We start from the raw sequence: 55805 nt of genomic DNA on the forward strand, positions 1-55805 counted from the left end.
CTTGCCGCGCGCATCAGGCGGCAACGATACCGGCGGTAAGCGCCGGCGGCGCGCCGCATCGGCCAGCAGGGCGAGCAGCACAGCGGAGACAAACCATGGCAGAGGTCGCATCGCAGGATTCCCCAAGGGAGAGTGCGATCGCTCGGCATGGCAGATCGGGAACAACCAGCACCAGAGCGATCCGGCTACAGAAGCGCATGTGATGCGCGCCGGAACAAAGACTAGCGGCGGGAAGAGCCGTACACGATGAGAAGAATCTCAATCGCTCGCACGCCCGTCATGCGCACACGTCGTGGGCACGGGCAGAACGCCGTAGAATGAACGGGATCCGGAAATGAAAAAGGGCTTCCATTTCTGGAAGCCCTTTTAATCGGTGGTGCGGCTGGCAGGATTCGAACCCACGACCCCTTGGTTCGTAGCCAAGTACTCTATCCAACTGAGCTACAGCCGCACTCGAGAAAAGAGATTATAGCGAACTTTCAGCGTTTGTGAACCCCCTACGCACATTTTTTTGCTTTTTCTTCTGACCGCGCGCGCCTTCCTATAATGACAGCCCCGCAGATGTGATTCCAACCATGAACAAGGCATTTGTCAAAGAGTCTTCCGGCGACGAGGATGACGACCTTCCCGAAGGCGCCACCCCGCTGCCGCCTGGCACCAAGAACTATATCTCCGCCCAAGGCTACCAACGCTTGCGCGATGAACTGATGCATCTGATCGACGTGGCACGCCCGGAGGTGGTCCAGATCGTTTCGTGGGCGGCGTCCAACGGCGACCGCTCCGAGAACGGCGACTATCACTACGGCAAGAAGCGCCTGCGCGAGATCGATCGACGCATCCGCTTCCTGACCAAGCGCCTGGAAAAAGCCGAGGTGGTGGACCCTTCCCTGCAGGGCGACAACGACCAGATCTTTTTCGGCGCCACCGTCACCTACGCCAGCCAGACTGGCGAGGAAACCACTGTCACGATCGTCGGCACCGACGAGGTCGACCTGGACAGCAACCATGTGAGCTGGATTTCGCCGATCGCACGCGCGCTGCTCAAGGCGCGCGAAGGCGATACCGTGCCGCTGCGCACGCCGGCCGGGGTCGAGCAGATCGATATCCTGGAGGTTCGCTATCCCGAAAAGCAGGCGGAGCAGAGCACCGCCGCGCAAACGGGAGAGCACTGAGCCGGACACGCCGGCCGACGGTCAGCCGTCGTTGCGGTCGCGGAAGATGCGGATGACGTCGGGGTTGCGCCTGAGCGCCCGCATCACATTGGCGAGGTGCAGGCGGTTCTGCACCTGGATGATGAACTGCATGTAGGTGGCCTCCTGCTGGCCACCCTCCTGCTGCTCCATCGACACGTGCGCGACGTTAGCGTCGGCCGAGGTCAGGTCGGCCGCGACGCGGGCGACGATACCCTTGACGTTGCGCACCATCACCTTAATCGACACATCGAAGGCGCGCGTGGTCTTGCGCGCCCACATCACGTCGATCCAGTGCTCAGGATCCTTGCTGTGCAGGCGCTTGGCCACCTTGCAGTCCTGCACGTGGATCTGCAAACCCTCGCCCTTGCCCAGGTAGCCGACGATGGAATCGCCGGGAATCGGACGGCAGCATGCCGAGAAGATGATCGACATGCCTTCGTCGCCGGTGATCGGCACCGCTGGCGCTTCTTCGCCGGCGAAGGTCTGCACGGCCGCCAGCAGCGCGCTGTCGACGTCGCCGGACAACTCTTGCAGCAGGATCTCCATGCGCTTGGCCACCACGGCGGGCACGCGCCGCCCCAGTGCCAGGTCGGCGAAGATGTCTTCCTTGTGCTTGTTGCCGGTCCACTGCACCATGCGATCCCACACCGACTGCGGCAGTGCCTTCAGCTCGATCCCGAGCTGGCGCGCCGACTGCTCCAGCAGGCGCTCGCCAAGCTGGATGGCTTCGTCGAGCCGCGTGGTCTTGAGATAGTGGCGGATGGCCGCGCGCGCCTTGCCGGTGCGCACAAAGGCCAGCCAGGCCGGATTCGGCTTGGAGTACGGCGCCGTCACCACCTCGACGATGTCGCCGCTCTTGAGCTCGGTGCGCAGCGGCAGCAGCTCGTTGTTGATCTTGACCGCCACGCACTGGTTGCCGAGATCGCTGTGCACGGCATATGCGAAATCGAGTGCGGTGGCGCCGCGCGGCAGCGCGCGGATATGCCCCTTGGGCGTGAACACGTAGACCGCATCCGGGAACAGGTCGATCTTGACGTGTTCGAGGAATTCCTGCGAATCGCCGGTCTGGCTCTGGATATCGAGCAGCGACTGCAGCCACTGGTGGGCCTGCTGCTGGATATCGTTGGCCTGGTCGGCCTGGTGCTTGTACATCCAGTGCGCGGCCACGCCGGCTTCCGCGATCTGGTGCATGTCGCGGGTGCGGATCTGGAATTCCACCGGCGTGCCGAACGGGCCCACCAGCGTGGTGTGCAAGGACTGGTAGCCGTTGATCTTCGGAATGGCGATGTAGTCCTTGAACTTGCCGGGCATGGGCTTGTACAGCCCGTGCAGCGCACCCATCGCCATATAGCAGTGCATCTGGGTTTCCACCACGACGCGGAACCCGTATACGTCGAGCACCTGCGAGAACGACAGCTGCTTGTCGTGCATCTTGCGGTAGATGCTGTAGAGCGTCTTCTCACGCCCCGACAGCTCGGCCACGATGCCGGCATCCCCCAGCGCCTTCTGCGCGGTCTCGAGGATGCGCCTGACCACCTCGCGCCGGTTGCCCCGGGCGGCCTTGACCGCTTTTTCCAGCGTGGCGTAGCGGAACGGCGAGCCGACCTTGAAGGACAGTTCCTGCAGTTCGCGGTAGGTGGTGTTGAGACCGAGCCGATGAGCGATCGGCGCGTAGATCTCCATCGTTTCGAGCGCGATCCGGCGCCGCTTTTCCGGCGGCACGAAATCGAGCGTGCGCATGTTGTGGGTGCGGTCGGCCAGCTTGACCAGGATCACCCGCACGTCGCGCGCCATCGCCAGCAGCATCTTGCGGAAACTCTCCGCCTGCGCCTGCTCGCGGCTCTGGAATTCGAGCTTGTCCAGCTTGGTCAGGCCATCGACCAGCTCCGACACCTTGGGACCGAATTTTTCCGCCAGCTCGCTCTTGGTGATGCCCTGGTCTTCCATCACGTCGTGCAGCAGCGCCGCCATGATGGATTGCACATCGAGCTTCCAGTCGGCGCACAGTTCCGCCACCGCTACCGGATGCGTGATGTAAGGCTCGCCGCTCTGGCGGTACTGACCGAGGTGGGCCTCGTCCGAGAACTGGAAGGCCTCGCGCACGTGCGCCTGGTCGGCCGGCTTGAGGTAGGCCAGCTTTTCCATCAGCCTGGTGATCGAGATCACCTGCTGGCGCGGCGGCACCGCCGGCTGCGAGGTCGGCCCGAAGAAGTGACGGTAGGACTGCGCCAGCACAGCGTCGATAAACAGCGCGTCGCCCGGGCCGGCTGCCACCGGGGCTCCGCTCAGCTCACTTTCGGCGGCGGCCTGCACGGCCCTGCCCTTGCCCGCGCCCATCGCGGGCGCGACGGCACGTTCCCCGACAACATCGTTGCCGAGCGGATCGGGAAGATTGGGAGCGCCCGTACGCGCCGTCACGGTCGACTGACCGGGCCCGGCGCGCTTGCGCTGAACGGGAGGCACTGCTTCGCCCCCCGCGTCACCAGGCGCTTCTCCGCGCGGGCGCGCCGGCGTCGCCGTGGGGCTGGCCGTCGCGACAGGAGAGGAAGGCTGGGAGGAAGACATGTGGGCGGCTTTCCGAAATCTGGCTGGTTAAGCAAGTACGCGAACCGGTACGTTAGCAGAGTCTCAATGCAAAGGTACGCGTTGCGAGGACTGGCCACCGCCGCCCGAAAATCAGGTCGGTACCTTCTTGAGCATCTCGATGCCGACCTGGCCCGAAGCGATCTCGCGCAGCGCCACCACGGTGGGCTTGTCCTTGGCCTCGACCTTGGGGGTGTGACCCTGCACCAGCTGACGGGCCCGGTAGGTCGCCGCGAGCGCGAGCTCGAAACGATTCGGGATGTGTTTCAGACAATCTTCGACGGTAATACGCGCCATATCAAATCCACCTCGGGACAAAACCTTATGCGATGCCGGCTATTTTACAGCACGCGGCAAGAAACGTTCCCGCCGCGCTCCGGATCAGTGAATACCGAGCTCGATGAAGAGGTCGGCGTGACGCGCCTTTTGCGACGAAAAACGCAGACGGGTAGCACGTATCACGCTGCGCAGTTGTTCGAGCGCCTGCTCGAAAACCTCGTTGATGATGACATAGTCCGACTCGGAAGCGTGGGCCATTTCGCTGCCGGCCGCCAGCAGGCGGCGCGTGATCACGTTGGGCTCGTCCTGGCCGCGCTTGTTCAGGCGCTCTTCCAGCGCTTGCAGCGACGGCGGCAGGATGAAGATCTCCATGGCGTTGGAAAAGCGCTGGTGCACCTGCTGCGCGCCCTGCCAGTCGATTTCCAGCAGCACATCGTTGCCCTGGGCCATCTGCTGCTCGATCCAGACCCGGGAAGTGGCGTAGTAATTGCCGTGCACCTCGGCCCACTCGAGAAATTCGCCGCGATCGCGCGCGGCGCGGAAGGCGTCCACCGTGGTGAAGTGGTATTCGCGGCCATCCTGCTCGCCCGGCCGTGGCGCGCGCGTGGTGTGCGAGATAGACAGGCGGATGGCCTGGTCCTGCGCCAGCAGCGCGTTGACCAGCGTGGACTTGCCGGCACCGGAGGGCGCCACCACCATGAACAGGTTGCCGGGATAGGCTGTATCGATTGCGACGTGGGACGACGTTTCACTCATGATGATTATTCTAGGTTCTGAATCTGTTCTCGCATCTGCTCGATCAGCAGCTTGAGTTCCATGGCGGCATCGGCCAGCTCCTTGGCCGCGGCCTTGGAGCCCAGCGTGTTGGCTTCGCGATTGAGCTCCTGCATCATGAAATCGAGCCGCTTGCCGGCCTGCCCGCCCTTCTTGAGGATATGGCGGGTTTCGTTCAGGTGCGCCTGCAGGCGCGACAGCTCTTCGGCGATGTCGATGCGGATGCCGTAGACCGTGGCTTCCTGGCGGATGCGCTCGCCGATTTCATCGCGGCTCATCGATGGCATGCCGTTCGATGCCACCAGGTTGAACGCCTCCTGCAGGCGCTCAGTCAGCTTTTCCTGTTGGCAGGCGATCAGCTGCGGGATCGTCGGCGTCAGGCGCGCGACGATGGCCAGCATGGCCTCGATCCGTTCGTCCAGCGTGGCCTTGAGCGCATCGCCTTCGCGGCGGCGCGCTTCGAGCAACTGGGCCAGCGCTTCCTTGGCCGCGCCCGTCACCGCCTCGCGCAACGCGTCCTGCGACAGTTCGGGCTCGACCAGCACGCCCGGCCAGCGCAGGATCTCGCCCATGCGCAGCGAGCCAGCCTCGGAAAAGGTGGCGGCCACGGTGGTTTCGATCGAGCGGATCTGCGCCAGCAGGGCGTCGTTGAGCGCCAGCGTGGTGCCACCGGCACCGGCATCGGCGCGCTGCAGGTTGATGCGGCACTCCAGCTTGCCGCGCGACAGCTTCGCCATGAGCATTTCCCGCAGGGCCGGCTCGAAGGCGCGGCACTCTTCGGGAGCCCGGAAAAACAGGTCGAGGAAGCGCGAGTTGACGGTGCGGAACTCCACCGAGACGGAAGCCGTCCTGCCGGTGGGCACGCCATGCGCGTCGGTCAGCGGCGCCTGGCGGGTCGCCAGGCCGTAGCCGGTCATGCTGTGAATCATTGAGTAGTCTCGCGAAATGGCCATCCGGCCGCATGCGTTCAGACGGCGCGGGGAGCTGGCAGCCCCGCATCCGCGCCGGCCGAACGCCGAAAAGAGAGCCAAAAATGGCCGCTATTGTGTTCTTTACAAGTCATCGATTAGTCAGGACAATCCGGAGGCAATCAAGGTCCCGAATCCTATGACAGAGTCCAAGGGCGCATCACCTCCGAAGAGCGCACCGCTGCCCATCGGCACGCTGCTGTCCAACTACCGTATTGTAAAGAAGTTGGCCAGCGGGGGGTTCAGTTTCGTCTACCTTGCCACCGACGAGACCGGCTCTCCCGTTGCGATCAAGGAGTACCTCCCGTCGTCCCTGGCTCGCCGCAAACCCGGCGAACTGATCCCCGTGGTGCCGGAAGAAAGCGCCGCTTCATTCCGCCTGGGGCTCAAGTATTTCTTCGAGGAAGGCCGCTCGCTGGCCCGCATTTCCCATCCCAGCGTGGTGCGCGTGGTGAATTTCTTCCGCGAGAATTCCACCGTCTACATGGTGATGAACTACGAGCTGGGCAAGACGCTGCAGGAACACATCCTGCACGCCCGCCAGCAAGGCCGCGCCAAGGTATTGCGCGAACACTTCATCCGCAAGGTCTTCCACGACCTGATGAGCGGTCTGCGCGAAGTGCATATCCACAAGCTGCTGCACCTCGATATCAAGCCCGGCAACATCTATCTGCGCGAGGACGAGTCGCCCATCCTGCTGGATTTCGGCGCTGCGCGCCAGATCCTGACGATGGAAGCGTCGCGCTTCCAGCCCATGTACACGCCAGGCTTTGCCGCGCCCGAACTCTACGGCAAGCATTCCGAACTGGGGCCGTGGACCGACATCTACAGCCTCGGGGCCACGCTCTATGCCTGCATGGCCGGCATGCCGCCGCAGGAGGCGAACCAGCGCGAAAAAGATGATCGCATGGCGGACTCCATCACCCGGCTGCGCACCAGCTACACCAATGGCCTGGTGGACCTGGTCGAATGGTGCCTGCGCCTGACGCCATCCGAACGGCCGCAGAGCGTGTTCCGGCTGCAGAAGGAGTTGCGCGAACAGACCAATGCGCTGGGCGAACAGGCGGCCGCACCGGCCACCTCCGCGGCCGCCGAGCGTCCCCTTGCCAGCCGGTTCCTCACCCTGCTGCGCAAGCGCGAAGAACCCGCCGCGGGCATCCATGCCAAAGAGGCCGGCACAGGCGCCGAATGATGCACACGATACATCTACCCGCGTCTGACGCGTGCTCTGCGCTCCGGCCTGCTCCGCCATCCCCTACCATCATGGGAGCCGTCGCCCCGCTGCCCTGCCACACCCAGCGCCGATCGGGCACAAAAGCGGCGCCGCCGTCTCCCGAAAACTGATTTCCCTACAGCCACCATGCGATTCTCCGTCTATCAGGAAAGCAGAAAAGGCGGCCGCCGCATCAACCAGGACCGCATGGGCTATTGCTTCACGCGGGATGCCCTGTTGATGGTCCTGGCCGATGGCCTGGGCGGCCACGCTTTAGGCGAAGTCGCCGCGCAGCAAGCCTTGCAGACCCTGGCGCGCCAGTTCCAGGCCCAGGCCCGGCCCTCGATCCGCAATCCTGCCGATTTCCTGCAGGACACCATCATGCTGGCCCACCGGGAAATCCACCGCTATGCCGAAGCCAACCGGCTGGCCGATGTCCCCCGCACCACCGTGGTCTGCTGCCTGGTCCAGAATGGCCAGATCCACTGGGCCCACGCCGGCGACTCACGGCTGTACCTGGTGCGCAAGGGCGCCCTGCTGACCCGCACGCGCGACCACTCCAAGATCGAAAACCTGCTGCAGCAGGAACGCGTGCTGCCGATGCAGGTGGCAAACCACCCCGAGCGCAACAAGCTGTACAACTGCCTCGGCTCCCCCAACCTGCCGCTGATCGACATCGGCGGCCCGCTGCGGCTGGAGCCCGGCGACGTCGCGCTGCTATGCTCGGACGGGCTCTGGGGCAGCATTGAAGAACAGCTCCTGGTTGACAAAGTGACCCACCTGTCGGTGGTGCACGCCATCCCCGACCTGATCGAACAAGCGCTGCACAATGCGGGCGACGGCGCCGACAACACCACCGCGATCGCCATGATGTGGGAACTCGACGCACACCTTTCCAACGAGGACTCGGTCGCCACCGAGACCCTGCCGCTCAACACCTTTACCACCTCCATCCTCGAGAACAACGGCGGCGACACCGACCTGCTGTCAGAGGAGGAAATCGAACGCTCCATCGCCGAGATCCGCGCGGCGATCGACAAGACGAGCAACTTCATGCGTTAAGCGTTCCGGGCGGCCTGCGAAACCTGCCGCCCATACCGGACGGAAGTACCGCCCGCGCCGCAATGGCGCGGGAATTTGCGGTTCGCCGAGGGCCGAATCGAAGCCGGATGGGCACGCGCAGCCCCGCGGCGTTAAAATCCGTGTCCTGAACCGATTCCCGAGAAAACCCACACATGCGACCGAGCGGACGCGCAGCCGATGCGCTGCGCCCTATCACCCTGACCCGACACTACACCCGCCACGCCGAAGGCTCCGTCCTGAGTGCCTTTGGCGATACCAAGGTGCTGTGCACCGCCAGCGTGCTGGCCAAGGTGCCGCCGCACAAGAAGGGCAGTGGCGAAGGCTGGGTCACCGCCGAGTACGGCATGCTGCCGCGCGCCACCCATACGCGCTCCGACCGTGAGGCCGCCCGCGGCAAGCAGACCGGGCGCACCCAGGAAATCCAGCGCCTGATCGGCCGCGCCATGCGCTCGGTGTTCGACCTGTCCGCGCTGGGCGAGTACACCATCCAACTGGACTGCGACGTGCTGCAGGCCGACGGCGGCACCCGCACCGCAGCCATCACCGGCGCCTTCGTGGCCGCCCATGACGCCATTTCCGCGATGCTGCGGGACGGCCAGCTCAAGACCAGCCCGATCCGCGATTTCGTCGCCGCCGTCTCGGTAGGCATGGTGGACGGCGTGGCCGTGCTCGACCTGGACTATGCCGAAGACAGCAACTGCGACACCGACATGAACGTGGTGATGACCGGCAGCGGCGGCTTCGTCGAAGTGCAAGGCACGGCCGAAGGCGTGCCGTTCAGCCGCGCCGACCTCGATGCGATGACCCGTATTGCCGAGCAGGGCATCGCTGAACTGGTGGCGCACCAGCGCCGTGCGCTCGGCCTGGCCTGATACGGTGAACGCCATGCAACGCCTGGTCCTCGCCTCCAACAACCCCGGCAAGCTCGGCGAGTTTGGCGCGCTGCTGGCGCCGCTCGGCTTCGAGGTGATACCGCAGGGACAACTCGGCATCGACGAGGCCGAGGAACCCTTCGCCACCTTCGTCGAAAACGCCCTTACCAAAGCGCGCCACGCCAGCCGCCTGTCCAGCCTGCCCGCGCTGGCCGATGATTCCGGCATCTGCGTCGACGCGTTGGATGGCGCGCCGGGCGTCTACTCCGCGCGTTATGCGCAACTGGTAGGCAAGCCGAAATCCGACGCCGCCAACAATGCGCACCTCATCTCGCAACTCGCCGGCAAGCTGAACCGCCGTGCCTACTACTACTGCGTGCTGGTGCTGGTGCGCCATGCCGAGGATCCGCGCCCCGTCATCGCCGAAGGCGTATGGTCCGGCGAGGTGGTCGACGCACCGCGCGGCAACGCCGGCTTTGGCTACGATCCGCACTTCATGCTGCCCCAGCTGGGCAAGACAGCGGCCGAACTGAGCCCCGCGGAAAAGAATGCGATCAGCCATCGCGCGCTGGCGCTCAAGGCGCTGACCGAACGCCTGCAGGCGGACGGCATCACGCCCGGCTGCCCATGATCCCGATCGTTCCCATCGCGTCGACCGGCACCCCCCCTGCCGATACCAAGTCGCTGTGGCTGCAGCCTGGCCAGATCTCCCTGCCCGCCTCGCCGCCGCTGTCGCTCTATGTGCATATCCCCTGGTGCGTGCGCAAGTGTCCGTACTGCGACTTCAACTCGCATGCGGTGCCCGGCGCGGCGGACAGCCACGACATTCCGGAAGATGCCTACCTGGATGCGCTGCGCGCCGACCTGGAGCAATCGCTGCCCTTGGTATGGGGCCGCCCCGTGCACACGGTCTTTATCGGCGGTGGCACGCCCAGCCTGCTGTCGGCCGCCGGCATGGACCGGCTGCTCTCGGACATTCGCGCGCTCTTGCCGCTCGACGCCGACGCCGAGATCACCATGGAGGCCAACCCCGGCACCTTCGAGGCGGAGCGTTTCGCCAGCTATCGGGCCAGCGGCATCAACCGCCTGTCGATCGGCATCCAGAGCTTCAACGACCGCCATCTCGCCGCGCTCGGCCGCATCCACGGTGGCGACGAAGCGCGCGCCGCGATCGGCATCGCGCTGGACAATTTCGACAACGTCAATCTCGACCTGATGTACGCGCTGCCAGGCCAGACCCTGGCGGATTGCGCGCAGGACCTGGAAACGGCGCTGTCGTTCAACACCACGCACCTGTCGCTCTACCATCTGACGCTGGAGCCGAACACGCTGTTCGCCAAATTCCCCCCGGCCCTGCCCGACGACGACAGCGCCTACGAAATGCAGGACCTGGTCGAAGCGCGCACCGCCCAGGCCGGCTACCGGCACTATGAAACCTCGGCCTACGGCAAGCCGCATCGCGAAGCGCGCCACAACCTGAACTACTGGCGCTTCGGCGACTACCTCGGCATCGGGGCCGGCGCGCACGGCAAGCTCTCCTTCCCGCACCGGGTACTGCGCCAGATGCGCCACAAGCATCCGGCCACCTATATGGCACAGTCCATGGCCGGCAATGCCGTGCAAGAGCAGCACGACGTCGGCGCGTCCGACCTGCCCTTCGAGTTCATGCTGAACGCGCTGCGCCTTACCGACGGCGTGCCGGCCAGCACGTTCTTCGACCACACCGGGCTGCCGCTGCACACCATCAGCCGCGAACTGGCCGCGGCCGAGAAAAAGGGCCTGCTCGAAGCCGATCTCGCCACCATCAAGCCCACCGAACTCGGCCGGCGTTTCCTGAACGACCTGCAGGAGATGTTCCTGAAGGGGTGACGCCAGACGCCTTGCAGCAGACAGGAAAACGGCCACCCGAGGGTGGCCGTTTTCCTGTCGAAATGCTTGACGCGATACCCGCGTCCCGGTCAATACGGCATCGCCATGTCGTTGGCGACCTGCGCACGGGAACCGATGCGCAAGCTACTGACATCGCGCTGCGTCACCGTGGCCAGACGGCCATCGTCTAACCGCACATTGACGCGATAGACGGTCTCGGTGCTGCTGCCGGCGCGCTTCTCGATCTGGTTGCCCGCCAAGCCACCCGCTACCGCACCGCCGATGGTCGCAATGGTATTGCCGGTACCCCCGCCGACCTGGTGCCCCAGCAGGCCACCGGCGACGCCGCCGATGACCGTGCCGAGCACGCCCGAACTGTTCTTCTGGGTGGTCACCGGCTCGATCGACTCGACCCGGCCATGAAACACCGAACCCGCCGGCGCCTGGTAGGTATTCGTGGCCGGCGCCGGGGGCGGCGTCTGGTACCCAGCCTGCGGCGGCGGAGCGCCATAGCCGCCGCCATAGCCGCCGCCCGGCGCCGCGCAACCCGCCAACCCGGTCAACGCGGCGGCCGCCGCTACGCCCAACAGAATCTTGCCCTTCATCAGTTATCCTCTTCGATTGCCTGCAAATGCATGGAACAGGGGGACGCGCCACCCCGGCGCGCGCCCTCATGAATGATAGGAGCGCCGAGCCTGAAAGAAGGTTCCGCCGCGTCCGACAGACACCGACAAGACACCGACAAGACAACATTGCACAACATGCGCAACCAAGCGTCCCCGCCCTTGCTATAATGCGCGGCGCTGGCCGTTGCGCCTGCGTCAATGCAGCATGAAGCACGAGCGGGAACCTCCCCCTGTTCGCGCTACAATGCCTGCACTTTCTTACCGGAAGCGTGGCCGAGTGGTTTAAGGCAGCAGTCTTGAAAACTGCCGATGGGGTGACCCATCCGTGAGTTCGAATCTCACCGCTTCCGCCAGATTTTCCGCTCGCGAATGCAGCCATCCCGATTGAGCGAAACGGCAAACGGTCACTCCGGTTCGCCGGGCTCCGTCAACAAGCGGTACGCCTCCTCCTGCGATATATCCAGCCGATAGTGCCGCGCCAGCATCCGCGCGAAATAATGCGCGGCGCCGGGCTCGCAGTGCCTGAGCTGCTCGCGATAGGCCTCCAGCTCGAAACGCAGGCGCCAGCGCGGGCTGAGCAGGTAGAACACGCCCATCAGTCCCCCCGAGCGCCAGAACTGCCGCACGTGCACCTTCTCATGCTCGATCAGCGCATGGCTGACGCCAGGCCGCACCAGGATCAGCGGCCCCGGCGCGAAGCCGTCGAACCCACGCGGAATCAGCCACCGGGACTCTGTCTCGATCAGCAGGCAGGGCGGCGATTTGCAGAACCGGATCATGGGGGGCGCCAGCGGCGGGGCAGCGCAAAGCGCGCGTGGCCCAAGCCTATCAGGTTGCGCGCGCCCGCGTCCGAATCCGCTCCGCAAATGAAAACACCCCGCAGACAGGCGGGGCAAAGAGCAACGCTTGCGCCGATACCGCGAACCTAGTCGATGCTGATCTTGCCGGCTTCGATCACGGCCTTCCAGCGCTGGAGTTCCTGCTTCTCGAATTGTTCGAACTGCTCGGGCGTGTTGGCGACCACCTCGAAACCGTTCTCGGCCAGTTTCTGCCGCATCTGGGGCTCATTGAGCGCGCCGACCAGGGCGGCATGCAGCTTGGCCTTGATGTCCTTCGGCAGCCCCCGCGGCGCCGCCACGCCTTGCCACGAATACACATCGACGTCCTTCACGCCACTCTCCGCCATGGTGGGCACGTTCGGCAACACGGACGAGCGCTTGTCGCCAGTTACCGCCAGCGCCTTCAGCTTGCCGCTGCGAATATGCTGGAGCACCGCGTTCACGTTCTGGAACGAGACATCCACCTGTCCGGCAAGCAGGTCGGAGATGGCCGGCGCCCCGCCCTTATAGGGAACATGGAGTCCGTCGGTACCGGATTTCTGCCAGAACAACGCGGCCGTCAGGTGGTCGGACGAGCCGGCTCCGGAACTGGCAAATGCGACCTTGCCAGGATTCTTCTTCATGTACGCAACCAGTTCCTGCAGGTTCTTCGCCGGGAAATCGGGCTTGGTGACCAGCACATTGGGCGCACGCACGGCAACCGTCAACAGGTCGAAGTCCTTGGCCGGGTCGTAGCCAAGATTCTTCTGCAGGAAGGGGTTCACCGCGTAGACGCCGATCGACGCTACCAGCAAGGTGTAGCCATCCGCGGGCGCGCGCTTGACCATGGTCGCGCCGATGGCCCCGGTGGCGCCCGGGCGGTTGTCCACCACGAAGGGCTGGCCCAGCTTCTCATTGAGCGGCACCGCCAGCATGCGCGCGATGGTGTCGGTGGAGCCCCCGGCCGGGAACGGCACCACGACCGAGACGGCCTTCTGGGGCCATGCCGTCGATGCGACGGCGGTGCCGGCGGCCGCCAGCACCGTCACGGCTGCGATCATGGCGGTGGTCAACCGGCGCAGCACGCGGTACGTGGGCGCAGCTGTGGTGCCGGTCATGCGGGACCGGTCGTCAGTCTTGAACATCGTTGTCTCCTCGCTTTTGAGTGGTATTTCTTGTGTCCGGATGGTGCGCGCTCACCGGACCATGCACGGCGCCTTATTGTTGAAGGTCCAACCCGGGATCAGGAATTGCATGGCAGCCGCATCGTCGCGCGCGCCCAGTCCCATGTTCTTGTAGCGCTCGTGCGCCAGCGCCACCTGCTCCATATCGAGTTCGACGCCGAGGCCCGGCTGGCTCGGCACGGCTACCTTGCCGTTCTCGATCTTCAGCGGCGCTTTGGTCAGGCGCTCGCCGTCCTGCCAGATCCAGTGCGTATCGATCGCGGTGACGCGGCCCGGCGCGGCAGCGGCCACATGGGTGAACATGGCCAGCGAAATATCGAAATGGTTGTTGGAGTGCGAGCCCCAGGTCAGGCCCCATTCGGCGCACATCTGCGCAACCCGCACCGAGCCTTGCATGGTCCAGAAATGCGGATCGGCCAACGGGATATCGACCGACTGCAGGCGCACTGCGTGGCCCATCTGGCGCCAGTCGGTCGCAACCATGTTTGTGGCGGTGGGCAGGCCGGTGGCGGTGCGGAACTCGGCCATGACCTCGCGGCCCGAAAAACCATCCTCCGCGCCGCACGGATCTTCGGCATAGGCCAGTACGCCATGCTTGTCGCGGCACAGGCGCACGGCTTCGGCCAGCGACCACGCGCCGTTGGGGTCCAGCGTGATACGCGCCCTGGGGAAGCGTTCGGCGAGCGCCAGGATGGCTTCCATCTCTTCATCGCCGCGCAGCACGCCGCCCTTGAGCTTGAAGTCGTTGAAGCCGTAGCGCGCATAGGCGGCCTCAGCCAGTCGTACCACGCCTTCGGCGCTCATAGCCGCCTCGTTGCGCAAGCGGAACCACTCGTTGTCCGCCTCCGGTTCGCTGCGATAGCCGAGCGTGGTGCAGTTGCGGTCGCCGATATAGAACAGGTAGCCCAACATCTCCACCGCATCGCGTTGCTGGCCCTCGCCAAGCAGGGCCGCTACCGGCACGCCGAGGTGCTTGCCGAGCAGGTCCAGCAGGGCCGCTTCCAGCGCGGTGACGGCATGGATGGTGATGCGCAGGTCGAAGGTCTGCAGGCCGCGCCCGCCCGCATCGCGGCTGGCAAAGGCGCTGCGTACGCGATTGAGCAAGGCCTGGTGATTGCCGATCGATTGCCCCACGATGAGTTCCCGCGCATCCTCCAGGGTCTGGCGGATCGCTTCGCCGCCCGGCACTTCGCCAACGCCGGTATTCCCCGCGCTGTCTTTGAGGATGACGATATTGCGGGTGAAGAACGGACCGTGGGCACCCGACAGGTTCATCAGCATGCTGTCGTGGCCGGCTACCGGCACCACGGTGAGTTCGGTGACGACGGGCGTGCCTGCGACTGGCGCGGCGCGGGTAGCGGAGATGGATGTCTGGATCATGTGGAATTCCGGCGGAAAGAGCAGGCACGGCCCCTGGCGGCTGCGGCTCTTACGGGTTGTCTCGGTCTGGCTGCCCGGTTGCTGCCGGGTACCAGTTCGTCAGTGCTGGCCGGGCCTGGAATTGAATTAGAGGCACGAGACACCTGTTATCGGTCGTCATATAACTTACGACGCAGTATAATGAGCCCATCGAGATCCGGTCAAGCCCCCTGCCCACTATCATGTCAAACCCGATGTTTGCCTCCACCACCCCGCTGCGGCGCCGCGGCCGCACGCTTGCCGAAGAGGCGGTGAGCAACCTGAGCGAGCGCATCCAGCAAGGCCTGCTCAAGCCGGGCGACAAGCTGCCGACCGAATCCGAGATCATGGCCGCGCTCGGCGTCAGCCGCACCGTGGTGCGCGAAGCGCTGTCGCGGCTGCAAGCCAGCGGCCTGGTCGAGACCCGCCACGGCATCGGCACCTTCGTGCTGGCGCGCAGTACCGAGAACGGCTCGCCCTTCCGCATCGACCCCGCCACCATGGGGACCGCCATGGACGTGCTGGCCATGCTGGAATTCCGCGTCAGCCTGGAAGCCGAGGCCGCCAGCCTGGCGGCGTCCCGGCGCAGCGACGAGCAGCTGGCGGCAATGCGCCGTGCGCTCGACGAACTCAAGCGCACGGCGGCTGGCGGCGAGGATTCGGTGGGGGCTGACTTCGAGTTTCACCTCGTCATTGCGCGCGCTACCGGCAATCGCTACTTCACCGACATCATGGGGCATCTCGGCACCATGGTGATCCCGCGCAGCCGGCTGCACGTCAGCGCGCAGGAGCGCGAGCAATATCTCGAGCGCGTCAATATCGAGCACGAGAATATCTACGATGCCATCGAGCGGCGCGACCCCGAAGGCGCCAAGGCCGCCATGCGCATGCACCTGACCAACAGCCGCGAGCGGCTGCGCAAGGCGTCGGCGGCGGTGGAAGCAAGCTAAAGACTGGTGGTCTGGAGAACCCCGACGGAATCGGGGTTTTCCTGCTTGCTATTAACGCATTGTATGTTGTAGGATGTCTTACAATAAAACCGATGAGATCCTGGCGCTGCTCGCTGGCCCCGCAGTGTTCGCACAGAGCCACATGGGCGCGCCCGCGCAACTACCGTCTGTCGCGCCAGCCAGTGCCTCGAATCGATGCGAGCCACTCGCAAGACAACCCGGAAGTCCCGCTCGCGCTGCCGCGCGGGCACCCTCTTGATCCTTGATCGCAGTTGAAAAGCAGGAAACGCTCATGACCATCACCGGCGAAATGCTGATCGGCGCCAGCGCAGTGCGCGGCACCACCAAGATCCTCCATGCCACCAACCCGGCCACGGGGGAAACGCTCGCACCGGAATTCCATGGCGGCGGCGCCGCCGAGGCCGAGCGCGCCTGCGTGCTGGCCGAAGCCGCGTTCGACACTTACCGGAACACCTCGCCGGAAACCCGCGCGCGGTTCCTGGAGTCCATCGCCAACGGCCTGGAAGCCCTGGGCGACACGCTGATCGAGCGCGCCCACGCCGAAAGCGCGCTGCCGATCGCGCGCCTGCAGGGCGAACGCGCACGCACCGCCGGCCAGTTGCGCCTGTTCGCGAGCGTGCTGCGCGATGGCCGCTGGCAATCCGCCACGCTCGACTCCGCCCTGCCGGAGCGCACGCCGCCGCGCCCCGACCTGCGCCTGCAGAAGATCGCTATCGGGCCGGTAGCCGTATTCGGCGCCAGCAACTTCCCGCTGGCGTTCTCGGTGGCGGGCGGCGATACCGCGTCGGCGCTGGCTGCGGGCTGCCCGGTCATCGTGAAAGCGCATTCGGCCCACCTCGGCACCTCCGAGCTGGTCGGCCGCGTGATCCAGAAGGCCGTGGCGGACGCCGGGCTGCCCGAAGGCGTGTTCTCGCTGCTGGTCGGCGCGGGCGTTGCCGTGGGCACGGCCCTGGTGGCGCATCCTTCGATCCAGGCAGTGGGCTTTACCGGCTCGCGCAGCGGCGGCCTGGCGCTGGTGCAGACGGCCAACAGCCGGCCCCAGCCGATCCCCGTCTATGCGGAGATGAGCAGCATCAACCCGGTGTTCCTGCTGCCGGCGGCGCTGGCCGCCCGCGGCGCGGAGATCGCGCGCAACCTGGTGGATTCGCTGGTGATGGGCGTGGGCCAGTTCTGCACCAACCCCGGCCTGTTGCTGGCCGTGGAAAGCCCGGCGCTGGATGGGTTCCGCCAGGGCGCGATTGCGGCGCTGGCGGAGAAAGCCGCCGCCACCATGCTGACGCCCGGCATCTGCCAGGCTTACGACAACGGCGTGGCCCAGCTCGGCGACATCGAAGGACTGCGCCGCATCGGCAGCGGCAAGCCAGCGAGCGGCCCCAACCAGGCCCGCCCTGCGCTGTTCGAAACCACGGCTGAACGCTTCCTCGCAGACCATCGCATGGAAGCCGAAGTATTTGGCCCGTCCTCGGTACTGGTCGTGTGCCGCGACCACGAGGAAATGCTGGCGGTGGCACGCCGGCTCGAAGGCCAGCTTACCGCCACCGTGCAAGCGGATGCGGGTGACCGCGCCGACGCCGGCAGCCTGCTGACGGTGCTGGAGCGCAAGGCTGGGCGCGTGCTGTTCAATGGCTATCCGACCGGGGTGGAAGTGTCCTATGCGATGGTCCATGGCGGCCCCTTCCCCGCCACGTCGGATACGCGCGCCACCTCGGTCGGCGCTTCCTCGATCGAGCGCTTCCTGCGCCCCGTGTGCTATCAGAACGTGCCTGCGGAACTGCTGCCGCCGGCGCTGCAGGACGGCAACCCGTTGAAGGCGTGGCGTCTCACTGACGGACAACTGGCGCGCGACTGACATTACGCACAGCCGTAAAAAAGGGCCGGTAATCCCGGCCCGTTTCCATTTCGCGCGGCACGCGTTGCCTACGCTGCAATACGCTCGATCGCGGCCGGCGCCTGCGGCGGCTGGATCACCGGCGCGTTACCGCGAGAGCGGCCCGAGCTGAGATAGTCGGCAATCGATTCCTGCGTGACTTCGCCAAGATAGACACCATCGGCATCCACCACCGGCAGCCAGCTCGTGTTGTGCTGGTACATGCGCGAAAGCACGATGCGCAGGTGCTCGTCGAACGCGGCGGTCGCCATGAACGGCCGCATCGCATTCGCGCACACCCCTTGCCCCGTGCGCGCGTCGCGCCGCGTGACGTAGCCCAGCGCGCGCTGCGTCTCGTCCACCACCGGCAGGTGGCGCACATCGGCGTCGTCCATGATGCCGAAAGCCTGCGCCAGCGGCATGTCCGGGCTGCAGGTCTGCGCCATGGTGGCGGCATCGCCGGCGCGCACCAGCAGCAGGCGCTTGAGCGTATTGTCGTGGCCGATGAAGGCCTGCACGAAATCGTCGGCCGGACGCGCCAGCAGTGCGTCGGGATGGTCGAATTGCACCAGCTTGCCGCCGCGGAATACGGCCACGCGGTCGCCCAGCTTGATGGCCTCGTCGATGTCGTGCGAAACCATGATCACGGTCTTGCCGAGCTGGCGCTGCATCTGGAAGAACTCGTTCTGGATGCTCTCGCGATTGATCGGGTCGACGGCGCCGAAGGGTTCGTCCATCAGCAACACGGGCGCATCCGCCGCGAGCGCGCGGATCACGCCGATGCGCTGCTGCTGGCCGCCCGACAATTCCCGCGGATAGCGCGTGAGCATCTTGTCGGGATCGAGTTGCACCATCGACATCAGTTCGCGCGCGCGCTCGCGGCAGCGCTTCTTGTCCCAGCCCAGCAGGCGCGGCACGACCATGATGTTCTCCTCGATGGTCATGTTCGGGAACAGGCCGATCTGCTGGATCACGTAGCCGATCTTGCGGCGCAGCGTGACTTCGTCCACGCGGGTGGTGTCCTCGCCGTCGATCAGGACGCGGCCGGAGCTGGGCTGGATCAGGCGGTTGATCATCTTGAGCGTGGTGGTCTTGCCGCAGCCAGAGGGGCCGAGGAAGACGCAGATCTCGCCCTTGGGCACCGTGAGCGAAACGGCATCGACGGCGCGTACTTCCGCGCCATCCTTTTGCCTGAAGGTCTTGGTGAGTTGTTCGAGTTCAATCATGTTCAGCGAATTCCTTTCGGTGTCAGCGCCCGCTGCAACCACTGCAGGCAGGCATCGGCCACGATGGCGAGCACGCTGACCAGCACCGCGCCGATCGCCAGCTTGCTCATGTTGCTCTGGCTGATCGCTTGCAGGATCAGCACCCCAAGGCCACCCGCGCCGATGATGGCGGCGATGGTGGCCACGCCGATGTTCATCACCACGGCGGTACGCACGCCGCCGAGGATGACGGGCACGGCCAGCGGCAGGTCCACCAGCCGCATGCGCTGCCAGGTGGTCATGCCGATGCCGCGGCCGGCTTCCTGGATGCCGTCGTCGACGTTGGCAAGCGCCACGCAGGTATTGCGCATGATCGGCAGCAGCGAATAGAGAAACACCGCGGTCACCGCCGGCACATAGCCGAGCGCGTGGCCGAAGCGGGCGAAGATCGGGATCATCAGGCCGAACAGCGCGATCGACGGCAGGGTCAGCACGATGGTGGCCAGCGTCAGCAGCGGCGTGGCGAGGAAGCGGAAGCGCGCGCACAGGATGCCCAGCGGCACGCCCACCACGATGGCCAGCCCCACCGCGGAGCCCACCAGCGCCAGATGCTGTCCGGTTAGCTTGAGCAATGTTGGCCAGCTATGTTGAAGGTAAGTCAGCAATTCCATGCGCCCCTCCTCAGATCAGGCCGTGGCCGCGCAGGAATTCCTGCGCCACCTTGTCGACCGGCTGCTGGCCGATATCGACCTTGTAGTTCATCTCGGTCATGGCCTCGTTGTCGAGCTTGGCCGACAGCGCATTGAGCAGGCCCGCGATCTCGGGATGCTTGTCCAGCGTCGCCTTGCGCACAACGGGCACGGCGTTGTATGCGGGGAAGAAGTGCTGGTCGTCCTCCAGCAGCACGAGGTCGAAGCCCTTGACGCGGCCATCGGTGGTGTACACCAGGCCGAGCTCCACCTGGTCGTTCTTCAGCGCCGTATAGACCAGGCCGGGATCGAGCTGGATCACGTCACGCCGCGAGAACGGCAGCTTGTAGAGCGTCTTGAGCGGCTCCAGGCCGTCGGGGCGCGCGGCGAATTCCATGTCGACCGCGAACGGATGCGCGGTGCCTTCCGCGGCGGCCTGCATCTTCCCGGCGAAGGCCGACAGCGTGGTCACGCCGGCGGCTTCGGCGCGCTTGCGCGGCATCGCCAGTGCATAGGTGTTGTTGATGCCCGAGGCGTCGAGCCACATCAGGCCGCGGGCGGCGTCCAGCGTCCTGACGCGCTCGTAGCTTTCCCTGGCTTCGAGCTTTTCCTCGACCTTGTTGAACACGATCAGCGCCGTGCCGGTGTAATCCCACACCACGTCGAGCTGGCCGCTTTCCATGGCCTGGCGCATCAGCGTGCTGCCCAGGCCGGAAGTCAGCTCGGTGGCAAGGCCTTTGGCCTGCAGGTACTGGGACGTCATCGACGACAGGATCAGCTGCTCGGTGAAGTTCTTGCCGCCTACACGAACGGGATCGGCATGCGCCGGCAGCGCCAGGGCTGCCAGTGCGGCGAGCACGGCGAGACTTGCCAGCATGCGTGCCTGGCCGCGGGCCGCGCGGGCCAGCGCGCTTGTGATGAAATGCATCGGGTTTTCCTTCATGTTCGGTGCGCGCATCAGCGCGCCAGCCCGCGGCGGCGCAGGTAGCAGTAGCCGGCGGCGGCGAACAGGCCGTCGAGGGCAAGCGCCAGCAGCGCGGTGGCCGCGGCGCCCAGCAGCAGCAAAGGCTGATTGTTCAGGTAGATGCCGGGGAAGATCAGTTCGCCCAGGCTGTTGGCGCCGATCAGGAAGGACAGCGGCACCGTCCCGACATTGATCACCAGGCTGATACGCACGCCCGCCAGGATCACCGGCAGCGCATTGGGCAATTCGACCCGGAACAGGCGCTGCATCGAGGTCATGCCAAGGCCGCGCGCGGCCTCGGTCAACGCCGGCGATACGCCGCGCAGACCCTCGCAGGTATTGCGCACGATCGGCAGCAGCGAGGCCAGCCAGAGCGCCAGGATGGCGGGCCGCTCGCCAATGCCGAGCACAGCCAGGGCAAGCGCCAGCACTGCCAGCGACGGCACGGTGTTGCCGATATTGAAGACTTGCATCAGGCGATCGGCCCAGCGGCGCATGCAGGGCCGGCTCAGGCCGATGCCGGCCGGAATTCCGGTGGCCAGGGCCAGCGCCATCGACCACGCCACTAGGCGCAGGTGGTCGGCCGCGTCGTACCACAGGCGGTCCTGGTACTGCCGGATGACGTCGACACCGATCCACGCGACCAGACCGGCCAGCGCGGCGAGCGCAAAACATCCCCAGGCCAGTGCCTGTTTGGATTGCTTGGACATATTCCCCTCTCTCCGCATGCCGCATGTGGGCATGAAGAGCCACATCCGGATTGACGGACGAACAAATGGGCACGGGCGGGTGCAATGGGGGCCGCCGGCCCTGACTAGATTGCCTTGCCCGCCATGACCGGCAGATGAGCCGGTGGACGGGCGCCGGGTTCCACGCGCGGAGGCGGGAAACCCAATTGACGGGACGCCATGCCGGTGAAGGCTGGGATCCCTGGAGCGGCGCAACCCGCTGCAAGGTGCAGAAACGGGAGGCCAGTGGCGGCGCAAATTTGGTGGTTCCGACGCGCCGCCGGATCAATCGGCCGGTGCCGCACACGGGTGGCTTGGGCGGGATGCAAGCTGGTTAAGACGCTTGCCCGGACCCTGCCAACCCGAGATGACTACGCAACATCGGATGACAACGAGATCGCTATTATACCCATTTACACCGATCTTGTCATCATCTCGTTTCCACACCGCTTTCTGCCCGCGTTTATCAGCCTTCGTCCGATACCTCCGCGAGGCTCGCGCTGTTCCAGAATTGATCTACCTATGACCTCCGATCGTGCCATTGGCAGAACAATCTGTTGTCCGGATGCCCTCTACCGGTTTTGGCCCAAACCCTTAAATTGGGAGGGTAGCCAACGGGCTCGGGCGCCATTGCCGCCAGCCCCGCCAACAGGAGATTCATCATGGAACAACGCACTACCGCCCCCATCGTCCCGGCCACCGCCGTGGAGACCGTGCAGCGCTCGCGCGCGGTCGACCGCGTGGTGCGGGGCATCGCCACCTCGGATGGCGCCGGCGTCAAACTCACGCGCGTGCTCACGCAGAACCTGCAGCGCCGGCTGGACCCGTTCCTGATGCTGGACGCCTTCGGCACCGATAGCCGCGACGACTACATCGGCGGCTTCCCCGATCACCCGCATCGCGGCTTCGAAACCATCACCTATATGCTGGCCGGCCGCATGCGCCATCGCGACAGCGCCGGCAACGAGGGCCTGCTGGAAAATGGCGGTGCCCAGTGGATGGTGGCCGGCGCCGGCGTGGTGCATTCGGAGATGCCCGAGCAGGAGGACGGCCGCATGGAAGGCTTCCAGCTGTGGCTGAACCTGCCCGCCGCCGACAAGATGACAGCGCCGTGGTACCGCGATCTGCCAGCCGCCGCCGTGCCCACCGTGGCACTGCCGGATGGCGCCATGGTACGGGTGCTGGCAGGGGCTTCGCACGGCGTGGCAGGTGCGGTGACGCGTCCGGTCACGGAACCGCTCTACCTGGACGTGACGCTGCCCGCCGGGCAGCGCTTCTCCCAGGTGCTGCCGGCCAGGCATAACGCCTTCCTGTACGTCTACCGCGGCGAGATCGCGGTCGGCGCGGGAGACAACGCGGCCGTGCTGGAAGCGCAGCGCATGGGCGTGCTGGACAACCCGGCAGGCGCGGACGGCGTGACGGTCAGCGCCAGCGCCGATGCGCGCTTCCTGCTGATCGCGGGCCGGCCGCTGGGCGAGCCGATCGTGCAATATGGGCCGTTCGTGATGAACACCCAGGAGCAGATCTACCAGACGCTGGCGGATTTCCGCGAAGGCCGCTTCAACCAGATCGCGGTCGGCAAAGGCGCCTGACGCGCCAGTTACCGCCGGGGCCGCCCCCGGCGGACCATGCGCCGGAGCGCCCTGCTCCGGCCGCTGCCGCGCCTCCCCGCTTCCCTCGTCTTCCCCCCAGCCTCTCCCGATTGCGCCGCTTGCGGGCCATGTTGTCCACCTTACGCCCCAGAGGCGGCAGCCCGGCCGCGCCATGTGCCCGGCATGCGACTTGCAACCTGCCTGTATCCATTGCGGGGCCGAGAAAACTGTCCTGGACAGGCCGTCCGAACCCCGCACACTTATATAATCCACGGTTAATAAACGGCATCACCAGCCAGTGATGGTTGCTGCAATGCGTAACGGCGATCCTGCCCCACGCACTGCAGGAGGTGCTGCCCGATACGAACATTGATCCACGTTGCTGCCATAACAACTCGAGCCGCCTCAGTGACCTTAAGTACAACCCCAAGGCTGGCGCTTGCCCATATCAGCAAGCGCTACCCCGGCGTGACCGCCAACGACGATGTGTCCCTCGTCGTCGCCCCCGGCGAAATCCACGCCGTGCTCGGCGAGAACGGCGCCGGCAAGTCCACCCTGATGAAGATCATCTTTGGCGCGGTCAAACCCGACGCCGGCGATATGCACTTCAACGGTGCGCCCGCCGCCATCCACAATCCGCACGACGCCCGCAACCTGGGCATCGCCATGGTGTTCCAGCACTTCTCGCTGTTCGATACGCTGACCGTCACCGAGAACATCGCGCTCGGCCTGCCCAGGGCAAGCAAGGCCGCCGGCGCCACCAACATGAAGCAGCTGGCCGAGCAGATCCGCGAAACGGCGGAGCGTTACGGCCTGCCGCTGGAGCCCAACCGCCATGTGCACACCTTGTCGGTGGGCGAGCGCCAGCGCGTGGAGATCGTGCGCGCGCTGCTGGCAAAACCGCAGCTGCTGATCCTGGACGAGCCCACTTCCGTGCTGACGCCGCAGGCGGTGCAGACGCTGTTCGTCACGCTGCGCCAGCTCGCCGCGGAAGGCACCAGCATCCTCTACATCAGCCACAAGCTCGACGAGATCCGCGAGCTTTGCCATAGCGCCACCGTGATGCGCATGGGCCGTGTCACCGGCGTGTGCGATCCGCGCCAGGAGAGCGCGGCTTCGCTGTCGCGCCTGATGATCGGCGGCGAGCCGCCGCGCGAAGCGCGCGTGCAGACGGAACCCGGCGCGTGCCGGCTCGCGGTGCGCGAACTGTCCCTGCCGCGCGCGCATGCCTTCGCCACGGAGCTGTCCGGCATCTCGCTGGATCTGCATGCCGGCGAAATCGTCGGCATCGCCGGTGTGTCCGGCAACGGCCAGCAGGAATTGCTGGCGGCGCTGTCGGGCGAGGACGTCCGCGCGGAACGCAACGCCATCGCGCTGGACGGCAAGCCGGTGGGCAGGCTGGACGCTCGCCAGCGCCGCCGCGCCGGCCTGGCCTTCGTGCCGGAAGAGCGCCTGGGCCGCGGCGCCGTCCCGGGCATGAGCCTGGCGGCCAATATCCTGCTCTCGCACCAGTCCGCGCCCTATGTGCTGCGCGGCATGATATCGCCCAGGGCGGCGGCCGGGCTGGCGCAAGCCGTGATCGGCCGCTTTCGCGTCAAGGCAAGCGGGCCGGACGCGCTGGCCAAGAGCCTGTCGGGCGGCAACCTGCAGAAATTCATCGTTGGCCGCGAGATAGAGAGCGGCCCCAAGGTGTTGATCGTGGCCCAGCCGACCTGGGGCGTGGACGTTGGCGCCGCGGCGCAGATCCACAACGAGTTGCTGGCGCTCAAGGCCACCGGCTGCGCCTTGCTGGTGGTGTCCGAGGAACTGGACGAACTGTTCGCCATCTGCGATCGCCTGCACGTGATCGCCAAGGGCCGGCTATCGCCGTCGATCCCCACCCAGGACGCCACGCGCGAACAGGTCGGGCTGTGGATGAGCGGCTTGTGGGAAGGCGGGCCAGGCGGCCGTCGCGAACAACAGGAGGCCGCGCTCCATGGCTGATTTCCTGTTTCGCTCGCCCGTGTCGCTGGCGCCGCGCGGGCTGCCCTCGCGGCGCATGGCCTACGCTTCCCCTTTCATTGCGCTGGCGCTGACGCTCGCCTTCGGCGCCCTGCTCTTCCTGCTGCTCGGCAAGGATCCGGTGGCCGCGCTCAAGGTCTTCCTGGTCGATCCGCTCAAGGACCGCCGCGCCATCGGCGAGGTGCTGCTCAAGACCGTACCGCTGGTGCTTTGCGCGCTCGGCCTTTCCGTGTGCTACCGCGCCAATATCTGGAACATCGGCGCCGACGGCCAGTTGATCCTCGGCGGCATTTTCGCCGGCGCCACGGTGCTGTACTTCGACGTGCCCGGCAATGGCGTCAACGGCTCCGTGGTGCTGGTGCTGGCTTCGCTGGCCGGCGTGGTCGGCGGCATGTTCTGGGCATCGATCACCGCGGCGCTCAAGGACAAGTTCAACGCCAACGAGATCCTGGTGTCGCTGATGCTGACCTATATCGCGCAGCAGCTGATGCTGTACGTGGTCAATGGTCCGCTGAAGGATCCCAACGGCATGAACTTCCCGCAGTCCAAGGTGTTCTCCAGCGAATTCCTGCTGCCCAACCTGCTGTCGGGCTCGCGCCTGCACGCGGGCTTTGCGGTGATGCTGGTGCTGGTGGCGGTGATGACCGTCTTCATCTTCCGCAGCTTCGCGGGCTACCGGCTGCAGGTGGGCGGCACCGCGCCGGCGGCGGCGCGCTATGCGGGCTTCTCGGCGCGCCGTTCGCTGTGGAGCGCGCTGATGATCTCGGGCGGCACCGCCGGCCTGGCGGGCGCCTTCGAAGTGACCGGCCCGATCGGGCAGTTGCTGCCGTCGATCTCGCCCGGCTACGGCTTCACCGCGATCATCGTCGCCTTCGTCGGCCGCCTGCATCCGGTGGGCACCGTATTCGGGGGCATCGTCATGTCGCTGTTCTATATCGGCGGCGAAATGGCCCAGTCCCGGCTGGGCCTGCCTTCGGCGATCGGCTCGGTGTTCCAGGGCATGCTGCTGTTCTTCCTGCTGGCCAGCGATACGCTGATCGACAACCGCCTGCGCTGGCGCGCCAAGGCCGCCTGAGCGGAGCCCACACGATATGGAACAATTCGCCCCTCTTATCGCCACGGCGATCAACGCCGGCACACCCCTGCTGCTGGCCGCGCTCGGCCTGCTGATCAACGAACGCTCCGGCGTGCTCAACCTGGGCGCCGAAGGCATGATGCTGGTGGCCGCCGCATTCGGCTTCATGGTCGGCTACCAGACGCAGTCGCCGATGCTCGGCTTTGCCGCCGGCGCGCTCGCCGGCATGCTGATGGCCACGCTGTTCTCGTGGCTGGCGCTGGTGCTGGCCACCAACCAAGTGGCCACCGGCCTGGCGCTGTCGATCTTCGGCACCGGGCTGTCGGCCTTCATGGGCCAGCGCTTCGTCGGCTTCGCCATGCCGTCGCAGGCCAGGTCGATTCCTTTCCTGGCTGATATCCCGTTCTTCGGCCCGGCCTTCTTCCAGCAGCACTGGATGGTGTATTTCAGCCTGTTCCTGTGCGGCGCCATCATGTGGTTCCTGTTCCGCACGCGCGCCGGGCTGACCCTGCGCGCGATCGGCGAGTCGCCGGAATCGGCGCACGCGCTGGGCTATCCCGTGCGGCTGATCCGCTTTGGCGCGCTGCTGTTCGGCGGTGCCTGCTGCGGGCTGGCCGGAGCCTACCTGTCTCTGGTGTACACGCCGATGTGGGTGGAGAACCTGGTGGCAGGGCGCGGCTGGATCGCGCTGGCGCTGACCACCTTCGCCACCTGGCGACCCGGCCGCGTATGGGCCGGGGCGTGGCTGTTCGGCGGCGTCACCATCCTGCAGTTCTACCTGCAAGGGATCGGTGTGTCGATGCCGTCGCAGATACTGTCGATGCTGCCCTATGCGGCCACCATCGTCGTGCTGGCGCTGATCTCGCGCAATCCGGCGTGGATCCGCCTGAACATGCCGGCCTCGCTGGGCAAACCCTTCCGCCCGGGTGTTGCCTGACCGTTGCGATTGCGGCCCGGCGCCTTGCCGGGCCGCGCCGCATTGCCCGATTTTCAGAAGTCCGCCAGAGACCTCACGCTGAAAACCCTCGTTACCAGAGCCACAGTTGCAACCTTAATCAAAGAATCAGTACCCAGGTCATCACAAGGAGAAATCATGATCGTCACGCGCAGGAAAACCCTCGCCGCACTGGCCGCCACCGCCGTGCTGGCTATCGCGGGCTGCGGCAAGAAGGAAGCCGAAAAGCCTGCGGAAAGCGCCGCCCCGGCTTCGGCCCCCGCCGCCGAGCAGAAGGCCGAACCGCTGAAGGTTGCCTTCGTCTACATCGGACCGGTCGGCGACGCGGGCTGGACCTACGCCCATGACGCAGGACGCAAGGCCGTCGAAGAAAAGTACGGCGACAAGGTGAAGACCACCTTCGTCGAGAACGTGCCGGAATCCGCCGCCGATGCGGAACGCGTGTTCCGCGACCTCGCCGCGCAAGGCAACAAGCTCATCTTCGGCACGACCTTCGGCTACATGGAGTCGATGCTCAAGGTGGCCAAGGAATTCCCGGACGTGAAGTTCGAGCACGCCACCGGCTTCAAGACCGCGGACAACCTGGCGCAGTACGACGTACGCACCTATGAAGGCGCTTACCTGGCCGGCGTGGTAGCCGGCAAGATGAGCAAGACCGGCAAGATGGGCGTGGTGGCATCGGTGCCCATCCCCGAGGTGATCCGCAATATCGACTCGTTCACCCTGGGCGCGCGCAGCGTGAATCCCAAGGCGACCGTCAAGGTGGTGTGGGTGAACAAGTGGTTCGATCCGGGCAAGGAGCGCGAAGCCGCCACCACGCTGATCGGCCAGGGCGTGGACATGCTGATGCAGAACACCGACTCCGCCGCCGTGGTACAGACCGCGCAGGAAAAGGGCGTGTACGCCTTCGGCTGGGACAGCGACATGAGCAAGTTCGGCGAGAAGGCCCACCTGGCCGCCTCGGTGATTTCGTGGGGCGTCTACTACAACAAGGTGGTGGGCGACGTGCTGGCCAACCAGTGGAAAAACAGCACCACGTGGTGGGGCCTGAAGGAAGGCATGATCGACCTGAAGGGCTTCAACGCCGTGGTGCCGGATGACGTCAAGGCACTGGTGGAAGAGCGCAAGAAGGGCGTGGCCGACGGTTCCGCGCCGATCTGGAAGGGTCCGCTCAAGGACAACACCGGCAAGGAGCAGCTGACCAAGGACCAGGTCGCCGACGATGGCTTCCTGCATGGCATCAAGTTCTACGTCGAAGGCGTGGAAGGCAAGATCCCGGGCTGAACGTCAGCACCGGTTCAAGCTGTACCGGCATCCCGCACCCGCGGGAATGCCGGTACAGCGGCGGGTCGCCTGCCAGGCCCCGCCGCTCCTCCTCGTAGTCCTCCTCTGCCCGGACTCCCCCTACGGAACTTGAAGCCCCGTGGATTGGCCCAAGCTATCTGCGAGTGGCCCGACCTGGCCACGCTGCAAGTGCAAAGTGAAGGAGGCTTCTCATGTGGAAACGATTTTCAGCACTGTGGACGCTGCTGCGGCGCGACGGCCGCCTGCTGTGGTTCGCGCTGCGCCATCCCGACGCACCGCCCTGGCTGCGGCCGGCCACGTTCGGCCTGGTGCTCTACGCCATTTCACCCATCGACCTGATTCCCGACTTTATCCTTGGCCTGGGCATCGTGGACGACGTGGTGCTGATTCCGCTGGCGGTGCACTTCATGCTCAAGCGCCTGCCGCCGCATGTGCTGCGGCAGGCCGAGGCGCGCGCCGGCGCCACTACGGTGCGCGCCCGCTAGCGCGCGCTGCTCAGGGCAGCAGGATCGTGGTGCCGGTGGTCTTGCGGCCTTCGAGATCGCGATGCGCCTGTGCCACATCCGCCAGCGCATAGCGCTGGCGCACCTCGATCCGGACCCGGCCGCTGGTCACCATTTCGAACAGTTCGGCCGCCATCGGCTCGAGCAGTTCGCGGTGCACCACGTAAGTCATCAGCGTCGGCCGCGTGACGCGCAGCGAGCCTTTGTTGCCCAGCAACGAGAGATCGAACGGCGGCACCGGACCCGATGCATTGCCGAACACCACCAGGGTGCCGCGCGGCTTCAGACAATCCAGCGAGCCATTGAAGGTATCCTTTCCGACTGAATCGTAGACCGCCGCGACGCCTTTGCCGCCGGTGATTTCCCTGACCCTGTCCACGAACGATTCGCGGGTATAGACGATGGTGTGGTCGCAGCCATGCGCGCGCGCCAGCGCGGCTTTTTCGTCACTGCCGGCGGTGCCGATCACCGTGGCGCCCAGCGCCTTGAGCCACTGGCTGGCGATCAGGCCAACCCCGCCCGCGGCGGCGTGCAGCAGCACCGTATCGCCCGGCTGCACCCGGTAGCTGTCGCGCACCAGGTATTGCGTGGTCAGGCCTTGCAGCATCATCGCCGCGCCCTGCTCGAACGAGATGGCATCGGGCAGGCGCACCACGATATCGGCAGGCATCACCCGTACCTGCGCATAGGCGCCCGTCGGGCGGCCGGCATAGGCGACACGGTCACCCACGCCGAGGTGCGGCACGCCATCGCCCACGGCCTCCACCACGCCGGCGCCTTCCATGCCGAGTCCGCCCGGCAGCGCCTGCTTGTACAGCCCGGTGCGGAAGTAAACGTCGATGTAGTTGAGGCCGACCGCCTCGTGCCGCACGCGGACCTCGCCGGGGCCGGGATCCCCGACCTCGACGTCGACCCACTGCATCACCTCGGGGCCGCCGGTCTCGAAAATGCGGATGGCTTTGCTCATGTCTCGCTCCTGTTCCTGTTGATGCTTGTCGATGCGTATCGATGCGCATCGGCAAACGATGTCATGCGCGGTACGCGCGGAAACGATCAGGCCGGCTTGCCCGGCTCCGGGTATAGACGCCGCAACTCCGCGATCAACAGGTCGGCGGTCGCCACGTTGGTGGCGCAAGGCACGTTGTGCACGTCGCAGGCGCGCACCAGTGCATTGATATCGGGTTCGTGCGGCTGTGGCGTCATCGGATCGCGCAGGAAGATCACCACGCCGACGCGGCCCTCGGCCAGTTGCGCGCCGATCTGCAGGTCGCCGCCCCAGGGGCCGGACAGCATGCGCGTCACCGTGAGGCCGATTTCGTCGCTCAGGCGGCCGCCCGTGGTGCCGGTTGCCAGCAGTTCACAACGCGACAGGAAATCGCGATGGCGGCCGGCAAAGGCCACGATGTCATCTTTCTTGTGGTCGTGCGCGATCAGCGCGATACGGGGGGGAGTCATCGGCGTCATCCTGGCCAGTCAGCAAAGGCCGGGCCGGTGCGGCCCGGCGGGAAACACGCCGGGCGGCGGCACTGCCACCGCCCGGAGGGGGGCAGGCGCTCAGAACGTGCCGGGGTAAGCGCCGCCGTCGAGCAGGACGTTCTGCCCGGTCATGTAGGCCGCCTGGCGGCTGCACAGGAAGGCGCAGGTGGCGCCGAACTCGGCCGGCTCGCCGAAGCGGCGGCTCGGGTTCAACGCGGCGCGGCGCTGCGCGACTTCCTCGATGGACAGGCCGGCCTGCTTGGCGCCGCCTTCCATGGTCTTGTAGAGGCGGTCGGTATTGAACGGGCCGGGCAGCAGGTTGTTGACGGTCACGCCATGCTGCGCCACTTCGCGCGCCAGCCCGGCGACGAAGCCGGTCAGGCCGGAGCGTGCGCCGTTGGACAGCCCGAGCACGTCGATCGGCGCCTTGACGGCACCGCTGGTGATATTGATGATGCGGCCCCATTTGCGCGCGATCATGCCATCCACAGTGGCCTTGATCAGTTCGATCGGCGTCAGCATATTGGCATCGATCGCTGCCAGCCAGGTATCACGGTCCCAGTCGCGGAAGTTGCCCGGCGGCGGCCCGCCCGCGTTGTTGACGAGGATGTCCAGGTCGCCCAGCTTGGCGACGGCGTCCAGCGCCAGCTTGCGCCCCGCCGGGGTGGTGATGTCGGTGGCGACAGGCACCACGCGCCGGCCGTGGCGCGCGCGCAGGTCCGCCGCCGCCTTTTCCAGCGCCTCGGCGCCGCGCGCCACGATCACCACGTCCACGCCTTCGGCAGCCAGCGCATCGGCGCAGGCGAAACCGAGACCCTTGCTGGCGCCGCACACCAGCGCATGCTTGCCGCGCAATCCTAGATCCATCTCATCGACTCCTTGTGTCATCGAGGCGGCCACCCGCCTGCTTGTTATCCTGCGTGCCCTTCGCACCGCCGCGCCCCTTGGCTCCGGGGCGCGCCGACAGTAAATATATCCCGCCCATCACCAATGCGCTGCCGGCAAGCTGCACGCCGGTGATCGGCTCGCCCAGCAGCCAGAAGCCGAGAAACAAGGTGGACACCGGCCCGAGCATGCCCGCCTGCGACGCCATCGGCGCGCCGATGCGCGCCACCGCCACCATGGTCAGCGACACCGGAAGCACCGTGCAGAACACCGAGTTGACCAGCGACAGCCACATCACCGGCGCCGGCTGCAACAGCGCCGCCAGCGGACGTCCCAGCACCAGGTATTGCACCACGCAGCAGGCGGTGGAAACGCACATCGCATAGGCCACGAGCCGCAGCGACCCGATACGCTGCACCAGTTCGCCCGAGGCAATCAGGTAAATGCCATAGGTGAGTGCGCTGCCCAGCACCAGCGCGGCACCGAGCCACACGCCGCTGCCGCTCACGTCGAGATCATGCGCGAAAACCAGCACGATGCCTATATAGGCAAGCAGCAAGGACAGCCATTGCCGGGTGCTGATGCTGCGTTTGAACAGCACCGCGCTGGCCAGCAGCACGAAGGATGGCGTCAGGAACAGGATCAGCCGTTCCAGCCCTGCGGTGATGTACTGCAGCCCGAGGAAGTCGAGGAAGCTCGACAGGTAGTAGCCGATGATGCCAAGGAAGACGATGCGGCCACGGTCGGCCCAGGACAGCGCCGGCAGCCGGCGCGACTGCCACCAGCCGATGGCCATGAACAGCGGCACGGCGAACAGCATGCGCAGGCTGATGACCATGACCGCGTCGACGTCGTAGCGGTACATCAGCTTGGCGACGATCGCCTTGCCGGAGAAGAGGATGGCGCCGACGGCGGCCACGGCAAGGCCGGCGCGCTGCGATGCCGGCTGGGCGGGAGACACGCTGCTGGTGCTGGAGAGCTGGGATGCTGACACGGGAAAGCCGGATAGAAGGGCCGCGCGCCGCCGAGGGCAAGGCGGACCGCTGAAGACGCGAGCCATTGTATTCGAAAAGAGTCAACTGCATCCGGCGCCCATTGCCCTGCGTGCGGCCGCTGGGCGATGTCACCTTCCTTGAGGAATCCCCCATGCAACGCACCCTCTCCTGCCTGGCTCCGGTTTCGACCGGATGGCGGCGACGGCGCCGCTGGCAGGCATCCTGAAACTGCCGTAAGCTCGCCGCTCGGCGCGTGCGACACGTGCCCAATAAGAAGAACCAGGAGCATTCACTCATGACGGCAGCACCCCTTTCCCTAGTGTCCCCTCGCTTCGCCTTCCGCGGCAATCGTCGCGCGCCGCGGACCGGCCAGCATGGCGCCCGCCCGCTGATGGCCGCCGTGGCCGCGGCGGCCGCGCTCGCGGCCGGCTGGTTGCCCGGCGCCGCCAGCGCCGCGGATTTCCCCGCCAAGCCGATCCGCTTTATCGTGCCCTATGCCGCAGGCGGCACCACCGACCTGGTCGCGCGCACCGTCGGCCAGAAAGTAGCCGAGAAGCTCGGCCAGCCGGTGGTGGTGGAAAACCGCCCCGGAGCGGGCGGCAATATCGGCATGGAGGCGGTCGCCAAGGCCGCGCCGGACGGCTACACCATCGGCTTCGGCGCGATCTCGACCAATGCGCTCAACCCGCATATCTACAAGCACGTGCCATTCGATCCGCGCAAGGACTTCACCGCGGTGAGCCTGCTCGGCACCTCGACCATCGTGCTGGAAGTCAGCAACAGCCTGCCGGTGAAAACCGTGTCGGAACTGGTCAGCTATGCCAAGGCGCACCCCGGCCTGACCTACGCGACCGCGGGAACCGGCACGTCGATGCACCTGGCCGGCGCGATGTTCTCGCAGATGACGCAGGCGGGCCTTACCCATGTGCCATACAAAGGCAGCAGCCCGGCCATCAACGATATGCTGGGCGGCCATGTGCAGGTAATGTTCGACAACCTGCCCGCCTCGCTGCCGCACATCCAGGGCGGCAAGCTGCGCGCGCTGGCCGTGGCCGGCAAGAGCCGCTCGCCCGCCCTGCCGAATGTGCCGACGCTGGCCGAGGCCGGCCTGGCTGGCTACGCTGTCGAGCCGTGGTTCGGCGTGTACGGGCCCGCCGGCATGCCCGCGCCGGTGGTGCAGGCGCTCAATGCCGCCTTCGTCGAGGCGCTGGGCAATGCGGACGTCAAGGACAAGCTGGTCCAGGCGGGCTTCAACCCGAAGGGCTCGAGCGCGGCGGAACTGCAGTCGCTGACGCTGTCCGAGTACGAGAAATTCGGCAAGGTCGCCAAGAGCGCCAGCATCTCGGTGGATTGAGCGGCGGGCCCCGCGCGCTGCCGGCCGGGACACTGCCGGGGGCGCGCGGCTGCGCATCCATTACAATCCGGCTGCACCGGGCCTTCGCGCCCACTCCAGCCGCCTACCCGCCATGAAGCAAGATCCGCGTTTCCCCAAGCTGTACATCCTCGATCACCCGCTGATCCAGCACAAGCTCTCCCATATGCGCGACAAGGACACGTCCACGCGCACATTCCGCGAACTGCTGCGGGAGATCACGCTGCTGATGGGCTATGAAATCACGCGCAACCTGCCGCTCACCACGCGTCACATCGAGACGCCGCTGGTCGAACTGGATGCACCCGTGATTGCCGGCAAGAAGCTCACCATCGTGCCGGTGCTGCGCGCCGGCGTGGGCATGAGCGACGGCCTGGTCGAGCTGATTCCTTCGGCGCGCATCGGTCATATCGGTGTCTACCGAGATGACCAGCATCGCCCCGTGGAATACCTGGTTCGCCTGCCCGATGTGGAAGACCGCAGCTTTATCCTGTGCGATCCGATGGTCGCCACCGGCTACTCCGCCGCGCACGCGGTCGACGTGCTGAAGCGCCGCGGCGTCGCGGACGAGGCGATCACCTTCGTCGCGCTGGTGGCTGCGCCGGAAGGCGTGGAAGTCTTCCAGAAGGCACACCCAGGCGTGAAGCTGTTCGTGGCCTCGCTGGACAGCCATCTGGACGAGCACGCCTACATCATTCCGGGCCTGGGCGACGCCGGCGACCGGCTGTTCGGGACCAAGAACTGAGCGTTCCCTTGAAAACGGATCAGGCCGCGCGCTCTCTGCGCCCGGCTTGATCCGCCTCAACCCGCGCGGCGAGGGGTCTGCCTAGACTGGCGGCAACGGCACATGATCCGGTGTGCCGTGCCTGACCAGGGAGACCCAGATGGCAGCCTTGAAGATCCTGTTTACCACCGGCACCGGGCTGATGAGCCTCGGCGTCATTGGCTTCATCATCGGCATGGGGTGGTTCTTCACCCGGCTGTTCCTGCGCAAGATGCGGGAAGACGAGGCGGCGGCGCAACGCCGCTGAACCGGCCGCCGGCGCCGTCCGGCTTTCGCCTATTTCTTCTTGCCGGAACCCAGCAGGCTGCCCAGCACGCCGCGGATCAGCTCGCGCCCGACTTGCGAGCCGACCGTGCGCGCCGCCGACTTGGCCATCGACTCCAGGATGGAATCGCCGCGCCCGGTCTTGCCGGTGCCCTTGGTCAGCCCGCCAAAGATTTCGCCCGCCTGGTCGAGCCAGCCGCCACCCTGTGCGGGTGCCTGCTCCGGCTGGCCTGCCGTGGGCGCTGGCGCGCCGTTGCCGGCGGTGGACGGGGATGACGCCGGCGCGACCGCCCGGCCCTTGAGTTTCTCGTAGGCCGACTCGCGATCGATCGCCTGCTCGTAGGTGCCGGCTACCAGCGACGCAGCCAGCAACTGCTTGCGCTCGTCATCGGTGATGGGGCCGATCCGGCTGCCGGGCGCCATTATCCAGGCACGTTCCGTCATGCCGGGAATGCCCTTGGCGTCGAGCAGCGACACCAGCGCCTCGCCCACGCCGAGTTCCCCGATCGCCTTCTCCAGGTCCAGGCCTGGCTTGGCGCGCATGGTGGTCGCCGCCACCTTGACAGCCTTCTGGTCGCGCGGCGTGAAGGCGCGCAGCGCATGCTGCACGCGGTTGCCGAGCTGCCCCAGCACCGTGTCGGGAATATCGACGGGATTCTGCGTGACGAAATACACGCCAACGCCCTTGGAGCGGATCAGGCGCACCACCTGCTCGATCTTGTCGAGCAGGCCCTTGGGCGCGTCGTTGAACAGCAGGTGCGCCTCGTCGAAGAAGAACACCAGCTTGGGCTTGTCGAGATCGCCGGCCTCGGGCAGCTTCTCGAACAGTTCCGACAGCAGCCACAACAGGAAGGTGGCGTAGAGCTTGGGCGAATTCAGCAGCTTGTCGGCGGCCAGGATATTCACCACGCCCTGCCCGTTCTCGGTCTGGATGAAATCATCCAGGTTGAGCATGGGCTCGCCGAAGAACGCATCGGCGCCTTGCGATTCCAGCGCCATCAGGCCGCGCTGGATGGCGCCGATCGAGGCTGCCGAGATATTGCCGTATTCGGTGGTGAACTGCCCGGCGTTGTCGCCCACGTACTGCAGCATGGCGCGCAGGTCCTTGGCGTCGAGCAGCAACAGCCCGTTGGCGTCGGCGATGCGGAATACCAGGTTGAGCACGCCCTGCTGGGTGTCGTTGAGGTCCAGCATGCGCGACAGCAGCAGCGGCCCCATATGCGAGACCGTCGCCCGCACGGGATGGCCCTTCTGCCCGAAGACGTCCCAAAGCGTGGTAGGGCAGGCGCCCCACGCCGGCTCGGGCAGGCCCAGGTCAGCCAGGCGCGCCTTGAGCTTGTCGGAGAGCTTGCCCGGCTGGGAGATGCCGGTCAGGTCACCTTTGACGTCGGCCATGAAGACCGGCACGCCCAGCCGCGAAAAACCCTGGGCCAGGCTTTGCAGCGTCACGGTCTTGCCGGTGCCGGTGGCGCCGGTGATCAGGCCGTGCCGGTTGCCCATCTCGGGCAGCAGGGCAAGTTCGAGCTCGGCGTTCTTGGCGATGAGGATGGGTTCGGCCATGGTTTCTCTGGTTGGCAGGCAGCACAGCGGCATCGCCGCGACCGTCCCCGCCCGTGCGCCGCCCCCCGTGATCGCGGGACCGGCGGCGGCGGGGCCGCGTGATAAAATGCTGGGCTGATTATAGCCAGCCCCCAGGCCGGCTCACAGACACACAACACCATCCAGCCGTGCCGCCGATCACCCGTTGTTCGCCCGGCACGGCCGGCGCGCGCCGTCAGGGCGCGCGCATCAAACGTTTTGCGCTTCGGAGAGAATCATGGCCGGTCACTCAAAATGGGCCAATATCAAACACAAGAAAGCCGCCGCTGACGCCAAGCGCGGCAAGGTCTGGACCCGCCTGATCAAGGAAATCACCGTCGCCGCGAAGCTCGGCGGCGGCGATGCCGATTCCAACCCGCGCCTGCGCCTGTCCATGGACAAGGCGATGGACGCGAACATGCCGAAGGACAACATCCAGCGCGCCATCCAGCGCGGCGTGGGTGGCCTGGAAGGCGCCAACTACGAAGAAATCCGCTACGAGGGCTACGGCCTGGCCGGCGCGGCCATCATCGTCGACTGCCTCACCGACAACCGTACCCGCACCGTGGCCGAAGTGCGCCATGCCTTCTCCAAGAACGGCGGCAACATGGGCACGGAAGGCTCGGTGGCGTTCATGTTCACCCACTGCGGCCAGTTCCTGTTCGCCCCCGGCACCGCCGAGGACAAGCTGATGGAAGTCGCGCTGGAAGCCGGCGCCGACGATGTCGTCACCAACGACGACGAATCGATCGAAGTGCTGTGCCCGCCCAACGATTTCGCCACGGTCAAGGCCGCGCTGGAAGCCGCGGGTTTCAAGGCCGAGATGGCCGACGTCACGATGAAGCCGCAGAACGAAGTCAGCTTCTCCGGCGACGACGCCGTCAAGATGCAAAAGCTGCTCGACGCCCTGGAAAACCTGGACGACGTGCAGGAAGTCTTCACCAACGCGGTGATCGAGGAGTAAGGCGGGATCGGGCAAGACCTCGCCTCACGGCGGCAGCGCGGTTCGATGAGCCATGGCTGCCGCTTTTCGCATTTCGCATGCGTCATTTTTTCTGGCAGTAGATCATGAAAGTATTGGTTGTCGGCTCGGGTGGTCGTGAACACGCGATGGCCTGGAAATTGGCCCAGTCGCCCAAGGTGCAGGTGGTGTACGTGGCGCCGGGCAATGGCGGCACCGCGCTCGACAAGCGTCTGCAGAACGTGCCCCTGACGGATCCGGAAGTGCTGGCCGCCTTTGCCGAGCGCGAGGGCGTGCATTTCACGGTAGTCGGCCCCGAGGCGCCGCTGGCGGCCGGCATCGTCGATATCTTCCGTGCCAAGGGCCTGCGCATTTTCGGCCCCACGCAAGCGGCGGCCCAGCTGGAATCGTCCAAGGATTTCGCCAAGGCGTTCATGCAGCGCCACGGCATCCCGACCGCCGCCTACCAGACCTTCAACGACGCCGCCGCGGCGCATGCCTACATCGACGCGCAGGGCGCGCCGATCGTGATCAAGGCCGACGGCCTGGCCGCCGGCAAGGGCGTGGTGGTTGCCGCCACGCTGGAAGAAGCGCACGCCGCGGTCGACATGATGCTGGCCGACAACCGCCTCGGCGATGCCGGCGCGCGCGTGGTGATCGAGGAATTCCTCGAAGGCGAGGAGGCCAGCTTTATCGTGCTGGTGGACGGCAGGAACGTCCTCGCACTGGCTACCAGCCAGGACCACAAGCGTCTGCTCGATCACGACGCCGGCCCCAACACCGGCGGCATGGGCGCGTATTCGCCGGCGCCGGTGGTCACGCCCGCGCTGCATGCCCGCGCCTTGCGCGAGATCATCATGCCGACCGTGCGCGGCATGGAAAAGGACGGCATCGTCTACACCGGCTTCCTCTACGCCGGCCTGATGATCGACGCCGAAGGCAACCTCAAGACGCTGGAATTCAACTGCCGCATGGGCGACCCGGAAACCCAGCCGATCCTGGCCCGCCTGAAGACCGACCTGGTCGACGTGATGGAGCACGCGGTCACCGGCAAGCTCGACGAGATCGAACTGGACTGGGACCGCCGCACCGCGCTGGGCGTGGTGATGGCCGCTTATGGCTATCCCGACGCTCCGCGCAAGGGCGACGCCATTACCGGCATCCCGGCCGAGACCGAGGAAAGCGTGACCTTCCACGCCGGCACCACGCTCAAGGACGGCACCCTGCTGACCACGGGCGGCCGTGTCCTGTGCGTGGTGGGGCTGGCGGATACCGTCAAGGCAGCACAACGCGCGGCCTACAGCGCGGCCGAGAAGATCCACTTCGATGGCATGCAGTACCGCACCGACATCGGCTACCGCGCCATCAAACGGTAAAGGGACGAATAGATCCGCCGCGCGGCCCATGGCGGGCCGCTCACTACGATTTCTTGGCCCGTTACGGCGCTTTGCGCTGAATTTGCCGAATCCGGCCAAGTGTTGTCCCAGCCAGTACAATCATGACATCGCCATGACGGCCGGGCAGGTTAACTGACCTGCCCGGCCGTCACCGCTCCGGCCACCCGCCCGCACACCATGATCGATTCCCAGGCAGTCCGTGCCTATCTGCTCGGTCTGCAAGACCGTATCACCGACGCTGTCGCCGCCATCGACGGCACGGCGTTTTCCACCGATGCCTGGGAGAAGCCGCCCACCGAGCGCCTGCGCGGCAGCGGCCGCACCCGTATCCTGGAAGGTGGCGCCGTGATGGAGCGCGCCGGCGTGGGCTTCTCGCACGTGCGCGGCGACGCGTTGCCGCCCTCGGCCACGGCCAACCGGCCCGAGCTGGCCGGCCGCGGCTTCGAGGCGCTGGGCGTCTCGCTGGTGTTCCACCCGCGCAATCCCTACGTCCCGACCGTGCACATGAACGTGCGCTGCCTGATGGCGGTGAAGGATGGCGCCGAGCCGGTCTGGTGGTTTGGCGGCGGCATGGACCTGACGCCGTACTACGGGAACGCCGAAGACTGCAGGCACTTCCACGTCACCTGCCGCGATGCGCTCGCGCCCTATGGCGGCGAACTCTATCCGCGCTTCAAGCAATGGTGCGACGAATACTTCTTCCTCAAGCACCGGGGCGAAGCGCGCGGCATTGGCGGCATCTTCTTCGATGACTTCTCCGCGCTGGGCTTCGATCGCAGCTTTGCCATGATGCAATCCGTGGGCGATGCATTCCTGGAGGCCTACCTGCCGATCCTGCAGGCGCGCAAGGATACGCCCTATGGCGAACGCGAGCGGGAATTCCAGGCCTACCGCCGTGGCCGCTATGTGGAATTCAACCTGGTATTCGACCGCGGCACGCATTTCGGGCTGCAATCGGGCGGACGCAGCGAATCGATCCTGATGTCGATGCCGCCGCTGGCAAGCTGGCGCTACGACTGGCAGCCGGAGCCGGGCAGCGCGGAAAGCGCGCTGTACACCGACTTCCTGCCCGTGCGCGAGTGGGCCTGACGGCAACCCCATGGCACACGACATTGCACGACCGCTCACCGCCAACGCGGCAGACGCAAGCAACCGCACCCGCCCCTACCGCCTCGGCATCCTCGGCGGCACCTTCGATCCGCCCCATATCGGCCACGTGGCGCTGGCCAGGCTTTGCATCGAGCATCTCGAACTGGACGAACTGGTCTGGATCCCGACCGGCCAGTCATGGCAAAAAGGCGACGACGTCACCCCCGCCGCCGACCGCCTCGCCATGACCGAACTGGCCGCGCAGGCGCTGTCCGACACGCGCGCGCTGGTCCATGCCAGCCGCATGGAAGTCGATCGCGCGGGCCCCAGCTACACCGTCGATACCGTGCACGAACTGCGCCAGCACTATGGCCCCACCGCTTCGCTGGCCTGGCTCATGGGTGCCGACCAGTTGCTGCGCCTGCACACCTGGCATGGCTGGCAGGAACTGTTCGCCGACGTCCACCTTTGCGTGGCGACGCGACCCGGTTTCGACCTCGCCGAACTCGATGGTCCGGTGCGGGAAGAGCTCGCCGCGCGGCGGGCGTCCACCGACCTGATACAATCCATGCCCTCCGGCCGCATGTGGATCGACCAGACGCTAGCCGTCGACCTCTCCTCCACCGCCCTACGCCAACGCCTGGCTGCCGGACAACCGGCAGATGACCAGCTGCCGTCCGGCGTGGCACACTACATCGCGAGCCGCGGCCTGTATCGGCCGACCCAGTCGGATCTGCCCATCCCGGCCCGCCCCCAAACCGATCTCAGCTGAACTGAAAAAGCACCATGGATATTCGTAAACTGCAACGCGCCATCGTCGACGGCCTCGAGGATGTCAAAGCGCAGGACATCAAGGTGTACGACACCACCCACCTGACGGAACTGTTCGACCGGGTGGTGATCGCCAGCGGGACTTCGAACCGACAGACCAAGGCGCTGGCCGCCTCGGTCCGCGATACCGTCAAGGACGCCGGCGGCCATATCGTCGCGGTGGAAGGGCTGGAAACGGGCGAATGGGTGCTGGTGGACTGCGGCGACGCGGTGGTCCACATCATGCAGCCGCAGTTGCGCATGTACTACAACCTGGAAGAACTCTGGGGCGACAAGCCGGTACGGCTCAAGCTGTCCACCGCCAAGAAGGGCCTGGCCAAGGCCAGCGAGCCCATCGACGGCGAAGACGAGGACGACAGCCCGGTGGTGCGCACCGCACGCCGCGCCACCGGCCTGCGCCCGGCCCTGGCCCGCCTGCCCGAAGGCATGAAAGAGCCTTCGCCGCCGCTTGGCCATGAAGACACCGATCCGGACGCCATCGCCACCAACCGCGCCCCGACCGTACAGAAGCGCCTGACCAGCGCGCTGGGCTCGGCCCCGGCACGCAAGGCGCCGGCCAAGTCCGCCGCGCCGCGCAAGACCGCCGCCGGTACCGGCGCGGCACGCAAGACCGCCACCAAGACCGCAGCGACCAAAACGGCCGCCAAGGCACCCGCGAAGACGGCTGCCACCAAGGCACCGGCCGCGCGCAAGCGCACCACCCGCTCGGCCTGAGCGGAACCGCTCCGCTTCCCGTCATGCAGTTGCTGATCGTGGCCGTTGGCCACAAGATGCCCGGCTGGATCGAAACCGGTTTCGCCGAGTACGCGAAGCGCATGCCACCCGAGCTGCGCATCGAGCTGCGCGAAATCAAGCCCGAGGCGCGCTCGTCGAGCAATAACGCCACCACCGTGATGCAGCGCGAGGCGGCCCGCATCGAGGCGGCGCTGCCCAAGCAATGCCGCATCGTGGCACTGGATGAGCGCGGGCGCGATCTCACCACCGTGCAACTCGCCGCCCAGCTGGGCGACTGGCAGCGCGAAGGCGGCGACGTCGCCTTCCTGATCGGCGGCGCGGACGGGCTGGATCCGGCGCTGAAGGCGCGCGCGCAGACGCTGCTGCGCCTGTCCAGCCTGACCATGCCGCATGGCATGGTGCGCGTACTGCTGGCCGAGCAGCTTTACCGCGCCTGGTCGGTGACGCAGAATCATCCGTACCATCGCGCCTGAAGCTGGCTGGCCGCCGCCAGTGGCACGCAGCGGGCGAGGCCGGCAGGTACAATGCGACCGAAGCGGCGCATGCCGCCGGCACATTTCCCCGGATCCCCGACTGCCCTGCCGTGACCCATTCCTTCCTCTACCTCGCCTCCCAGAGCCCGCGCCGGCGCGAATTGCTGACCCAGCTTGGCGTCGCCTACGAACTGCTGCTGGCCGATGACACCGAAGACGCCGAGGCGCTGGAAACCGTTCTGCCGGGCGAGAGCCCCGACGACTACGTGCAGCGCGTATGCGCGCTCAAGGCCGAGGCCGCGCTGCGCCGGCGCGAACGGCGCGCCTTGCCCGACGCCCCGATCCTGACCTCGGACACCACCGTCTGCCTGGGCGGCGAAATCCTCGGCAAGCCCGCCGACGACGCCGACGCCGCGCGCATGCTGGCGGCGCTGGCAGGCCGCACCCACCGCGTGCTGACCGCCGTGACCGTCGTGTCCACGCTTGGCCTGCGCCACGCGCTTTCGGTCTCCGAGGTCAGTTTCCGGCCCATGACGGCCGATGAAGTCGCGGCCTATGTCGCCAGCGGCGAGCCGGCCGGCAAGGCCGGCGCCTACGGCATCCAGGGCCGCGCGGCGGAGTTCGTCGCGCGAATCGACGGCAGCTATTCGGGTATCATGGGTTTGCCCCTGTTTGAGACCGCTTCGCTGCTCAGACAGGCCCAACTGCGGTTCTGAGAACCCCGCCGCCGCCCTTTCCGCTACCCCGCGGCTGCCCTGGCCAAGGCAGCGCCCCGGAGCGCATGGCGGCGCAGTGCGGACAACCCCCTGGCCGGTCAGCCGGCGACGAGTTTCATCCACTATGACTGAAGACATCCTCGTCAACATCACACCGCAGGAAACGCGCGTGGCCATCGTGCAGCAGGCCGCCGTGCAGGAACTCCATGTCGAGCGCACGCTGTCGCGCGGGCTCGTCGGCAATATCTACCTGGGCAAGGTCGTACGTGTGCTGCCCGGCATGCAATCCGCCTTTATCGACATCGGGCTCGAACGCGCCGCATTCCTGCACGTCGCCGATATCTGGCATCCGCGCGACCCGGAAAAAAACGGCAATGCCGCGCCCGTGGCGATTGAGAAGACGCTCTATGAAGGCCAGGCGCTGATGGTGCAGGTCATCAAGGATCCGATCGGCACCAAGGGCGCGCGCCTGTCCACCCAGGTGAGCATCGCCGGACGCACCCTGGTCTACCTGCCACAGGACCCGCACATCGGCATCTCCCAGCGCATCGAGGGCGAGGTCGACCGCGAAGCCCTGCGCTCGCGCGTGCAAAGCCTGGTACCGGCGGACGAACGCGGCGGCTTTATCGTGCGCACCATTGCCGAGGAGTCCAGCAACGAGGAGCTCGGCAACGATATCGCCTACCTGCGCAAGATCTGGGCCTCCATCCGCCAGAATGCCACCACCCTGCCAGCGCCCAGCCTGCTGTACCAGGATCTCAACCTGGCCCAGCGCGTGCTTCGCGACTTCGTCAACGACGCCACCAACGTGATTCAGGTGGATTCGCGCGAGAACTACCAGAAGCTGGTGGAGTTCGCGGAGGAATACACCCCGGCCGTGCTGCCGCGCCTGTCGCACTACACCGGCGAGCGCCCTGTCTTCGACCTCTTCAATATCGACGCCGAAATCGAAAAGGCCCTGTCGCGCCGGGTCGACCTGAAATCAGGCGGCTACCTGATGATCGACCAGACGGAGGCCATGACGACCATCGACGTCAACACCGGTGGCTACGTCGGCGCGCGCAACTTCGACGACACGATCTTCAAGACCAACCTGGAAGCGGCGCACACGATTGCGCGCCAGCTGCGGCTGCGCAACCTGGGCGGCATCATCATCATCGATTTCATCGATATGGAGAACACCGAGCACCGCGACCAGGTGCTGTCGGAACTCAAGCGCGCACTGTCGCGCGACCGCACGCGCATCACCGTCAACAGCTTCTCGCAGCTCGGGCTGGTGGAGATGACCCGCAAGCGCACCCGCGAATCGCTGGCGCACGTGCTGTGCGAGCAATGCCCCGTGTGCACGGGCAAGGGCCAGGTCAAGACGCCGCGCACGGTGTGCTACGACATCCTGCGCGAAATCATGCGCGAGTCGCGCCAGTTCAACCCGCGCGAATTCCGCATCCTCGGCTCGCAGCAAGTGATCGACCTGTTCCTGGAGGAAGAAAGCCAGCATCTGGCCATGCTCGGCGACTTCATCGGCAAGCCAATCTCGCTGCAGGTGGAATCGACCTTCCACCAGGAGCAGTACGACATCATCCTGATGTAGCAGTCCGGGCTGTTTGGGCTCGCCTTCCTTGCGCCATCCACTATAAATAGTGATATGGGATGCGCCTCGCCAGCGCATCGCGCGCGCCGCGACACCGGGCGCAAGGAGTCACCATGAAGAACAAGTGCTGGCCTCTGTGGCCGTGGCTTTTTGTCGCCGCGCTGACGGCATGCACCGTGACACTGCCGCCGGCCCCACCCGCCGCGCGCGCACCTGAGCCCCCCGCGGCGCCCCCCGCTGTTGTCCGCGAACGGCCGACGCCAATTGTTCCGCGCGACATCGATATCTCCGCCAATTGCCAGCGCACCGAGGAAGACGGCTTCCGCGAGGATGCGCATATGCAAGTGGTGAGCAACGACGTGCGCAGTCTGTCCTGGAAACTCTGGGTGGGCAGGCGTGGCTCCTGCCATTTCGATCTCGCCGAGTTCCGCCAGGTGCGCAAGACTCCGCACATCGAACTGCGGGCCATCGACGACAGCGGCTGCACGCTGATGGTGTGGCAGGATCCGCGGCGCGTCACGCTCGCCCATGCGCATTGCGAGCAGCATTGCACCCCGGGCATCTATGAACAGGCGTGGCCGGTACTGTTCAACCCGCGCAGCGGCACGTGCGCGCAGATCCGGTAGCGCGCAGCACGCGCCGGCAATGGGAAACAGGATAAGGAGACGGGCGCGACGGGCCCCGCCTCCGAAGAGCAGCACGCCGCCCTACTTTGCCTTCGGCACGCGCCCCATCAGGTAGAACTCCTCGTTGGGCCGCATGCTGATGGTGTTAGCCATGCGGTTGGACAAGCCGAAGAAGGCGGTGATGGCGGCAATATCCCAGGCGTCCTCGTCGCTGAACCCATGCTTGCGCAGTGCAGCGAAATCGGCATCGCCCACCTCACTGGAGGCCTGGCAGACCTTGAGAGCGAAGTCGAGCATGGCGCGCTGGCGCGGCGTGATGTCGGCCTTGCGGTAGTTGACAGCCACCTGGTCGGCCAGCTCCGGTTTCTTCTCGTAGATGCGCAGGATGGCGCCATGCGCCACCACGCAGTACAGGCATTGGTTGGCGCCCGAGGTGGCAACCACGATCATTTCGCGCTCGCCCTTGGTCAGCCCCCCGTCCTTGAGCATCAGCGCGTCGTGGTAGGCGAAGAAGGCGCGGAATTCGTCCGGCCGATGGGCCAGCGTGAGGAACACGTTGGGTACGAAACCAGCCTTGTCCTGGACTTCCAGGATGCGCGCCCGGATGTCCTCGGGCAGCTCGGCGATGGCGGGAACCGGATAGCGGCTCAGCGGCGGCGTGGATGCGGTCATTGTGGTCTCCTTCGGGGGTATCCCCCTCTTTGCACTGCGCATGAACCGCCCGCAACAGCTGCCGCGGGCAGCGAAAAACCGGATTACTGGGTGGCGAACTGGATCTTGTGGAGTCCGGCGTAGAGTCCCTCGGCCGACAGCAGTTCGGCGTGGGTGCCATGCTCCGCCACCCGGCCGTGGTCGAGCACCACGATGCGGTCGGCGTTCTCGATGGTGGACAGGCGGTGCGCGATCACCAGCGTGGTACGGCCGACCATCAAGGCCTCCAGCGCGGCCTGGACCTGGCGCTCGGACTCCGAGTCGAGTGCCGAGGTCGCTTCGTCCAGGATCAGGATCGGCGCGTCCTTGTAAAGAGCGCGCGCGATCGCCATCCGCTGGCGCTGGCCGCCGGAGAGCTTCATGCCGTTGTCGCCGATATTGGTATCGAGCCCTTGCGGCAGGCCCTTGACCACATCGGTCAGGTAGGCGGCGGCCAACGCGCGCTCGACGCGCACCATATCGATGTCCGCCGCGGGATGCACGCCATAGGCAACATTGGCGGCCACGGTGTCATTGAACAGCACCACCTCCTGGCTGACAAAAGCGATCTGGCGACGCAGGTCTTGCAACGAGAACGCGTCGATCGTCTTGCCGTCCAGCAGGATGCGGCCCTCGGTCGGGTCGAAGAAGCGCGGCACCAGGTTGACCAGCGTGGTCTTGCCGCTGCCCGACGGCCCCACCAGCGCCACCACCTCGCCGGCGCTGACGTTGAAGTGGATGTTGTCCAGCGCCGGACGGGCGGCATCGCCGTAGCGGAAGCCCACCTTCTCGAATACCAGCTCGCCACGCGCGCGCTCAAGCGGCAGCCCGCCGTTCTGCGGCTCGACCGGCTCATCGATCAGGCCGAAGATCATCTCGGCCGCGGTCAGGCCGCGCTGCAGCGGCTGGTTCAGGTCGGTCAGGTGCTTGAGCGGCGAGACCAGCAGCAGCATCGCCATCACAAAGCCGGTGAAGCTGCCCACCGTGGTGTGGTTGGTCTGCGACTGGATCATCGCGATGGTGAGGATGACCGACAGCGCCAGCGCCGCCAGGAATGCCGTGACGGGCTGGTTCAGGCCGCCCGCCACTGCCATGCGCATGGAATAGCCACGCAGGCGCTCAGCCATGGCCGCGAAACGCGACGTCTCATAGGCTTCGCCGCCATGCAGCTTGACCACCTTGTAGCCACCGGCGGCTTCCTCGACCACGTAGGCGGCGGTGTTGGTCAGCGCCTGGTGGTCGCGATTGAGGCGGCGCAGGCGGCGATTGACCTTGGCCATGACGAAGCCGATCACCGGCAGGATCACCGCCACCACCAGCGTCAGGCTCCAGTTGGTATAGAACAGGTAGACAAGGAGCGCCAACACGGTGAGCGAATCGCGCACCAGGGTGATCAGCACGCCGGTCAGGATCTGCATGACCTGGTTGACTTCGAAGATCACCGCATTGATCAGCGACGCCGCGGTATTGCGATGGTAGAACAGCGCGGGCGCATGCAGCATGCGCTCGAACATCTGCATACGCATCTTCAGCAGCACCCGGTTGGAGATCAGGGCGAGCAGGTAGCCGGAAGCGAACTGCGCCACCCCGCGTACCAGTGCCACGCCAATCAGCAGCGCCGGCACGTGCCAGAGCTTGCCGGCATATGCGCCGCCGAAACCGTTGTCGAGCAGGTCATTGACGACCTTCGGCATGATCCCTTCGGCGCCCGCCACAGCCGCCATCGCGATGATGGCAACGATGAAGATGCGCATTTCCGGACGCAGGTATGACCAGACTCGCTTCAGGGTGTCGGCTTCCTGTGCCGGGGGTGCATTTTGTTCTTGGACTTTCACGGTTTCTCCACCCCGTCGGTCCGGGGATACTTTGCTTGTACTGCAGCCAGCCCGAGCAAGAGCCCGATCACGCCGGCATAGAAAACGATATTTGCCTGGTGGGCCATCGTGACCTGGGTCAGGCCGCCAATCAGGCTGGCCATGACGACCGCCAGTCCGGCCGCGGCAAGGCACTCGCCACGCTCGTCGCCCTGGCGGCGGCTCTGGCGCAAGAGCCCGAAGAACAGCCAGGCCGGCACCAGGAAAATCGACATGACGGCAATCAGGCCGGGCACGCCCATGGTGGCAAGCGCCTCCATCACGTCGTTGTGGGCATGCTCCAGGCAGAACTGGTGGCTGCGGCTGACCTGGCAGGCCGGCAGTGCCTCCGTCAGCTGGCGGAACTGGCTCAGGCCGATCCCGCTCCATGGATGCGCTGCGAACGCCGTGGCCGCCATTTGCCATATCAGCAGGCGCGCGCCGGTCGAGGTATCCGCATTGCCGGCCTCGAACTGCGCAACATCCTGGCCGACCAGGTCCACCCGCTTGGCGACCGGGCTGCCCGGCACCAGATAGAGCGCCCCCGCTAACGCCGCCAGCAATGCCACCATGCCGATAAAGGCCGGCAGCCGGATGCGGCGGTAGCGCACCGCGAGCAGCGGGACCATGGTCAGGGCCAGGGACAGCCAGGCGCCACGCGATCCGTTGAGGACCAGCACGGCACCCGCCACCACCAGCCCCCCCCATGCCAGCGCATGGTCGAGCCGGCGATGGCCCGGCCGCGCAAATCCAATCAGCCCGAACGCCGCCACCATATTGGCAAAGGCGATAGGCTGGGTCCACGCCGCCGGGCGGTCATCATGCAGCACCAGGAACTGGTACGCCACGATCAGCAGGCAGGACACCAGCGCCAGTGGAATCCCGTACCAGAGCATGCGGCTGTCCGGGCGATGCCGCAGCACCGCCAGGCAGGTCAGCAGGGCCAGCAGCACGCGCGTGGGGTTATCGATCGCGCTCCAGCGCAGGCCGAAGAGCAGCTTGGATGCGATGCACACCACAAGTACCGCTAGAATGGCTAGCCCGAGCGGGACCAGCAGGGAGCGATACCGCGCCATGGTCAGGCCCATGCCCCGCCAGCCCAGCAGCATGGCCAGCACCACCGCGCCAATGAAGATGCCCGCGCCGCGCGGTACGCTCAGCAGCAGCACGGGGAAAGCAAGGACCAGCCCGTTGGCCAGCCATGCCTGTTTGGTCGCACGAAACACCATAAGCAAACTCTATGAGAATCTCAGTCGTACTAATTACAAAAAACGAGGCACACAATATCCGGGAGTGCCTGGAAAGCGTGTCCTGGTGCGACCGCGCGATTATAGTGGATTCGGGTAGCCAGGACGGGACGGTCGAACTGGCCCGCAGCCTGGGTGCCGAGGTCTTCGAAACCGAGCACTGGCCGGGTTTCGGCGCCCAGAAAAACCTGGCGGTGTCGAAGGCCGACAGCGACTGGATCTTCTCCATCGACGCCGACGAACGGGTCACTCCCGAGTTGCGCGACGAGATCCTCGCGGCGATCGCGTCCGGCCAGGCCGACGCCTACGAAATGCCGCGCCTGTCGCGTTTCTGCGGCCGTTTTATCCGCCACGGCGGCTGGTATCCCGACTACGTCACACGGTTGTTCCGGCGCGGCCGCGCCCGCTTCACCGACGATCTCGTGCATGAACGCGTGATCTCCGACGGCCCCACCGGCAAGCTGAACACGCCGCTGCTGCATTACACCTACGACGACTTTTCGCAGGTGCTGCGCAAGATCGACCAATACTCCACCCTGGGCGCCCGGCAGGGCCTGGCGCGCGGCAAGACGGCCTCGCCCGCCGGCGCCGCGCTGCATGGCGCCTGGGCCTTCCTGCGGACCTACCTGCTGCGCCGCGGCTTTCTGGATGGCGCGCAAGGCCTCGGCGTGGCGCTGATGAACGGCCAGGCCAGCTACTACAAGTACATCAAGCTGTGGTACCTGCAGCAGCAGAAGCGGCAGGAGCAGCCGCGGTAGGGGTTGCCGCCCCCGTGCATGGAGCGCCCAGCAGATCGTCGACGCAAGCGCCGAAAGCTGCCGAGGTCGGGCCAAAGCCCATCTGCTCGATATGGACCGCCGCATAGGCCAGCAGCCGGGCACGCAGCGGCTCGTCCTCCAGCCCGCGGCGAATCGCCTCCGCCAGCGCGGGCACATCGCCAACCGGCGTCAGCAGCCCGGCCTTGCCCTCGGCCAGGATCTCGCGCGGGCCCACAGGGCAATCGGTGCTCACCACGAACTGGCCGAGCGCCATGCCTTCCAGCAGCACATTCGGCAGTCCCTCCATCTTGGAGCTGAATGCCATCAGCCGCGCATGGTGGATCCAGGCATAGGGATTGGGCTGGAAGCCGGCAAAGCTGACGCGCTCGCTGATACCCAGCTCGCGCGCGAGCGCCTCAAGCCGGCCGCGTGAAGCGCCGTCGCCCACCAGCACCAGCCGCTCGCGCAAACCCGTGCCCCTGACCAGCGCCGCGTAGGCCCGCAGCAGCGTGGTGAAATCCTTCTGGCTCTCCTCCAGCCGCCCCACCGAAACGATGTAGGGATGGGCCGGCGGGCTGAACGGTGCCTTGCCGAGCGCGCGAATGCGGTCGAGATCGGTGGCGTTGTAAAGGCGGATGAACTTGCCGGCCGCCTCGGGAATCAGCGCCCGCGCATCCGCCAGCATGGTGTCATTGAGCACGACGATGCGGTCATAGTGCTCGCGGCACTGGCGCCGCAGCTTGCGCAGCTTGCGGCGGTTCTCGCGCTCAAGGTGCGCCACGCTGAAATGCTGGTAGCCAATCATCGGCACCGGCAACCGCCCCGTCAGCCGCGACAGCGACATGTCGTAGTCGATCACCAGGTCATAGTCGCGCAGGATGCCGCGAAAGCGCCGGTTGACCAGCGGCTTGCGCAGCGGCGGCAGCAGCACTTCCTCGTAGATCTTGCCAAGCGGGCCCAGCTTGCCCGCTTTCTTCAGTTGCCGGCAACGCGACAGCCAGGCTTCCGGCGCGAGGATGTGGAGCTTGACGTCGGGCGGCAACAGCGCGCGGAAATGGGTCTCCAGTGCTTCGGTCGGATAGGTCAGGGTCAGGCCTATCTCGAAGCGTTCGCGATCCAGCGAGGCGAGCAGCGACACCAGCGAGGTCTCGATGCCGCCGCGCAGGAAGTGGGTCAGGTGAAAGAGGATGCGTTGCTTAGCCATGCGGGGCTTGTGTGATCCATGGAATGACGGGATGGCAGCAATACCGATCAGGGCGGCGCAATGCCGTTGCCGCCCTGCCGGCAGCCCGGGTCAGCCGTACAGCATGCGAACGTTCTCGCCCGACAAGGCCGAGCGGAAGCTCGCGAGCGCATCCTCGGACGGCGTAACCAGCCATTGCCGGCCCAGCTCCGCCTCGCAGCGGGCACCGGTGGTGGCATAGCTGATGCGCACCGGCAAGCCAGGGCTGTTGGCCACCGTCGCCAGGTAGGGCGTGAGCAGTTCGCGCAACAGCTCGGTAGAGGCATTGCCATTGAAAGCCAGGCCGACCGCTTCGGCGTACTTGGCGCGCGCCGCCACCAGGTCCATCACCGATTCGGCGGTGAAACGCACGCCGCCGGTAAAGGTGTCATGGCGGGCGTTGCCTTGCACGATCACCATCTCGTCCTCGCGGAACATATGGCGGTTGGCGTCGAACAATTCGTTGAACACGGTCATCTCGACCTGCCCGGTGCCGTCGTCGAGCAAGACGATCAGCATCTTGCCGCGCTGCGTCATCTGGGTACGCATGCCGGTAATGACGCCGGCGATCACCTTGCCGCGCACATCGCGGCCATAGCCGCCGCCATTGCCCTGTACTTCCTTCTCCAGCCCGGCCAGCGTGCCTTTGAGGAAGCGGCCGACTTCGTCACGATAGGCATCGAACAGGTGCCCCGAGAAGTAATACCCCAGGGCCTGCTTTTCTTCCTGCAGCGTGCGCTTGGGCGCCCAGCGCGGCTCGTCGACCAGTTCGGGACGGTGCGATTCACCGGCGTCGGCCATCAGGTCGAACAGCGAGACCTGGTTGGCCGACTCAGCCTTCTGCTCGGCGGCCTCCATCGCGAGCGACACGGAGGCAAGCAGCTGGCCGCGATTGTCATTGAGGCTGTCGAAGGCGCCGGCGCGGATCAGCGCCTCGATGGTGCGGCGGTTGACCTGGCGGCGGTCGACGCGCTCGCAGAAGTCGAACAGGTCGGTGAAGGGCTTTTCCTCGCGAGCGCGCAGGATGTCTTCGATGGCGCCCTGCCCCGAGCCCTTGATGCCGCCCAGGCCGTAGCGGATCGTCTTGGCATCGGTCGGCGCGAAGCGGTATTCGCTGGCGTTGACGTCGGGCGGCAGCACCTTGAGGTGGTTGAGCTTGCAATCCTCGTGCAGGATCTTGACCTTGTCGGTGTCGTCCATGGCGAGCGACATATTGGCTGCCATGAATTCGGCCGGATGGTGCGCCTTGAGCCAGGCCGTGTAATAGGCCAGCAGCGCATAGGCGGCCGCGTGCGACTTGTTGAAGCCGTAGCCCGCGAATTTCTCCATCAGGTCGAAGGTGTCGTCGGCCTTCTCGGCGGTCAGGCCGTTCTTGGCCGCGCCCGCGCGGAACAGCTCGCGGTGCTGGGCCATTTCCTCGGCCTTCTTCTTACCCATGGCGCGGCGCAGCAAGTCGGCGCCGCCCAGCGAGTAGCCGCCGATGATCTGCGCCATCTGCATCACCTGCTCCTGGTAGACCATGATGCCGTAGGTCTCCTTGAGCACCGGCTCGACGCGCGGGTCCGGGTACTCCACCTTCTCGCGGCCGTGCTTGCGCGCGCAGAAGCTGGGAATCAGGTCCATCGGGCCCGGGCGGTAGAGCGCCACCAGCGCGATGATGTCCTCGAAGCGGTCGGGCTTGGCGTCCTTCAGCATGCCCTGCATGCCGCGGCTTTCCAGCTGGAACACGGCTACCGTGTTGGCCGTCTTGAGGATGTCGAAGGCGGGGCCATCGTCGAGCGGAATGTGGCTGCAGTTCCAGTCCGCCCTGGTCGGATCGAGCCGGCGGATATAGCGTTCGGCCCAGTCCAGGATGGTCAGCGTGGTCAGGCCCAAGAAGTCGAACTTGACCAGGCCTGCCGCTTCCACGTCGTCCTTGTCGTACTGGCTGACCACGCCGCTCATGCCGTCGTTCTGCGCGCCCTGGGTATAGAGCGGGCAAAAATCGGTCAGCTTGCCTGGCGCGATCAGCACGCCGCCGGCGTGCATGCCGACGTTGCGCGTCATGCCTTCCACGCGCTGCGCCAGCTCCAGCAACTGGCGCACTTCCTCTTCGTTCTTCTCGCGCTCGGTCAGGAGCGGCTCTTCCTTCTTGGCTTCCTCGATGGTGACGAGCTTGCCCGGCTTGAACGGAATCAGCTTGGCGATGCCGTCGACGAAACCGTAGCCCAGGTCAAGCACGCGGCCCACGTCACGCACCGCGGCCTTTGCGGCCATGGTGCCGAAAGTCGCGATCTGCGAGACGGCTGCGTGTCCGTACTTCTCCTTCACGTAAGTGATCACCCGATCACGGCCGTGCTGGCAGAAGTCGATGTCGAAGTCGGGCATCGAAACCCGTTCCGGGTTCAGGAAACGTTCGAACAGCAGCGCGTATTTGAGCGGGTCCAGGTCGGTGATGCCGAGCGCATAGGCCACCAGCGAGCCAGCGCCGGAGCCGCGCCCCGGCCCTACCGGCACGCCATTGTTCTTGGCCCAGTTGATAAAGTCCGCCACGATCAGGAAGTAGCCTGGGAAGCCCATCTTGATGATGGTGCCGGTCTCGAACTCCAGCCGGGCGTAGTACTCGGGGCGCTTGGCCTCGCGCACAGCCTCGTCGGGGAACAGCACCGCCATGCGCTTTTCCAGGCCTTCCTTGGCCAGGTGCACGAGGTAGTCGTCGAGCGACATGCCGTCGGGCGTGGGGAACAGCGGCAGGCGCGGCTTGCCCAGTTCCAGCGTGAGGTTGCAGCGGCGCGCGATCTGTACCGCGTTTTCCAGCGCGGACGGGATGTCGGCGAACAGCGCGCACATCTCGTCCTGGGACTTGAAATACTGGTCGGTGGTGAAGCGCCGCGTGCGGCGCGGATTGGCCAGCAGTTCGCCTTCGGCGATGCAGGTGCGGGCCTCGTGCGCGGTGAAGTCGTCGGCGGTCATGAACTGCACCGGATGCGTTGCCACCACCGGCAGGCGCATTTTGGCCGCCAACTGCACCGCCTGCTGCACATAGGCATCGGTGCCGGGCTGGCCGGCACGCTGCAGTTCAATGTAGAAACGCTGCGGGAAGACCTTGGCCCAGTGCGCCGCGGCTTGTGCCGCTACCGCCTCATTGCCATTGGCCAGCGCCACGCCGATATCACCGCCCATGGCCCCGGAAAGAGCAATCATGCCAGTGGCCAACGGCAGGCCCTCTTCACCGGCCTCGTCAAACCAGGCCGGATCGATCTCGGCGCGGCCGCGGTACTGGTTCGACAGCCATGCGCGCGACAGCAGCACGCACAGGTTGAGGTAGCCGCGCCGGTCCTGGACCAGCAGCAGCAGCCGCGTGGGCTTGTCGCGATCGTCGGCGTTGGTCAGCCAGACGTCGGCGCCGACCACGGGCTTGACGCCGCCGCCGCGCGCTTCCTTGTAGAAGCGGATCAGGCCGAAGGCGTTGGCCAGGTCGGTCAGGGCGAGCGCGCCCATGCCATCGGCGGCGGCGGCCTCGACGGCGTCCTCAAGACGCACGATGCCATCGACGACGGAGTATTCGGAATGGAGACGGAGATGAACGAAGCGAGGTGCAGACATGGGCGTAATTGTACCGGCTCGGCATGTCCTCGCCCGCCTTCTTTGCGCCACGGACCGCACGGCAAGACCAACCCGGCCGCTCGGAAAAGACCAGCACGAGGCCTTCAAGGCGCTATAATTTCGCCTTTCCAATCAGGCAGTTACCGCGCGGTCACAATGCGCGGGCCGGGCGTGCGCCACCTATGCAGATCGTAAACATCTCCGCTTACAAATTCGTCACGCTGGACGATATCCCGGCTTTGCGCCCGGAAATGCGCGCGCGCTGCGAAGCCCACGGGCTCAAGGGCACCATCCTACTCGCGCCGGAAGGCATCAACCTGTTCCTGGCCGGCGTGCGCGAAGCCATAGACGGCTTCCTGGGATGGCTCCACGCCGACCCGCGTTTTGCCGACATCGCGCCCAAGGAGAGCCTGTCGGAGAACCAGCCCTTCAAGCGCATGCTGGTGCGCGAGAAGAAGGAAATCATCACCATGAAAATGCCGCTGATCCGCCCCGAGGCAGGGCGCGCGCCTGCGGTACGGCCCGTGGAGCTCAAGCGCTGGCTGGACCAGGGCCATGACGACGCCGGCCGCCCGGTGGTGATGCTCGATACACGCAATGCATTCGAGGTCGCGGTCGGCACCTTCGAGCAGGCGGTCGACTACGACATTGCCAAGTTCAGCGACTTCCCGCCGGCCATCGCGGCACACAAGGCGGAGTTCGAGGGCAAGACCATCGTGTCGTTCTGCACCGGTGGCATCCGCTGCGAGAAAGCCGCCATCCACATGCAGGAGGCCGGCATCGAGCACGTCTACCAGCTCGAAGGCGGTATCCTGAAGTATTTCGAGGAAGTGGGCGGCAGCCACTATCAGGGCGACTGCTTCGTCTTCGATTACCGCACCGCGCTCAACCCGAGCCTGGAGCCCGCCGGACCGAAGCAGTGCTTCGCCTGCCGCGCCGTGGTCACCGCCGAGGAGCAGCAAAGCCCGCACTATGTGGTGGGCAAGAGCTGCCCGCACTGCATCGGCCAAGACCAGGCTGCCGCGGCCTGAGATCGCTCCCTGTACGGCTGCCCGATGGCAATCAGGCAGCCAGCAGATGGTAGAGGTTGCGAAGCATGCCGGCGGTGGCGCCCCAGATAAAGCGGTGGCCGCCGTCTTCGCGCGGGAAGGGCATGGCGTAGAACAGGCGCTCGCCGTCCACCCAGCGGAACAGACGCTGCTGGTGATGGGAAGGGTCCATCAGGAACCCCAGGGGAACCTCGAAGACATCGGCGACCTCGCGCGCATCGGGGCGCAGCGTGAAACCGTCGCGCACCAAGCCCACCACCGGGCTGACATGGAAACCGGTGCCCGTGATGTAGTCGGGCAGAGCGCCCAGCACCTCCACATAGTCGCGCACCAACCCAACTTCTTCTTCGGTTTCACGCAACGCCGTGGCAACACGGTCGATATCAAAGGCTTCGTGCCGGCCGCCCGGGAAACTGATCTGCCCGGCGTGCGAACTCAGGTTGGCATTGCGTTCGGTCAGCAGCACGGTCAGCCCGTCGCCCCGCTCAACCAGAGGCACCAGCACGGCCGCGTCGCGCAGCTTGAGGCTGCGATCGTAGGCACGCGATTCGTCAGTCAGCTCGGGCGCCCACGCCGGCGGCGACTGCAGCCGGTGGCGGATGAACTCGGGCTGCAGGCGCGCATCCGCAAGCGGCGGATGCCGGGTATCGGTTGCGACGATGGGGAGGGATTCGGGATCGAAGGCAGGACGCATAATCGTTGTGAGTATGACAGAAGCCGGCCAAGCCGTTCTTCATGCACCGCAGCAAAATACCGTGCGCAGACGCAAAAAGGGCACCCGAAGGTGCCCTTTTTGCGCAGCCACGACCGGCAGAACCGATCGTGGCGACAGCGGCTTACTCCGCAGCAGCAGCCTTGGCCGGTGCCGACTTGTATGCCAGCTTTTCCTTGATCCGCGCGGACTTGCCCGAAC

General features: G+C 66.1%; 53 protein-coding genes and 2 tRNA genes (2 of these 55 cut by a window edge). 29 read left to right on the forward strand and 26 right to left on the reverse strand.

The annotated features are described in order from the left end of the window. Both AC1DS6_RS08700 and AC1DS6_RS08705 read right to left on the reverse strand, forming a co-directional pair. Positions 1-111, reverse strand: the 5' end (the start) of a protein-coding gene (locus tag AC1DS6_RS08700; protein ID WP_441632093.1) for a DUF1266 domain-containing protein. 726 nt of this gene lie to the left of the window's left edge; the window shows 111 of its 837 coding nt (coding positions 1-111); its start codon is at positions 109-111; its stop codon lies off the left edge, out of view. A gap of 263 nt (positions 112-374) precedes the next feature. Beyond that, positions 375-451: transfer RNA gene (locus tag AC1DS6_RS08705), tRNA-Arg, on the reverse strand. A 124-nt stretch (positions 452-575) separates the two neighbouring features. Here AC1DS6_RS08705 and greB point away from each other — a divergent pair. Further along, complete coding sequence (gene greB, locus AC1DS6_RS08710) at positions 576-1172, forward strand: transcription elongation factor GreB (protein WP_045238628.1); 597 nt, start codon at positions 576-578, stop codon at positions 1170-1172. Positions 1173-1193: 21 nt separating this feature from the next. Here the strand turns inward: greB and AC1DS6_RS08715 are convergent, their stop codons facing one another. The 4 genes from AC1DS6_RS08715 to AC1DS6_RS08730 all read right to left on the reverse strand — a co-directional run bounded on the left by AC1DS6_RS08715 (position 1194) and on the right by AC1DS6_RS08730 (position 5758). Continuing rightward, positions 1194-3611: a RelA/SpoT family protein gene (locus AC1DS6_RS08715; RefSeq protein ID WP_441632135.1), complete on the reverse strand. Its 2418-nt coding sequence runs from the start codon at positions 3609-3611 to the stop codon at positions 1194-1196. 258 nt (positions 3612-3869) lie between these two features. Beyond that, on the reverse strand, positions 3870-4073 hold the full coding sequence (rpoZ, locus tag AC1DS6_RS08720) for a DNA-directed RNA polymerase subunit omega (protein ID WP_006578656.1): 204 nt from the start codon (positions 4071-4073) through the stop codon (positions 3870-3872). An 84-nt stretch (positions 4074-4157) separates the two neighbouring features. After that, the gene (gmk, locus tag AC1DS6_RS08725; protein ID WP_045238629.1) at positions 4158-4811 is read right to left on the reverse strand and encodes a guanylate kinase; all 654 of its coding nucleotides are present in this window, start codon (positions 4809-4811) and stop codon (positions 4158-4160) included. 5 nt (positions 4812-4816) lie between these two features. After that, the gene (locus tag AC1DS6_RS08730) at positions 4817-5758 is read right to left on the reverse strand and encodes a YicC/YloC family endoribonuclease (RefSeq protein WP_441632096.1); all 942 of its coding nucleotides are present in this window, start codon (positions 5756-5758) and stop codon (positions 4817-4819) included. A 178-nt stretch (positions 5759-5936) separates the two neighbouring features. Between AC1DS6_RS08730 and AC1DS6_RS08735 the strand changes: the two genes are divergently transcribed. The 5 genes from AC1DS6_RS08735 (at position 5937) to hemW (ending at position 10834) form a co-directional block, all read left to right on the forward strand. After that, positions 5937-6989 carry a serine/threonine protein kinase gene (locus AC1DS6_RS08735; protein WP_441632098.1) on the forward strand — a complete coding sequence of 351 codons (1053 nt, stop codon included), beginning with the start codon at positions 5937-5939 and terminating at the stop codon, positions 6987-6989. Positions 6990-7157: 168 nt separating this feature from the next. Continuing rightward, positions 7158-8072 (forward strand): PP2C family protein-serine/threonine phosphatase, encoded by a 915-nt coding sequence (locus AC1DS6_RS08740; RefSeq protein ID WP_035859458.1) that lies wholly within the window; start codon positions 7158-7160, stop codon positions 8070-8072. 173 nt (positions 8073-8245) lie between these two features. Next, on the forward strand, positions 8246-8965 hold the full coding sequence (gene rph, locus AC1DS6_RS08745) for a ribonuclease PH (protein ID WP_477102442.1): 720 nt from the start codon (positions 8246-8248) through the stop codon (positions 8963-8965). Between the two features lie 13 nt (positions 8966-8978). After that, entirely contained in the window at positions 8979-9596 is a 618-nt protein-coding gene (gene rdgB, locus AC1DS6_RS08750; protein ID WP_441632100.1) for an RdgB/HAM1 family non-canonical purine NTP pyrophosphatase, read from the forward strand. After that, complete coding sequence (gene hemW / locus AC1DS6_RS08755) at positions 9593-10834, forward strand: radical SAM family heme chaperone HemW (protein ID WP_477102443.1); 1242 nt, start codon at positions 9593-9595, stop codon at positions 10832-10834. Before rdgB ends, hemW begins: the two co-directional genes overlap by 4 nt. Positions 10835-10923: 89 nt before the next feature. Here hemW and AC1DS6_RS08760 read toward each other — a convergent pair whose 3' ends face one another. After that, positions 10924-11439 carry an outer membrane lipoprotein gene (locus AC1DS6_RS08760; protein WP_441632104.1) on the reverse strand — a complete coding sequence of 172 codons (516 nt, stop codon included), beginning with the start codon at positions 11437-11439 and terminating at the stop codon, positions 10924-10926. A 284-nt stretch (positions 11440-11723) separates the two neighbouring features. On the opposite strand from AC1DS6_RS08760, the gene AC1DS6_RS08765 reads away from it, so the two are divergent. Next, a tRNA-Ser gene (locus AC1DS6_RS08765) sits at positions 11724-11813 on the forward strand. Positions 11814-11864: 51 nt separating this feature from the next. On the opposite strand, the gene AC1DS6_RS08770 is transcribed toward AC1DS6_RS08765, so the two are convergent. The 3 genes from AC1DS6_RS08770 to gudD all read right to left on the reverse strand — a co-directional run bounded on the left by AC1DS6_RS08770 (position 11865) and on the right by gudD (position 14842). Then, positions 11865-12239: a hypothetical protein gene (locus tag AC1DS6_RS08770; protein WP_441632106.1), complete on the reverse strand. Its 375-nt coding sequence runs from the start codon at positions 12237-12239 to the stop codon at positions 11865-11867. Between the two features lie 146 nt (positions 12240-12385). Then, entirely contained in the window at positions 12386-13339 is a 954-nt protein-coding gene (locus tag AC1DS6_RS08775; protein WP_477102460.1) for a Bug family tripartite tricarboxylate transporter substrate binding protein, read from the reverse strand. A 135-nt stretch (positions 13340-13474) separates the two neighbouring features. Further along, positions 13475-14842, reverse strand: a complete 1368-nt coding sequence (gene gudD / locus AC1DS6_RS08780; protein WP_477102444.1) for a glucarate dehydratase — start codon at positions 14840-14842, stop codon at positions 13475-13477. Positions 14843-15063: 221 nt separating this feature from the next. Here gudD and AC1DS6_RS08785 point away from each other — a divergent pair, with 221 nt between their 5' ends. Continuing rightward, complete coding sequence (locus AC1DS6_RS08785; RefSeq protein WP_045238638.1) at positions 15064-15810, forward strand: FadR/GntR family transcriptional regulator; 747 nt, start codon at positions 15064-15066, stop codon at positions 15808-15810. A gap of 292 nt (positions 15811-16102) precedes the next feature. Next, a complete protein-coding gene (locus tag AC1DS6_RS08790; protein ID WP_477102445.1) occupies positions 16103-17680 on the forward strand; it encodes an aldehyde dehydrogenase (NADP(+)) in 1578 nt (525 codons plus the stop codon). Positions 17681-17748: 68 nt separating this feature from the next. On the opposite strand, the gene AC1DS6_RS08795 is transcribed toward AC1DS6_RS08790, so the two are convergent. The 4 genes from AC1DS6_RS08795 to AC1DS6_RS08810 form a co-directional block, all read right to left on the reverse strand. Continuing rightward, the gene (locus tag AC1DS6_RS08795; RefSeq protein ID WP_477102446.1) at positions 17749-18924 is read right to left on the reverse strand and encodes an osmoprotectant ABC transporter ATP-binding protein OsmV; all 1176 of its coding nucleotides are present in this window, start codon (positions 18922-18924) and stop codon (positions 17749-17751) included. A gap of 2 nt (positions 18925-18926) precedes the next feature. Continuing rightward, entirely contained in the window at positions 18927-19574 is a 648-nt protein-coding gene (locus tag AC1DS6_RS08800) for an ABC transporter permease (RefSeq protein WP_441632114.1), read from the reverse strand. Between the two features lie 10 nt (positions 19575-19584). Further along, positions 19585-20469: a glycine betaine ABC transporter substrate-binding protein gene (locus AC1DS6_RS08805; RefSeq protein WP_441632139.1), complete on the reverse strand. Its 885-nt coding sequence runs from the start codon at positions 20467-20469 to the stop codon at positions 19585-19587. An 80-nt stretch (positions 20470-20549) separates the two neighbouring features. Then, a complete protein-coding gene (locus AC1DS6_RS08810; protein WP_477102447.1) occupies positions 20550-21266 on the reverse strand; it encodes an ABC transporter permease in 717 nt (238 codons plus the stop codon). A gap of 680 nt (positions 21267-21946) precedes the next feature. Between AC1DS6_RS08810 and AC1DS6_RS08815 the strand changes: the two genes are divergently transcribed. From AC1DS6_RS08815 to AC1DS6_RS08840, 6 genes are all read left to right on the forward strand, one after another. Next, positions 21947-22876 carry a pirin family protein gene (locus AC1DS6_RS08815; protein ID WP_477102448.1) on the forward strand — a complete coding sequence of 310 codons (930 nt, stop codon included), beginning with the start codon at positions 21947-21949 and terminating at the stop codon, positions 22874-22876. 408 nt (positions 22877-23284) lie between these two features. After that, positions 23285-24859: an ABC transporter ATP-binding protein gene (locus AC1DS6_RS08820; protein ID WP_441632120.1), complete on the forward strand. Its 1575-nt coding sequence runs from the start codon at positions 23285-23287 to the stop codon at positions 24857-24859. Then, positions 24852-25952 carry an ABC transporter permease gene (locus tag AC1DS6_RS08825; protein WP_441632122.1) on the forward strand — a complete coding sequence of 367 codons (1101 nt, stop codon included), beginning with the start codon at positions 24852-24854 and terminating at the stop codon, positions 25950-25952. The genes AC1DS6_RS08820 and AC1DS6_RS08825 overlap by 8 nt, the downstream gene beginning before the upstream one ends. A 16-nt stretch (positions 25953-25968) precedes the next feature. Next, positions 25969-26889, forward strand: a complete 921-nt coding sequence (locus tag AC1DS6_RS08830; RefSeq protein ID WP_045238644.1) for an ABC transporter permease — start codon at positions 25969-25971, stop codon at positions 26887-26889. A gap of 156 nt (positions 26890-27045) precedes the next feature. Beyond that, a complete protein-coding gene (locus AC1DS6_RS08835) occupies positions 27046-28191 on the forward strand; it encodes a BMP family ABC transporter substrate-binding protein (RefSeq protein WP_441632125.1) in 1146 nt (381 codons plus the stop codon). Between the two features lie 212 nt (positions 28192-28403). Beyond that, the gene (locus AC1DS6_RS08840; protein ID WP_045238646.1) at positions 28404-28697 is read left to right on the forward strand and encodes a YkvA family protein; all 294 of its coding nucleotides are present in this window, start codon (positions 28404-28406) and stop codon (positions 28695-28697) included. A 10-nt stretch (positions 28698-28707) separates the two neighbouring features. On the opposite strand, the gene AC1DS6_RS08845 is transcribed toward AC1DS6_RS08840, so the two are convergent. The 4 genes from AC1DS6_RS08845 to AC1DS6_RS08860 all read right to left on the reverse strand — a co-directional run bounded on the left by AC1DS6_RS08845 (position 28708) and on the right by AC1DS6_RS08860 (position 32070). Then, positions 28708-29682 (reverse strand): quinone oxidoreductase family protein, encoded by a 975-nt coding sequence (locus AC1DS6_RS08845; RefSeq protein WP_441632127.1) that lies wholly within the window; start codon positions 29680-29682, stop codon positions 28708-28710. An 86-nt stretch (positions 29683-29768) separates the two neighbouring features. Continuing rightward, on the reverse strand, positions 29769-30170 hold the full coding sequence (locus AC1DS6_RS08850; RefSeq protein ID WP_441632129.1) for a methylglyoxal synthase: 402 nt from the start codon (positions 30168-30170) through the stop codon (positions 29769-29771). 99 nt (positions 30171-30269) lie between these two features. Beyond that, positions 30270-31058 carry an SDR family oxidoreductase gene (locus AC1DS6_RS08855; protein WP_035859428.1) on the reverse strand — a complete coding sequence of 263 codons (789 nt, stop codon included), beginning with the start codon at positions 31056-31058 and terminating at the stop codon, positions 30270-30272. 1 nt (position 31059) lies between these two features. Then, complete coding sequence (locus tag AC1DS6_RS08860) at positions 31060-32070, reverse strand: DMT family transporter (protein ID WP_441632131.1); 1011 nt, start codon at positions 32068-32070, stop codon at positions 31060-31062. Positions 32071-32462: 392 nt separating this feature from the next. On the opposite strand from AC1DS6_RS08860, the gene AC1DS6_RS08865 reads away from it, so the two are divergent. The 3 genes from AC1DS6_RS08865 (at position 32463) to AC1DS6_RS08875 (ending at position 34474) form a co-directional block, all read left to right on the forward strand. Next, positions 32463-33425 (forward strand): Bug family tripartite tricarboxylate transporter substrate binding protein, encoded by a 963-nt coding sequence (locus AC1DS6_RS08865; RefSeq protein ID WP_035859426.1) that lies wholly within the window; start codon positions 32463-32465, stop codon positions 33423-33425. Between the two features lie 112 nt (positions 33426-33537). Further along, positions 33538-34188 carry a uracil phosphoribosyltransferase gene (gene upp, locus AC1DS6_RS08870; RefSeq protein ID WP_035859424.1) on the forward strand — a complete coding sequence of 217 codons (651 nt, stop codon included), beginning with the start codon at positions 33538-33540 and terminating at the stop codon, positions 34186-34188. A 139-nt stretch (positions 34189-34327) separates the two neighbouring features. Continuing rightward, the gene (locus tag AC1DS6_RS08875) at positions 34328-34474 is read left to right on the forward strand and encodes a DUF3149 domain-containing protein (protein WP_081861985.1); all 147 of its coding nucleotides are present in this window, start codon (positions 34328-34330) and stop codon (positions 34472-34474) included. A 29-nt stretch (positions 34475-34503) separates the two neighbouring features. Here the strand turns inward: AC1DS6_RS08875 and AC1DS6_RS08880 are convergent, their stop codons facing one another. After that, positions 34504-36051 carry a helicase HerA-like C-terminal domain-containing protein gene (locus AC1DS6_RS08880; RefSeq protein ID WP_477102449.1) on the reverse strand — a complete coding sequence of 516 codons (1548 nt, stop codon included), beginning with the start codon at positions 36049-36051 and terminating at the stop codon, positions 34504-34506. Between the two features lie 256 nt (positions 36052-36307). Here AC1DS6_RS08880 and AC1DS6_RS08885 point away from each other — a divergent pair, with 256 nt between their 5' ends. The 9 genes from AC1DS6_RS08885 to AC1DS6_RS08925 all read left to right on the forward strand — a co-directional run bounded on the left by AC1DS6_RS08885 (position 36308) and on the right by AC1DS6_RS08925 (position 44488). Then, complete coding sequence (locus tag AC1DS6_RS08885) at positions 36308-37033, forward strand: YebC/PmpR family DNA-binding transcriptional regulator (protein WP_035859421.1); 726 nt, start codon at positions 36308-36310, stop codon at positions 37031-37033. A 104-nt stretch (positions 37034-37137) separates the two neighbouring features. Further along, a complete protein-coding gene (gene purD, locus AC1DS6_RS08890; RefSeq protein ID WP_035859419.1) occupies positions 37138-38406 on the forward strand; it encodes a phosphoribosylamine--glycine ligase in 1269 nt (422 codons plus the stop codon). A gap of 198 nt (positions 38407-38604) precedes the next feature. Further along, positions 38605-39516 carry an oxygen-dependent coproporphyrinogen oxidase gene (hemF, locus tag AC1DS6_RS08895; protein ID WP_441634392.1) on the forward strand — a complete coding sequence of 304 codons (912 nt, stop codon included), beginning with the start codon at positions 38605-38607 and terminating at the stop codon, positions 39514-39516. Positions 39517-39526: 10 nt separating this feature from the next. Continuing rightward, the gene (locus AC1DS6_RS08900; protein WP_441634394.1) at positions 39527-40288 is read left to right on the forward strand and encodes a nicotinate-nucleotide adenylyltransferase; all 762 of its coding nucleotides are present in this window, start codon (positions 39527-39529) and stop codon (positions 40286-40288) included. 14 nt (positions 40289-40302) lie between these two features. Continuing rightward, positions 40303-41061, forward strand: coding sequence for a ribosome silencing factor (gene rsfS, locus AC1DS6_RS08905; RefSeq protein ID WP_477102450.1), 759 nt, complete (start codon positions 40303-40305; stop codon positions 41059-41061). A gap of 23 nt (positions 41062-41084) precedes the next feature. After that, a complete protein-coding gene (gene rlmH / locus AC1DS6_RS08910) occupies positions 41085-41555 on the forward strand; it encodes a 23S rRNA (pseudouridine(1915)-N(3))-methyltransferase RlmH (protein ID WP_035859413.1) in 471 nt (156 codons plus the stop codon). Positions 41556-41647: 92 nt separating this feature from the next. Next, the gene (locus AC1DS6_RS08915) at positions 41648-42271 is read left to right on the forward strand and encodes a Maf family protein (protein ID WP_081861993.1); all 624 of its coding nucleotides are present in this window, start codon (positions 41648-41650) and stop codon (positions 42269-42271) included. Between the two features lie 124 nt (positions 42272-42395). Continuing rightward, positions 42396-43862: a ribonuclease G gene (rng, locus tag AC1DS6_RS08920; RefSeq protein WP_477102451.1), complete on the forward strand. Its 1467-nt coding sequence runs from the start codon at positions 42396-42398 to the stop codon at positions 43860-43862. A gap of 113 nt (positions 43863-43975) precedes the next feature. Continuing rightward, positions 43976-44488 (forward strand): hypothetical protein, encoded by a 513-nt coding sequence (locus AC1DS6_RS08925; RefSeq protein WP_477102452.1) that lies wholly within the window; start codon positions 43976-43978, stop codon positions 44486-44488. Between the two features lie 81 nt (positions 44489-44569). On the opposite strand, the gene AC1DS6_RS08930 is transcribed toward AC1DS6_RS08925, so the two are convergent. The 3 genes from AC1DS6_RS08930 to AC1DS6_RS08940 form a co-directional block, all read right to left on the reverse strand. Further along, positions 44570-45160 (reverse strand): peroxidase-related enzyme, encoded by a 591-nt coding sequence (locus AC1DS6_RS08930; protein ID WP_441634402.1) that lies wholly within the window; start codon positions 45158-45160, stop codon positions 44570-44572. Between the two features lie 83 nt (positions 45161-45243). Continuing rightward, positions 45244-47013 carry a lipid A export permease/ATP-binding protein MsbA gene (gene msbA, locus AC1DS6_RS08935; RefSeq protein WP_477102453.1) on the reverse strand — a complete coding sequence of 590 codons (1770 nt, stop codon included), beginning with the start codon at positions 47011-47013 and terminating at the stop codon, positions 45244-45246. Next, positions 47010-48260, reverse strand: a complete 1251-nt coding sequence (locus AC1DS6_RS08940; protein WP_477102454.1) for an O-antigen ligase family protein — start codon at positions 48258-48260, stop codon at positions 47010-47012. Before AC1DS6_RS08940 ends, msbA begins: the two co-directional genes overlap by 4 nt. A gap of 11 nt (positions 48261-48271) precedes the next feature. Here AC1DS6_RS08940 and AC1DS6_RS08945 point away from each other — a divergent pair, with 11 nt between their 5' ends. Then, positions 48272-49036 (forward strand): glycosyltransferase family 2 protein, encoded by a 765-nt coding sequence (locus AC1DS6_RS08945; protein WP_441634408.1) that lies wholly within the window; start codon positions 48272-48274, stop codon positions 49034-49036. Here the strand turns inward: AC1DS6_RS08945 and AC1DS6_RS08950 are convergent. Both AC1DS6_RS08950 and dnaE read right to left on the reverse strand, forming a co-directional pair. Further along, positions 48987-50240 (reverse strand): glycosyltransferase, encoded by a 1254-nt coding sequence (locus tag AC1DS6_RS08950; protein WP_441634410.1) that lies wholly within the window; start codon positions 50238-50240, stop codon positions 48987-48989. The genes AC1DS6_RS08945 and AC1DS6_RS08950 overlap by 50 nt on opposite strands. 90 nt (positions 50241-50330) lie before the next feature. Continuing rightward, entirely contained in the window at positions 50331-53843 is a 3513-nt protein-coding gene (gene dnaE, locus AC1DS6_RS08955; protein WP_441634412.1) for a DNA polymerase III subunit alpha, read from the reverse strand. 182 nt (positions 53844-54025) lie between these two features. On the opposite strand from dnaE, the gene AC1DS6_RS08960 reads away from it, so the two are divergent. After that, entirely contained in the window at positions 54026-54874 is an 849-nt protein-coding gene (locus tag AC1DS6_RS08960; RefSeq protein WP_035859395.1) for a sulfurtransferase, read from the forward strand. Between the two features lie 31 nt (positions 54875-54905). Here AC1DS6_RS08960 and AC1DS6_RS08965 read toward each other — a convergent pair whose 3' ends face one another. Together AC1DS6_RS08965 and rplS are read right to left on the reverse strand one after the other, a co-directional pair. Next, positions 54906-55586, reverse strand: a complete 681-nt coding sequence (locus tag AC1DS6_RS08965; protein ID WP_045238663.1) for an NUDIX hydrolase — start codon at positions 55584-55586, stop codon at positions 54906-54908. A 142-nt stretch (positions 55587-55728) separates the two neighbouring features. Further along, positions 55729-55805 carry the 3' end of a 50S ribosomal protein L19 gene (gene rplS, locus AC1DS6_RS08970; RefSeq protein ID WP_035859392.1) on the reverse strand. It continues 319 nt past the right edge of the window, so only the last 77 of its 396 coding nucleotides appear in the window; the start codon falls outside the window, past its right edge — the gene reads right to left on this strand; the stop codon is at positions 55729-55731.

Source organism: Cupriavidus sp. 05L310, assembly GCF_056398185.1.

What these genes read in the sequence shown, in the direction of transcription:
- AC1DS6_RS08925 (WP_477102452.1), top strand. Translation starts at nt 43,976, where the DNA reads ATGAAGAACAAGTGCTGGCCTCTGTGGCCGTGGCTTTTTGTCGCCGCG.
- gudD (WP_477102444.1), bottom strand. Translation starts at nt 14,842, where the DNA reads ATGATCCAGACATCCATCTCCGCTACCCGCGCCGCGCCAGTCGCAGGC.
- AC1DS6_RS08775 (WP_477102460.1), bottom strand. Translation starts at nt 13,339, where the DNA reads ATGATCGCAGCCGTGACGGTGCTGGCGGCCGCCGGCACCGCCGTCGCA.
- AC1DS6_RS08830 (WP_045238644.1), top strand. Translation starts at nt 25,969, where the DNA reads ATGGAACAATTCGCCCCTCTTATCGCCACGGCGATCAACGCCGGCACA.
- AC1DS6_RS08865 (WP_035859426.1), top strand. Translation starts at nt 32,463, where the DNA reads ATGGCCGCCGTGGCCGCGGCGGCCGCGCTCGCGGCCGGCTGGTTGCCC.
- AC1DS6_RS08855 (WP_035859428.1), bottom strand. Translation starts at nt 31,058, where the DNA reads ATGGATCTAGGATTGCGCGGCAAGCATGCGCTGGTGTGCGGCGCCAGC.
- rph (WP_477102442.1), top strand. Translation starts at nt 8,246, where the DNA reads ATGCGACCGAGCGGACGCGCAGCCGATGCGCTGCGCCCTATCACCCTG.
- hemW (WP_477102443.1), top strand. Translation starts at nt 9,593, where the DNA reads ATGATCCCGATCGTTCCCATCGCGTCGACCGGCACCCCCCCTGCCGAT.
- AC1DS6_RS08840 (WP_045238646.1), top strand. Translation starts at nt 28,404, where the DNA reads ATGTGGAAACGATTTTCAGCACTGTGGACGCTGCTGCGGCGCGACGGC.
- AC1DS6_RS08875 (WP_081861985.1), top strand. Translation starts at nt 34,328, where the DNA reads ATGGCAGCCTTGAAGATCCTGTTTACCACCGGCACCGGGCTGATGAGC.
- rng (WP_477102451.1), top strand. Translation starts at nt 42,396, where the DNA reads ATGACTGAAGACATCCTCGTCAACATCACACCGCAGGAAACGCGCGTG.
- AC1DS6_RS08965 (WP_045238663.1), bottom strand. Translation starts at nt 55,586, where the DNA reads ATGCGTCCTGCCTTCGATCCCGAATCCCTCCCCATCGTCGCAACCGAT.
- AC1DS6_RS08885 (WP_035859421.1), top strand. Translation starts at nt 36,308, where the DNA reads ATGGCCGGTCACTCAAAATGGGCCAATATCAAACACAAGAAAGCCGCC.
- AC1DS6_RS08795 (WP_477102446.1), bottom strand. Translation starts at nt 18,924, where the DNA reads ATGATTGAACTCGAACAACTCACCAAGACCTTCAGGCAAAAGGATGGC.
- AC1DS6_RS08950 (WP_441634410.1), bottom strand. Translation starts at nt 50,240, where the DNA reads ATGGCTAAGCAACGCATCCTCTTTCACCTGACCCACTTCCTGCGCGGC.
- AC1DS6_RS08835 (WP_441632125.1), top strand. Translation starts at nt 27,046, where the DNA reads ATGATCGTCACGCGCAGGAAAACCCTCGCCGCACTGGCCGCCACCGCC.
- AC1DS6_RS08960 (WP_035859395.1), top strand. Translation starts at nt 54,026, where the DNA reads ATGCAGATCGTAAACATCTCCGCTTACAAATTCGTCACGCTGGACGAT.
- AC1DS6_RS08930 (WP_441634402.1), bottom strand. Translation starts at nt 45,160, where the DNA reads ATGACCGCATCCACGCCGCCGCTGAGCCGCTATCCGGTTCCCGCCATC.
- gmk (WP_045238629.1), bottom strand. Translation starts at nt 4,811, where the DNA reads ATGAGTGAAACGTCGTCCCACGTCGCAATCGATACAGCCTATCCCGGC.
- AC1DS6_RS08730 (WP_441632096.1), bottom strand. Translation starts at nt 5,758, where the DNA reads ATGATTCACAGCATGACCGGCTACGGCCTGGCGACCCGCCAGGCGCCG.
- rdgB (WP_441632100.1), top strand. Translation starts at nt 8,979, where the DNA reads ATGCAACGCCTGGTCCTCGCCTCCAACAACCCCGGCAAGCTCGGCGAG.
- AC1DS6_RS08740 (WP_035859458.1), top strand. Translation starts at nt 7,158, where the DNA reads ATGCGATTCTCCGTCTATCAGGAAAGCAGAAAAGGCGGCCGCCGCATC.
- rsfS (WP_477102450.1), top strand. Translation starts at nt 40,303, where the DNA reads ATGGATATTCGTAAACTGCAACGCGCCATCGTCGACGGCCTCGAGGAT.
- AC1DS6_RS08850 (WP_441632129.1), bottom strand. Translation starts at nt 30,170, where the DNA reads ATGACTCCCCCCCGTATCGCGCTGATCGCGCACGACCACAAGAAAGAT.
- upp (WP_035859424.1), top strand. Translation starts at nt 33,538, where the DNA reads ATGAAGCAAGATCCGCGTTTCCCCAAGCTGTACATCCTCGATCACCCG.
- rlmH (WP_035859413.1), top strand. Translation starts at nt 41,085, where the DNA reads ATGCAGTTGCTGATCGTGGCCGTTGGCCACAAGATGCCCGGCTGGATC.
- hemF (WP_441634392.1), top strand. Translation starts at nt 38,605, where the DNA reads ATGATCGATTCCCAGGCAGTCCGTGCCTATCTGCTCGGTCTGCAAGAC.
- AC1DS6_RS08940 (WP_477102454.1), bottom strand. Translation starts at nt 48,260, where the DNA reads ATGGTGTTTCGTGCGACCAAACAGGCATGGCTGGCCAACGGGCTGGTC.
- AC1DS6_RS08770 (WP_441632106.1), bottom strand. Translation starts at nt 12,239, where the DNA reads ATGATCCGGTTCTGCAAATCGCCGCCCTGCCTGCTGATCGAGACAGAG.
- AC1DS6_RS08760 (WP_441632104.1), bottom strand. Translation starts at nt 11,439, where the DNA reads ATGAAGGGCAAGATTCTGTTGGGCGTAGCGGCGGCCGCCGCGTTGACC.
- AC1DS6_RS08785 (WP_045238638.1), top strand. Translation starts at nt 15,064, where the DNA reads ATGTCAAACCCGATGTTTGCCTCCACCACCCCGCTGCGGCGCCGCGGC.
- AC1DS6_RS08810 (WP_477102447.1), bottom strand. Translation starts at nt 21,266, where the DNA reads ATGTCCAAGCAATCCAAACAGGCACTGGCCTGGGGATGTTTTGCGCTC.
- AC1DS6_RS08900 (WP_441634394.1), top strand. Translation starts at nt 39,527, where the DNA reads ATGGCACACGACATTGCACGACCGCTCACCGCCAACGCGGCAGACGCA.
- dnaE (WP_441634412.1), bottom strand. Translation starts at nt 53,843, where the DNA reads ATGTCTGCACCTCGCTTCGTTCATCTCCGTCTCCATTCCGAATACTCC.
- AC1DS6_RS08815 (WP_477102448.1), top strand. Translation starts at nt 21,947, where the DNA reads ATGGAACAACGCACTACCGCCCCCATCGTCCCGGCCACCGCCGTGGAG.
- AC1DS6_RS08800 (WP_441632114.1), bottom strand. Translation starts at nt 19,574, where the DNA reads ATGGAATTGCTGACTTACCTTCAACATAGCTGGCCAACATTGCTCAAG.
- purD (WP_035859419.1), top strand. Translation starts at nt 37,138, where the DNA reads ATGAAAGTATTGGTTGTCGGCTCGGGTGGTCGTGAACACGCGATGGCC.
- AC1DS6_RS08790 (WP_477102445.1), top strand. Translation starts at nt 16,103, where the DNA reads ATGACCATCACCGGCGAAATGCTGATCGGCGCCAGCGCAGTGCGCGGC.
- rpoZ (WP_006578656.1), bottom strand. Translation starts at nt 4,073, where the DNA reads ATGGCGCGTATTACCGTCGAAGATTGTCTGAAACACATCCCGAATCGT.
- AC1DS6_RS08880 (WP_477102449.1), bottom strand. Translation starts at nt 36,051, where the DNA reads ATGGCCGAACCCATCCTCATCGCCAAGAACGCCGAGCTCGAACTTGCC.
- AC1DS6_RS08845 (WP_441632127.1), bottom strand. Translation starts at nt 29,682, where the DNA reads ATGAGCAAAGCCATCCGCATTTTCGAGACCGGCGGCCCCGAGGTGATG.
- greB (WP_045238628.1), top strand. Translation starts at nt 576, where the DNA reads ATGAACAAGGCATTTGTCAAAGAGTCTTCCGGCGACGAGGATGACGAC.
- AC1DS6_RS08945 (WP_441634408.1), top strand. Translation starts at nt 48,272, where the DNA reads ATGAGAATCTCAGTCGTACTAATTACAAAAAACGAGGCACACAATATC.
- AC1DS6_RS08735 (WP_441632098.1), top strand. Translation starts at nt 5,937, where the DNA reads ATGACAGAGTCCAAGGGCGCATCACCTCCGAAGAGCGCACCGCTGCCC.
- AC1DS6_RS08825 (WP_441632122.1), top strand. Translation starts at nt 24,852, where the DNA reads ATGGCTGATTTCCTGTTTCGCTCGCCCGTGTCGCTGGCGCCGCGCGGG.
- AC1DS6_RS08805 (WP_441632139.1), bottom strand. Translation starts at nt 20,469, where the DNA reads ATGCTGGCAAGTCTCGCCGTGCTCGCCGCACTGGCAGCCCTGGCGCTG.